The 56,934-nt window shown below is 69.7% G+C and carries 52 protein-coding genes and 1 pseudogene (1 of these 53 cut by a window edge); 21 read left to right on the top strand and 32 right to left on the bottom strand.

Annotation, left to right across the window (positions count from 1 at the left end):
* Positions 1 to 131: 131 nt before the first annotated feature.
* The 3 genes from AVR91_RS15885 to AVR91_RS15875 all read right to left on the bottom strand — a co-directional run bounded on the left by AVR91_RS15885 (position 132) and on the right by AVR91_RS15875 (position 2,679).
* A complete protein-coding gene (locus AVR91_RS15885; protein WP_143254014.1) occupies positions 132 to 878 on the bottom strand; it encodes an adenosylcobinamide-GDP ribazoletransferase in 747 nt (248 codons plus the stop codon).
* A complete protein-coding gene (gene cobT, locus AVR91_RS15880) occupies positions 875 to 1,888 on the bottom strand; it encodes a nicotinate-nucleotide--dimethylbenzimidazole phosphoribosyltransferase (RefSeq protein ID WP_063271331.1) in 1,014 nt (337 codons plus the stop codon). Before cobT ends, AVR91_RS15885 begins: the two co-directional genes overlap by 4 nt.
* Before the next feature lie 185 nt (positions 1,889 to 2,073).
* On the bottom strand, positions 2,074 to 2,679 hold the full coding sequence (locus AVR91_RS15875; RefSeq protein ID WP_016332080.1) for a bifunctional adenosylcobinamide kinase/adenosylcobinamide-phosphate guanylyltransferase: 606 nt from the start codon (positions 2,677 to 2,679) through the stop codon (positions 2,074 to 2,076).
* Positions 2,680 to 2,715: 36 nt separating this feature from the next.
* Between AVR91_RS15875 and AVR91_RS15870 the strand changes: the two genes are divergently transcribed.
* Positions 2,716 to 3,648 (top strand): cobalamin biosynthesis protein, encoded by a 933-nt coding sequence (locus AVR91_RS15870; protein WP_063271332.1) that lies wholly within the window; start codon positions 2,716 to 2,718, stop codon positions 3,646 to 3,648.
* Positions 3,645 to 5,102 carry a cobyric acid synthase gene (locus AVR91_RS15865; RefSeq protein ID WP_063271333.1) on the top strand — a complete coding sequence of 486 codons (1,458 nt, stop codon included), beginning with the start codon at positions 3,645 to 3,647 and terminating at the stop codon, positions 5,100 to 5,102. Before AVR91_RS15870 ends, AVR91_RS15865 begins: the two co-directional genes overlap by 4 nt.
* On the opposite strand, the gene AVR91_RS15860 is transcribed toward AVR91_RS15865, so the two are convergent.
* Both AVR91_RS15860 and AVR91_RS15855 read right to left on the bottom strand, forming a co-directional pair.
* Positions 5,099 to 5,848, bottom strand: a complete 750-nt coding sequence (locus AVR91_RS15860) for a CbtA family protein (protein ID WP_063271334.1) — start codon at positions 5,846 to 5,848, stop codon at positions 5,099 to 5,101. The genes AVR91_RS15865 and AVR91_RS15860 overlap by 4 nt on opposite strands.
* Before the next feature lie 15 nt (positions 5,849 to 5,863).
* On the bottom strand, positions 5,864 to 6,070 hold the full coding sequence (locus AVR91_RS15855; RefSeq protein WP_034312940.1) for a CbtB domain-containing protein: 207 nt from the start codon (positions 6,068 to 6,070) through the stop codon (positions 5,864 to 5,866).
* A 313-nt stretch (positions 6,071 to 6,383) separates the two neighbouring features.
* Between AVR91_RS15855 and AVR91_RS15850 the strand changes: the two genes are divergently transcribed.
* The 5 genes from AVR91_RS15850 to AVR91_RS15830 are packed head-to-tail and all read left to right on the top strand — an operon-like array spanning position 6,384 to position 10,906.
* A complete protein-coding gene (locus tag AVR91_RS15850; RefSeq protein WP_063271335.1) occupies positions 6,384 to 7,292 on the top strand; it encodes an ABC transporter ATP-binding protein in 909 nt (302 codons plus the stop codon).
* Positions 7,293 to 7,302: 10 nt separating this feature from the next.
* Positions 7,303 to 8,043, top strand: coding sequence for an ABC transporter permease (locus AVR91_RS15845; RefSeq protein WP_063271336.1), 741 nt, complete (start codon positions 7,303 to 7,305; stop codon positions 8,041 to 8,043).
* A 3-nt stretch (positions 8,044 to 8,046) separates the two neighbouring features.
* Positions 8,047 to 9,330 (top strand): sensor histidine kinase, encoded by a 1,284-nt coding sequence (locus tag AVR91_RS15840; RefSeq protein ID WP_063271337.1) that lies wholly within the window; start codon positions 8,047 to 8,049, stop codon positions 9,328 to 9,330.
* Positions 9,327 to 9,956, top strand: coding sequence for a response regulator (locus AVR91_RS15835; protein ID WP_016332087.1), 630 nt, complete (start codon positions 9,327 to 9,329; stop codon positions 9,954 to 9,956). The genes AVR91_RS15840 and AVR91_RS15835 overlap by 4 nt, the downstream gene beginning before the upstream one ends.
* 56 nt (positions 9,957 to 10,012) lie before the next feature.
* Complete coding sequence (locus AVR91_RS15830) at positions 10,013 to 10,906, top strand: ROK family protein (RefSeq protein ID WP_083715726.1); 894 nt, start codon at positions 10,013 to 10,015, stop codon at positions 10,904 to 10,906.
* A gap of 163 nt (positions 10,907 to 11,069) precedes the next feature.
* Here the strand turns inward: AVR91_RS15830 and AVR91_RS15825 are convergent, their stop codons facing one another.
* The 4 genes from AVR91_RS15825 to gltB all read right to left on the bottom strand — a co-directional run bounded on the left by AVR91_RS15825 (position 11,070) and on the right by gltB (position 20,036).
* The gene (locus tag AVR91_RS15825; RefSeq protein ID WP_043847959.1) at positions 11,070 to 11,855 is read right to left on the bottom strand and encodes a DeoR/GlpR family DNA-binding transcription regulator; all 786 of its coding nucleotides are present in this window, start codon (positions 11,853 to 11,855) and stop codon (positions 11,070 to 11,072) included.
* A gap of 263 nt (positions 11,856 to 12,118) precedes the next feature.
* Entirely contained in the window at positions 12,119 to 13,531 is a 1,413-nt protein-coding gene (locus AVR91_RS15820; protein ID WP_063271339.1) for a Dyp-type peroxidase, read from the bottom strand.
* 522 nt (positions 13,532 to 14,053) lie between these two features.
* On the bottom strand, positions 14,054 to 15,505 hold the full coding sequence (locus AVR91_RS15815; protein ID WP_063271355.1) for a glutamate synthase subunit beta: 1,452 nt from the start codon (positions 15,503 to 15,505) through the stop codon (positions 14,054 to 14,056).
* Positions 15,498 to 20,036, bottom strand: a complete 4,539-nt coding sequence (gene gltB, locus AVR91_RS15810; protein WP_063271356.1) for a glutamate synthase large subunit — start codon at positions 20,034 to 20,036, stop codon at positions 15,498 to 15,500. Before gltB ends, AVR91_RS15815 begins: the two co-directional genes overlap by 8 nt.
* 551 nt (positions 20,037 to 20,587) lie before the next feature.
* Between gltB and AVR91_RS15805 the strand changes: the two genes are divergently transcribed.
* A complete protein-coding gene (locus tag AVR91_RS15805) occupies positions 20,588 to 21,223 on the top strand; it encodes a YigZ family protein (protein ID WP_063271357.1) in 636 nt (211 codons plus the stop codon).
* On the opposite strand, the gene AVR91_RS15800 is transcribed toward AVR91_RS15805, so the two are convergent.
* From AVR91_RS15800 to AVR91_RS15790, 3 genes are all read right to left on the bottom strand, one after another.
* Positions 21,220 to 21,798: a GNAT family N-acetyltransferase gene (locus AVR91_RS15800; RefSeq protein ID WP_063271358.1), complete on the bottom strand. Its 579-nt coding sequence runs from the start codon at positions 21,796 to 21,798 to the stop codon at positions 21,220 to 21,222. The genes AVR91_RS15805 and AVR91_RS15800 overlap by 4 nt on opposite strands.
* A gap of 41 nt (positions 21,799 to 21,839) precedes the next feature.
* Positions 21,840 to 22,109, bottom strand: a complete 270-nt coding sequence (locus AVR91_RS15795; protein ID WP_063271359.1) for a hypothetical protein — start codon at positions 22,107 to 22,109, stop codon at positions 21,840 to 21,842.
* Positions 22,110 to 22,241: 132 nt separating this feature from the next.
* Positions 22,242 to 22,721: an Lrp/AsnC family transcriptional regulator gene (locus AVR91_RS15790; RefSeq protein ID WP_016332097.1), complete on the bottom strand. Its 480-nt coding sequence runs from the start codon at positions 22,719 to 22,721 to the stop codon at positions 22,242 to 22,244.
* A 112-nt stretch (positions 22,722 to 22,833) separates the two neighbouring features.
* Between AVR91_RS15790 and AVR91_RS15785 the strand changes: the two genes are divergently transcribed.
* Positions 22,834 to 23,892 (top strand): Glu/Leu/Phe/Val dehydrogenase dimerization domain-containing protein, encoded by a 1,059-nt coding sequence (locus AVR91_RS15785; RefSeq protein WP_063271360.1) that lies wholly within the window; start codon positions 22,834 to 22,836, stop codon positions 23,890 to 23,892.
* Here AVR91_RS15785 and AVR91_RS15780 read toward each other — a convergent pair.
* From AVR91_RS15780 to AVR91_RS15750, 7 genes are all read right to left on the bottom strand, one after another.
* On the bottom strand, positions 23,834 to 25,084 hold the full coding sequence (locus AVR91_RS15780; protein ID WP_063271361.1) for an ABC transporter substrate-binding protein: 1,251 nt from the start codon (positions 25,082 to 25,084) through the stop codon (positions 23,834 to 23,836). The two genes, AVR91_RS15785 and AVR91_RS15780, sit on opposite strands and share 59 nt — an antisense overlap.
* Positions 25,081 to 26,238 carry a branched-chain amino acid ABC transporter permease gene (locus AVR91_RS15775; protein WP_016332099.1) on the bottom strand — a complete coding sequence of 386 codons (1,158 nt, stop codon included), beginning with the start codon at positions 26,236 to 26,238 and terminating at the stop codon, positions 25,081 to 25,083. Before AVR91_RS15775 ends, AVR91_RS15780 begins: the two co-directional genes overlap by 4 nt.
* Positions 26,231 to 27,109, bottom strand: a complete 879-nt coding sequence (locus AVR91_RS15770; RefSeq protein WP_063271362.1) for a branched-chain amino acid ABC transporter permease — start codon at positions 27,107 to 27,109, stop codon at positions 26,231 to 26,233. The genes AVR91_RS15775 and AVR91_RS15770 overlap by 8 nt, the downstream gene beginning before the upstream one ends.
* The gene (locus AVR91_RS15765; RefSeq protein ID WP_172843518.1) at positions 27,106 to 27,882 is read right to left on the bottom strand and encodes an ABC transporter ATP-binding protein; all 777 of its coding nucleotides are present in this window, start codon (positions 27,880 to 27,882) and stop codon (positions 27,106 to 27,108) included. Before AVR91_RS15765 ends, AVR91_RS15770 begins: the two co-directional genes overlap by 4 nt.
* Positions 27,879 to 28,688: an ABC transporter ATP-binding protein gene (locus AVR91_RS15760; protein ID WP_043848629.1), complete on the bottom strand. Its 810-nt coding sequence runs from the start codon at positions 28,686 to 28,688 to the stop codon at positions 27,879 to 27,881. Before AVR91_RS15760 ends, AVR91_RS15765 begins: the two co-directional genes overlap by 4 nt.
* Positions 28,689 to 29,308: 620 nt before the next feature.
* On the bottom strand, positions 29,309 to 29,935 hold the full coding sequence (locus tag AVR91_RS15755) for a response regulator (RefSeq protein WP_038517767.1): 627 nt from the start codon (positions 29,933 to 29,935) through the stop codon (positions 29,309 to 29,311).
* A complete protein-coding gene (locus AVR91_RS15750; RefSeq protein ID WP_016332104.1) occupies positions 29,920 to 31,095 on the bottom strand; it encodes a GAF domain-containing sensor histidine kinase in 1,176 nt (391 codons plus the stop codon). Before AVR91_RS15750 ends, AVR91_RS15755 begins: the two co-directional genes overlap by 16 nt.
* Before the next feature lie 95 nt (positions 31,096 to 31,190).
* On the opposite strand from AVR91_RS15750, the gene AVR91_RS15745 reads away from it, so the two are divergent.
* Entirely contained in the window at positions 31,191 to 33,956 is a 2,766-nt protein-coding gene (locus AVR91_RS15745) for an FAD-binding and (Fe-S)-binding domain-containing protein (RefSeq protein WP_063271364.1), read from the top strand.
* A 93-nt stretch (positions 33,957 to 34,049) separates the two neighbouring features.
* Here AVR91_RS15745 and AVR91_RS15740 read toward each other — a convergent pair whose 3' ends face one another.
* Positions 34,050 to 34,595, bottom strand: coding sequence for a hypothetical protein (locus AVR91_RS15740; RefSeq protein ID WP_063272723.1), 546 nt, complete (start codon positions 34,593 to 34,595; stop codon positions 34,050 to 34,052).
* 52 nt (positions 34,596 to 34,647) lie between these two features.
* On the opposite strand from AVR91_RS15740, the gene AVR91_RS15735 reads away from it, so the two are divergent.
* Positions 34,648 to 35,199, top strand: a complete 552-nt coding sequence (locus tag AVR91_RS15735; RefSeq protein WP_197684790.1) for a TetR/AcrR family transcriptional regulator — start codon at positions 34,648 to 34,650, stop codon at positions 35,197 to 35,199.
* A gap of 45 nt (positions 35,200 to 35,244) precedes the next feature.
* Positions 35,245 to 36,447, top strand: coding sequence for a cytochrome P450 (locus AVR91_RS15730; protein ID WP_063823119.1), 1,203 nt, complete (start codon positions 35,245 to 35,247; stop codon positions 36,445 to 36,447).
* On the opposite strand, the gene AVR91_RS15725 is transcribed toward AVR91_RS15730, so the two are convergent.
* Positions 36,428 to 37,330 (bottom strand): phosphotransferase family protein, encoded by a 903-nt coding sequence (locus AVR91_RS15725; RefSeq protein WP_063272726.1) that lies wholly within the window; start codon positions 37,328 to 37,330, stop codon positions 36,428 to 36,430. The two genes, AVR91_RS15730 and AVR91_RS15725, sit on opposite strands and share 20 nt — an antisense overlap.
* A 40-nt stretch (positions 37,331 to 37,370) precedes the next feature.
* Positions 37,371 to 37,937 (bottom strand): TetR/AcrR family transcriptional regulator, encoded by a 567-nt coding sequence (locus AVR91_RS15720; protein WP_016332110.1) that lies wholly within the window; start codon positions 37,935 to 37,937, stop codon positions 37,371 to 37,373.
* A gap of 112 nt (positions 37,938 to 38,049) precedes the next feature.
* Here AVR91_RS15720 and AVR91_RS15715 point away from each other — a divergent pair, with 112 nt between their 5' ends.
* Genes AVR91_RS15715 through AVR91_RS15705 form a run of 3 tightly spaced genes read left to right on the top strand, consistent with a single transcriptional unit; the run spans position 38,050 to position 40,733 of the window.
* Positions 38,050 to 39,240, top strand: coding sequence for a cytochrome P450 (locus tag AVR91_RS15715; RefSeq protein ID WP_016332111.1), 1,191 nt, complete (start codon positions 38,050 to 38,052; stop codon positions 39,238 to 39,240).
* Between the two features lie 2 nt (positions 39,241 to 39,242).
* A complete protein-coding gene (locus AVR91_RS15710; RefSeq protein ID WP_016332112.1) occupies positions 39,243 to 39,458 on the top strand; it encodes a ferredoxin in 216 nt (71 codons plus the stop codon).
* Between the two features lie 54 nt (positions 39,459 to 39,512).
* Entirely contained in the window at positions 39,513 to 40,733 is a 1,221-nt protein-coding gene (locus tag AVR91_RS15705; protein ID WP_063272727.1) for a GNAT family N-acetyltransferase, read from the top strand.
* Here the strand turns inward: AVR91_RS15705 and mtnA are convergent.
* Positions 40,730 to 41,695 (bottom strand): S-methyl-5-thioribose-1-phosphate isomerase, encoded by a 966-nt coding sequence (gene mtnA / locus AVR91_RS15700; protein ID WP_063272728.1) that lies wholly within the window; start codon positions 41,693 to 41,695, stop codon positions 40,730 to 40,732. The genes AVR91_RS15705 and mtnA overlap by 4 nt on opposite strands.
* Before the next feature lie 57 nt (positions 41,696 to 41,752).
* Between mtnA and AVR91_RS15695 the strand changes: the two genes are divergently transcribed.
* Positions 41,753 to 42,151 carry a RidA family protein gene (locus AVR91_RS15695; RefSeq protein WP_063272729.1) on the top strand — a complete coding sequence of 133 codons (399 nt, stop codon included), beginning with the start codon at positions 41,753 to 41,755 and terminating at the stop codon, positions 42,149 to 42,151.
* 71 nt (positions 42,152 to 42,222) lie between these two features.
* Here AVR91_RS15695 and AVR91_RS15690 read toward each other — a convergent pair whose 3' ends face one another.
* Genes AVR91_RS15690 through AVR91_RS15680 form a run of 3 tightly spaced genes read right to left on the bottom strand, consistent with a single transcriptional unit; the run spans position 42,223 to position 44,637 of the window.
* A complete protein-coding gene (locus tag AVR91_RS15690) occupies positions 42,223 to 43,017 on the bottom strand; it encodes a PIG-L family deacetylase (protein WP_037346726.1) in 795 nt (264 codons plus the stop codon).
* A gap of 49 nt (positions 43,018 to 43,066) precedes the next feature.
* A complete protein-coding gene (locus AVR91_RS15685; protein ID WP_063272730.1) occupies positions 43,067 to 43,756 on the bottom strand; it encodes a dienelactone hydrolase family protein in 690 nt (229 codons plus the stop codon).
* Positions 43,753 to 44,637 carry an arginase family protein gene (locus tag AVR91_RS15680; RefSeq protein ID WP_063272731.1) on the bottom strand — a complete coding sequence of 295 codons (885 nt, stop codon included), beginning with the start codon at positions 44,635 to 44,637 and terminating at the stop codon, positions 43,753 to 43,755. The genes AVR91_RS15685 and AVR91_RS15680 overlap by 4 nt, the downstream gene beginning before the upstream one ends.
* A gap of 76 nt (positions 44,638 to 44,713) precedes the next feature.
* On the opposite strand from AVR91_RS15680, the gene AVR91_RS15675 reads away from it, so the two are divergent.
* Positions 44,714 to 46,066, top strand: coding sequence for a TrpB-like pyridoxal phosphate-dependent enzyme (locus tag AVR91_RS15675; protein ID WP_037346739.1), 1,353 nt, complete (start codon positions 44,714 to 44,716; stop codon positions 46,064 to 46,066).
* 80 nt (positions 46,067 to 46,146) lie between these two features.
* On the opposite strand, the gene AVR91_RS15670 is transcribed toward AVR91_RS15675, so the two are convergent.
* The 4 genes and pseudogenes from AVR91_RS15670 to araD all read right to left on the bottom strand — a co-directional run bounded on the left by AVR91_RS15670 (position 46,147) and on the right by araD (position 52,523).
* Positions 46,147 to 47,361, bottom strand: a complete 1,215-nt coding sequence (locus AVR91_RS15670; RefSeq protein WP_228709217.1) for a GGDEF domain-containing protein — start codon at positions 47,359 to 47,361, stop codon at positions 46,147 to 46,149.
* A 141-nt stretch (positions 47,362 to 47,502) separates the two neighbouring features.
* A complete protein-coding gene (locus AVR91_RS15665) occupies positions 47,503 to 48,714 on the bottom strand; it encodes an MFS transporter (RefSeq protein ID WP_063273822.1) in 1,212 nt (403 codons plus the stop codon).
* Positions 48,715 to 48,851: 137 nt separating this feature from the next.
* Positions 48,852 to 50,654, bottom strand: coding sequence for a VanW family protein (locus AVR91_RS15660; protein ID WP_063271661.1), 1,803 nt, complete (start codon positions 50,652 to 50,654; stop codon positions 48,852 to 48,854).
* 150 nt (positions 50,655 to 50,804) lie between these two features.
* Positions 50,805 to 52,523 (bottom strand): annotated as a pseudogene (gene araD / locus AVR91_RS15655) (L-arabinonate dehydratase).
* Between the two features lie 35 nt (positions 52,524 to 52,558).
* Here araD and AVR91_RS15650 point away from each other — a divergent pair.
* Genes AVR91_RS15650 through AVR91_RS15640 form a run of 3 tightly spaced genes read left to right on the top strand, consistent with a single transcriptional unit; the run spans position 52,559 to position 54,732 of the window.
* Positions 52,559 to 53,218 (top strand): GntR family transcriptional regulator, encoded by a 660-nt coding sequence (locus AVR91_RS15650; protein WP_016332125.1) that lies wholly within the window; start codon positions 52,559 to 52,561, stop codon positions 53,216 to 53,218.
* Entirely contained in the window at positions 53,218 to 53,721 is a 504-nt protein-coding gene (locus AVR91_RS15645; RefSeq protein WP_063271660.1) for a metallophosphoesterase family protein, read from the top strand. Before AVR91_RS15650 ends, AVR91_RS15645 begins: the two co-directional genes overlap by 1 nt.
* A gap of 18 nt (positions 53,722 to 53,739) precedes the next feature.
* Positions 53,740 to 54,732: a PHP domain-containing protein gene (locus AVR91_RS15640; protein WP_063271659.1), complete on the top strand. Its 993-nt coding sequence runs from the start codon at positions 53,740 to 53,742 to the stop codon at positions 54,730 to 54,732.
* Between the two features lie 87 nt (positions 54,733 to 54,819).
* Here the strand turns inward: AVR91_RS15640 and AVR91_RS15635 are convergent, their stop codons facing one another.
* Together AVR91_RS15635 and AVR91_RS15630 are read right to left on the bottom strand one after the other, a co-directional pair.
* Positions 54,820 to 55,671 carry a chitosanase gene (locus tag AVR91_RS15635; protein ID WP_063271658.1) on the bottom strand — a complete coding sequence of 284 codons (852 nt, stop codon included), beginning with the start codon at positions 55,669 to 55,671 and terminating at the stop codon, positions 54,820 to 54,822.
* 120 nt (positions 55,672 to 55,791) lie between these two features.
* On the bottom strand, positions 55,792 to 56,433 hold the full coding sequence (locus AVR91_RS15630) for a GOLPH3/VPS74 family protein (RefSeq protein WP_063271657.1): 642 nt from the start codon (positions 56,431 to 56,433) through the stop codon (positions 55,792 to 55,794).
* 178 nt (positions 56,434 to 56,611) lie between these two features.
* On the opposite strand from AVR91_RS15630, the gene AVR91_RS15625 reads away from it, so the two are divergent.
* Positions 56,612 to 56,934 carry the 5' end (the start) of an APC family permease gene (locus tag AVR91_RS15625; protein ID WP_063271656.1) on the top strand. It continues 1,144 nt past the right edge of the window, so 323 of the gene's 1,467 nt are visible here — the first part of the coding sequence; its start codon is at positions 56,612 to 56,614; its stop codon lies beyond the right edge, outside the window.

Raw genomic sequence — 56,934 nt, 5'->3', positions numbered from 1 at the left:
CCTGCCTGCGCCTGACCTGCACGAGGACGACGGTTGCGTGGGCGTCGGAGTTGACGATGTAGGAATTGGGACGTTCAACGTCCCGAATCCTCCACCGTCGCGAGGGGCGACCACCACTTGACCTGGTCGCTTCAGAACGACGAAGCCAGCAAGGCCCCCGCGACGGCGACCTCGACGCAACCGCCGAGCACGTCCCCGGTCACCCCGCCCAGCCGCTGAACGCACCGCGCCAGCAGCGCCGACGCGGCCAGATAGCCCAGCGCCACCGCGATCAGCCCTTGCCACCACGGCAGCACCAGCGCCGCCGCGCCCGCCAGTACGGCGAAGACCACGGCCGCCGCCCACACCGGCACCGAACCGGCGACGGTCGCGCCCAGCCCTTCCGGCCGCGCCGTCGGGACGCCGCGCGCACAGCACAGCGAAAGCACGCCGCGTCCGGCGACGACCGCGACGGCGGCCGCCGCGATCCCGTGCCCGGCCGAGATCGCCCCGGCCAGCGCACCGGCCTGGACGAGCAGCACCAGCACCAGGGTCGCGATCCCGGTCGGCCCGGAATCCCCGCGCCGCATGACTTCCAGCGCCCGCGCGCGGTCGTACGACGCGCCGAGCCCGTCGGCCGTGTCGGCGAGTCCGTCGAGATGGAGCCCGCGGCTGCCGAGCGCCACCGCGCCCAGCGCGAGCGCCGCCGACGCGAACGCGGGCAGGCCGATCAGCTCACCCAGGAACACGATCACCGCGGCGATGGCCGCGAGCGGCACGACGGCCAGCGGGCCGAGCACCATCGCCCCGCCCGCCACCCGCCGGTCGATCACTCCCGGCGCCGGCACCCGGACCGTGGTCAGGGTGCCGACGGCCATCTTCAGCGCGTCGGCGATCAAGCCAGATCCGCCAGCAGACCCATGTCCGCGAGGATCGCCCGCGCCGCCCTCAGCACCGGGACCGCCTGAACGGCACCGCTGCCCTCGCCGAGCCGCAGCCCGAGGTCGAGGATCGGCTCCAAGTCGAGCGCCTTCAACGCGTACGCCTGCGACGGCTCGGTCGAACGGTGCCCGGCCAGCCACCATCGCTCCGCCCCCGGCGCGATCTCGCGGGCGACGAGCGCCGCGGCGCCGGAGAACACCCCGTCGAGCAGCACGGGCACCCCGCGGACCGCCGCCTGCACGAGAAAGCCCGCCGTCGCGGCGAGACAAGCGCTGCCGAGCGAAGTCAGCAACGTGAAGGGGTCTTTCACCGCGCCGGCCCTGATCAACGCGGCCTCGACGACCGCGAGCTTCCGCGCGCGCCCGTCCTCGTCTATCCCGGTACCCGTACCGACGACGTCTTCCGGGAGAAGGCCGAGCAGCGAGGCGACCACGGCCGCGCAGATCGTCGTGTTGCCGATCCCCATGTCACCGGGGACGAGCAGATCCGCGCCGCCGTCGATCTCCTCGTCCGCGATCGCCAGCCCGTGCTCGAACGCCGCCCGCGCCTCGCCCTCGGCGAGCGCGTCCTCGACGTCGATCGCGCCGGAACCCCGCCGGACCTTGTGCGCGGTGACCTCGGCGGGTACGTCCGCGCCGTCCCAGTCCACGGCGATGTCCAGCACCCGCACCTTCGCCCCGGCCAGCCCGGCCAGCACGCTGACGCCGCTCTTCCCGGCGAGGAACACCCGGACCATCGCCGCGGTCACCTCGCGCGGATACGCCGACATCCCGGAAACCCCGTGGTCCCCGGCGAAGACGACCACCCGGACGTCGTCGAGCGGCCGCGGCGGGACGGCACCGTGTGCCGCGCTGAGCCACGCGGCCAGGTCTTCGAGCCGTCCGAGTGAACCGAGCGGCTTGACCAGACCGTCCAGTCTGGCGCGCGCGGCGGCTTCGGCGGCCGCGTCCGGGATGGCGATACGCATGGAACTCCTACATTCATCTGTGTGAACCCGCGGCCGCGATCGACGTCGGCAGGCACGGCCTGGTCTTCCACCTGACGGTGACGACCAAGGTGCCCTGCCACCGCGATCGCGGGGGCCTCCGGCCGAGGCGGGTTCACGCGTACGGTCACTGTCCTGGATGCGGCTCAGCTCCGCACATAGGACTCCTAGGGCAGGTCGAGCATCCGTCCGGCCACGACCAGCACGGTCCGGTCGGACACCGCGGACACCCGGTTGTTCAACGCGCCCAGCACATCACGGAAAACGCGTCCGGACACCGTCGCGGGCACCACACCGCTGCCGACCTCGTTGCTGACCGCGATCACCGGCACGTCCGCCTGCTCCCACGCCGCCAGGAAATCCTCCAGCCGGTCGTCGAGCCGCCGCTCCCAGCCCTTGCGCTGGTCCCAGGCGCCGACCTCGTCGAGCACCCGGCTGATCCACGTGCCGAGGCAGTCGATCAGCAGCGGATGCGTCGCCGTCCGCAGCACCGTGGCCAGGTCGGTGGTCTCGACCGTCTTCCAATGGCTCGGCCGCCGCGCGCGGTGCGCGGCCACCCGGGCGGCCCATTCGGGATCTTCAGCGCTCGGCGGCAGCCCGGGCGCGACGTAGGTGAGGTGCGGGTGACGGGACGCGAGCCGCTCGGCGTGGTGTGACTTCCCAGAGCGGACGCCGCCCAGTATCAGCACCTTGCCGTCGTCGCGCGAATAGCGGCGAAGTGCCCGCGCGAGAGTCTCCAGGACCCTCGCGAGGCGATGCGTCAGCTTGGTCATACCCCGCATTCTCGTGCACGCGCTACCGTTCGCCACGTGCCACTCCGACAAGCCGCCACCGCAGCCGGACTCGTGACCGGTTACGTCGCCGACGCCGTGTTCGGAGATCCACGGAAGTGGCATCCGGTCGCGGGCTTCGGCCGCGCCTCGCAAGCCCTCGAACAGCGGATTTACGCCGATTCGAAGGTGCGGGGCGCCGCGTACACCGCTGCCTGCGCCGGCACCGTCACCGGATTGGGGGTCGCGGCCCAGTTCCTGACGCGGAAGCGGCCGTTCGCACGGTTCGCGCTCACCGCGGCCTCCACGTGGGTGGTTCTGGGTGGCAAGGGGCTCGTGGCCGAGGGCACCCGTATGGCCCACCTGCTCGACGACGGCGACCTGCCCGGCGCCCGGAGCCGCCTTTCGCATCTGTGCGCCCGCGACGCCACCGGCCTCGACACCGAGCAGCTAGCGCGCGCGACCACCGAGTCCATCGCCGAGAACACCTCCGACGCGGTCGTCGCGCCGCTGCTGTGGGGCGCGGTCGCCGGGATCCCCGGCCTGCTGGGTTACCGCGCGCTCAACACGCTCGACGCGATGGTCGGCTACCGATCGCCGAAGTACGCCAACTTCGGCTGGGCGTCGGCGCGGACGGACGACCTGGCGAACCTGGTGCCTTCCCGGGTCGGCGCGGCGCTCACCGTGGCGTCGGCGCCGCTGGCCGGCGGCTTCGCCAAACCCGCGTTCCGGATCTGGCGCCGCGACGGGAAGCACCATCCGAGCCCCAACGCGGGCCAGGTCGAGGCCGCCTTCGCCGGCGCGCTCGGGATCAAGCTGGGCGGGACGAACAGCTACGGCGGCCGCACCGAACGCCGCGGCGTCCTCGGCGACGGCCGCGAACCGGAGCCGGTGGACGTGCGCCGCGCGGTCCGGCTGTCGAGGGCGGTCGGGCTCGCCGCGCTCGCCGTCGCGGTGGTGGTGTCGCGGTGAGCGGCCTGCTCGTCGCGGGGACGACGTCGGACGCGGGCAAGAGCCTGGTCACCGCCGCGTTGTGCCGCTGGCTCGCACGCCGGGGCGTGCGGGTCGCGCCGTTCAAGTCCCAGAACATGTCGAACAACTCGATGGTGTGCGCGGACGGCGCCGAGATCGGCCGCGCGCAATGGCTCCAGGCGCGGGCGGCCCGCATCGAACCCGAAGCCGCGATGAATCCGGTGCTGCTGAAACCCGGGAGCGATCGCCGCAGCCACGTCGTCGCGCTCGGGAAACCGTTCGGCACGCTGGAAGCGGGAGAGTACGCGACGGGCCGGGCCGGGCTCGCCGAGATCGCGTTCGACACGTTCTCTTCGCTGCGAAAGCGTTTCGACGTCGTGCTGTGCGAAGGCGCGGGAAGCCCGGCCGAGATCAACCTGCGCGAAGGCGACTACGTCAACATGGGGCTGGCGCGGCGCTTCGGCCTGCCCGTGGTCGTCGTCGGCGACATCGACCGCGGCGGGGTCATGGCCGCGATGTTCGGCACCCTCGCCCTGCTGTCCGCCGAAGACCAGGCGCTGGTTTCGGGCTGGCTGGTCAACAAGTTCCGCGGCGACGTGGGCCTGCTCCGGCCGGGGCTGGAGACGCTGGAGAAGCTCACCGGCCGCGAGGTCTTCGGCGTGCTGCCCTGGCTCGACCAGGTGTGGATCGACTCGGAGGACGCGCTGGCCGCCGCGGGCTGGGGCGCCTCCGGCGGGTCGCTGCGGGTCGCCGTCGTGCGGTTCCCGCGGGCCTCCAACGCGACCGACGTCGACGCGCTCGCCGCCGAGCCCGGGGTCTCGGTCGCGCTGACCACCGATCCGGACACGGTCCGGTCCGCCGACGTGGTGATCCTGCCGGGCTCCCGCGCGACCGTGGACGATCTGGCGTGGCTGCGGGCACGTGGCCTGGCGGACGCCGTGCGCACGCGGGCCGAGGCGGGACGTCCGGTGCTGGGGATCTGCGGCGGCTACCAGATGCTGGCCGCCGAAATCGAGGACGACGTCGAATCGGGCGCCGGGATCGTCCCCGGTCTCGGTCTGCTGCCGACGCGCGTCTCCTTCAGCGCCGACAAAGTGCTGGCCCGGCCGACGGGTTCGTGGCGCGGGCAATCCGTGGAGGCGTACGAGATCCACCACGGCACCGTGACCGCCACCGGCCCCGCCGAGTCCTTTTTGGACGGATACCGGCGGGGCGCGGTGTGGGGCACGATGTGGCACGGTGCCTTCGAGAACGACGGATTCCGGCGCGCGTGGCTGGGCGAGGTGGCGGACTGGTCACCCGCCGCCGGGGCACCGGGGTTCGGCGCGCTGCGGGAAAGCATGCTCGACAGGCTCGCCGACGCCGTCGAAGAGCACGTCGACACCGCCCGGCTCCTGCGCCTGATCGAGGACGGTGCCGACGGCTCCCTGCCTTTCGTGCCGCCCGGCGTCTAGGCCCGCACGGCTTCCTTGTGCTTCAAAGCCTTCTCGGCCAAAGCGCCGAAGGCCAGGCCGAGCGCGGTCCAGAGCACCACCTGCGTGCCGACCGACGCGAGCCGGAAGGTCCACAGCGTGGAACCCGGGAACCCTTCGGGGACCTCGTCGATCGACGGCAGCAGCGCCGCCGCCACCGAGATCAGCACGACGTACCCGCCCGCGGCGAGCAGACCGCCGCGCCAGGCGCCGAGTTTGTCGGCCAGCTTCCGCCCGAACGCCGCGGCGAGGATGCCGATCAGCAGCGAAAGCGCGACGAAGCCGAAGTACAGCGAAGTCCGGCTCCCGATCGTGCCCGCCTGGCCGACCGCGGGCGGATTCCCCGGGTACTTCAGGAACGGCACGAGGAACACGACCACGAAGGCACCACCCGCGAGCAGCGCCGCGGTCACCCTCGGCCGCAGCGTGCCGAGGCGGCCGTAGGTGAAGGCGAACGCGAGCGAGAACAGCCCGCCGACCGCGACGCCGTACAGGCCGACGCCGGTCAACAGGCCGACGGTGCTCTGCACACCACGCGTGACGAGCTCTTCCTCCGCCGCCTCGGCGTGTTCGTGGGCTCCGGGAGCACTGTGCGAATGAGCGGCGGTGCCTTCGAGACCGATGGCGGTCTCGACCGAAGGCTCACCGAAGAAGTACGCGAAAAGGGTCGCCAGGACACCGGCGACCAGGCCCGCGAGCATGCCGCGGACCAGCAAGGTCCTCATCATGGGGCGCTTGCCCGCCTAGTGGCAGGGGAAGGCCAGCAGGTGCCGGCCGTCGTGGACGAACTCGTGGACGTACGAGTTCGCGAACACCGACACCGCGCCCTGCTCGGCGCTGACGAAGTACAGCGTGATCAGCGAAAGGAGGATGACGAGCACCGCCCAGGGCAAGATCTCGCGGACGGGGATCCGGACGGGGACGGGAACTGCGGCTACCGCTTCGGACATGGCGGTGGGACCTCCTCGGGCTAGCGCGGCCTCTTCAGGGGTGTCACGACGGCTCCGGGTCTGGCTTCCCCGATGTCTCGGGGTCACAGTGGCGCGACCGCGCGGATTCTCACCGCGTTCCGGGTGCCGTCGTCTGGCCGACCGAGCGTAGGTCGCCACGAAGCGTCCGGTCAATGTGACGGAACCCGATCGGCGCAGGCTCGTGACGTCACGGGCATCCACCGATCGGTTGATGGGGGCTCCACCAACGACAGCCTCAGCCGTGGCCACGCGGTTGATTCGGCGGACCCGCGCCGCGCGGCATGGTCGTCTTATGGCAATCATCGAGGTGGAAGACCTCGTCAAACGCTACGGCGACCACACCGCGGTGGACGGGGTCGGATTCGCCGTCGAGCAGGGCGAGATCTTCGGCATCCTGGGCCCCAACGGGGCAGGCAAGACCACGACGGTCGAATGCGTCGAGGGGCTGCGTGTCCCGGACGGCGGCACCATCCGGGTCTGCGGGATCGACCCGCGCAGCGAAACCGGCGAGCTGCGGCAGCTGCTCGGCGCGCAGCTGCAGGAAAGCGAGCTGCCGGACAAGTTGAAGGTCGGCGAGGCGATGGAGCTGTACGGCTCCTTCTACCGCGAACCGGCCGACTGGCGGGAACTTCTCGGCATCCTCGACCTGACCGACAAGACCGGCACCCAGTTCCGCAGGTTGTCCGGTGGGCAGAAACAGCGGCTGTCGATCGCGCTCGCGCTGATCGGCAACCCGAGGGTGGCGGTGCTCGACGAGCTCACGACCGGCCTGGACCCGCAGGCGCGCCGTGACGCGTGGGGCCTGATCGAGCGCGTCCGCGACCGCGGCGTGACGATCCTGCTGGTCACGCATTTCATGGAGGAAGCGGAACGACTGTGCGACCGGATCGCGGTGATCGATTCCGGCCGTGTCGTCGCGCTCGACACCCCGGCCGGGCTGGTCGCCCGCGTCGACGACCGGCAACGCATCCGGTTCCGGCCGTCCGCCCCGCTGGACCACTCCGTGCTGGCCGCGCTGCCCGAGGTCGCCTCGGTCGACCGCGCGGGCGACCAGCTCGTCGTGACCGGCACGGGCGACCTGCTGCTCGCCGTCACCACCGTGCTCGCCCGCAACCAGGTCACCGCGGCAGGCCTGCGGGTCGAGCAGGCGTCGCTGGACGACGCGTTCGTCGCGCTCACCGGCCGCCCCATCGACTCCTGAGGAGAACACCATGTCCGCCCTCGCCCGGCTCACCGTCGCCGAGACCAAACTCTTCTTCCGCGAGCCGATGCTCGTGTTCTTCGTGCTCGCGTTCCCGCCGCTCCTGCTCGTCGTCCTCGGCGCGTTCCCCGCGCTGCGAGAACCCAGCGCGGATCTCGGCGGCGCCAGGGTGATCACCCTGTACCTGCCGATCGTCGTCACGATGGGCCTCGCCCTGTTCGCGCTCAACAGCGTGACCCAGCTGCTCGCCACCTACCGGGAGAAGGGCGTGCTGCGGCGGATGCGGACCACCCCGGTCGAACCGCACGTCCTGCTCGGCGCGCAGCTGCTGATGTCCACGATCATGTCCGTGGCGACGATGCTGGTCGTGCTGGCCATCGGCAGGGTGCTGTACGACGTGGGCCTGCCCCGGCAGCTGCCCGCGTACCTCATCGCCTACCTGCTGACGGCGCTCGCGATGTTCGCGATCGGCCTGCTGGTCGCCTCCGTCGCGCCGACCGGCAAGAGCGCGGGCGCGATCGGGACCCTGCTGTTCTTCCCGATCCTGTTCTTCGCCGGTCTCTGGGTGCCGCGCGCCGAGATGAACGACGTCCTGCGGAAGATCAGCGACTTCACCCCACTGGGCGCGGGCGTGCAATCATTGCAGGACGCCGCCGCCGGTCACTGGCCGCAACCACTGCAGGTGGCGGTCTTACTGGGGTGGACGATCGTGGCAGGCGGGCTGGCCGCCCGGTACTTCCGCTGGGAGTGAGTCGTGGGGATCGAAGCGGAGCTGCGTGCGGAGTCCGACCACTGGGAACGGGTCGAGACGACGGTCTTCAAGGTCCTTCCGTACGTCCTGCTGGCGATCGGCGTCCTCATCTCGGTGCTGCTGCCGATCTGGCGGGTGCCGGTGCACCTCCCGGCCGTGCTCGCGCTTTCGGCCGGGATCCTGGCCTGGTCCTTCTGGTTCCACACGCTTCACCCGGAATGGCATCGGAACGGGCCGCTGATGGGCCTGTACTACACGGGGCTGATGGCGCTGACGGCCTGCCTGGTCGCGGTCGCGCCGTGGTTCGGCCTGTTCGCCTTCATCGGCTACCCCCAGGCGTTCCACTACCTGAAAGGCCGCTGGCGGTACGTCGGGGTCGCCACCACGTCCGTGATCTCGGCGGTGGCGTACCTGGGTGGGCTGGCCGGGATCCAGGAAGAGGGCATGTGGGTGGCGTGGGCGGCGCTCAGCGTGATCATCACCGTGCTGTCCGGGGCCTTCTCCCGGATCGCCGAGCAGTCGGACCAGCGCAACCTCAAACAGAAGCAGGCGCTCACCGAACTGCACGAGGCGAACACCAGGCTGGAGGCGGCGCTGGAGGAGAACGCCGGCCTGCACGCCCAGCTGCTGGTCCAGGCCAGGGAAGCCGGGGTGCTCGACGAGCGGCAGCGGATCGCCAGGGACATCCACGACACCCTGGCCCAGGGGCTGGCAGGCATCCTCACCCAGCTCCAGGCCGCCGAGCAGACCCTGGACGAGCCCTCGGCGCCGCACCGGCACGTGACGAACGCGATGAACCTCGCGAGGGAAAGCCTGACCGAGGCACGCCGGACGGTGCACGCGGTGCAGCCGGAGCCGCTCGCCGAGGGCAGGCTCCAGGACGCGATCGGCGAGGTGACCAGACGCTGGTCGGAGGTGAACCACATCGAGGCGGTGCTGACCACCACCGGCGATCCCCGGCCCATGCACGCCGATGTCGAGGTGACGCTGCTCCGGGCCGCGCAAGAAGCACTGGCCAACGTGGCCAAGCACGCGAAGGCCGGCCGAGTCGGCCTGACCCTGTCGTACATGGAGGATCTGGTGACGCTCGACGTGCGTGACGACGGCGTGGGCTTCGAGCCGACAGCCAAGCGCGCCAACGGTTCCGCCGACGGCGGGTTCGGGCTGGCCGGGATGCGGCAGCGTGTGCAGCGCCTCGCCGGCCGCCTCGACATCGAGTCGGAGCCGGGCGGGGGCACCGCGCTCTCGGCGTCCGTTCCGGCGATCCCGGCCGGGGCCGAGCGGTGATCTCGCTGCTGATCGTCGACGACCATCCCGTGGTGCGGGACGGGCTGCGGGGCATGTTCAGCGCCGACCCGCGCTTCGAGGTCCTCGGTGAGGCCGGGGACGGTGAGGAGGCCATCGCCGCCGGGGTGAAGCTCCGGCCCGACGTGATCCTCATGGATCTGCGGATGCCGCGGATCGACGGCGTCACCGCCATCGAGGAGCTGGCGAAACGCGGGGTGACCTCGCGGATCCTCGTGCTCACCACCTACGACACGGACAGCGATGTGCTGCCCGCCATCCAAGCCGGTGCCACCGGATACCTGCTGAAGGACGCGCCGAGGGACGAACTGTTCCGTGCGGTGGAGGCGGCCGCGGAGGGGAAGGCGATGCTTTCCCCCTCCGTCGCGACCCGGTTGATGGGGCAGATGCGGCAGCCGGCCTCGGGGCCGCTCTCACAGCGTGAATTGGAGGTCCTGGAATTGATCGCCCAGGGCACGACGAACCGCGAGGCCGCGAAGAGGCTGTTCATCAGCGAAGCGACGGTGAAGACACACCTGCTGCACGTGTACGCGAAACTCGGCGTCAACGACCGGGCGGCCGCCGTGGCCACGGCGTTCTCCCAGGGGTACCTGACCCCGCGCGGCTGACGGAGCCCTGCCGTCCATGGCGGGGCGCATGCCAAAATCCAGCCATGACACCTGCGGTGGCGGCACTCGATGTCGGCGGAACGTCCATCAAGGCGGCCTTGTACGACGCGGACCTGAAGGACCTCGCCAGCCTGCGCGAGCCGACGGCGCGCGGGGCGGACGGCGAGGCACTCGCCGATCAGGTCGCGCGGATCGTGGAAACGCTGGGCAAGCAGGCGGGGACCGGTACGCCGGACGCCGTCGGCGTGGTCATCCCCGGCATCGTCGACGAGGTCGAGCGGGTGGCCCGGTTCTCGGCGAACCTCGACTTCCGGAACGTGCCGTTCGGCGAGCTGCTCGACAGCAGGCTCGGCCTGCCGTTCGCGTTCGGGCACGACGTCCGCGCGGGCGGGCTCGCGGAATTCCGTGTCGGCGCGGGCAAGGGCTGCACCGACGCCGCCTTCATCCCGGTCGGCACCGGGATCGCGGCCGCGCTCCAGCTCGACGGGCGGCTGTACGCCGCGGGCGGGCAAGGCGGCGAGATCGGGCATATCGACGTCGGCCACCGGCTGCCGTGCGGTTGCGGCGCGACCGGATGCCTCGAAGCGATCTCCTCCGCTTCGGCCATCGCCCGCCGCTACAGCGAGCACACCGGGCGGCCCGCCGAAGGCGCCGAGCAGGTGGTCGACGCCGCCCGCCACGGTGACGAGGCCGCGATCTCCGTGGTCAACGACGCGCTCGAGGGGCTCGGCCACGGCATCAAGACCCTGGTCACCCTGCTCGCACCGGAAGTCGTCGTCCTCGGCGGCGGTCTGTTCACCGCGGGCGACTACGTCCTCGAGCCGGTGCGGGCCTGGCTGGCGGCGAACCTGCAGTTCCAGCGGATGCCCGAACTGCGGATCGCGCGCCTCGGCGACGAGGCGGGCAGGCTCGGCGCGGCGCTGCTGGCGCTGGACCGGCTCAGTGTCTGATGGTGAACCCGCGTCCGCGATCGACGTCGGCAGGACGCTGCCTGGTCAGCCACCTGCGGATGGCGGTCAGGGCGTCCTGCCACCGCGATAGCGGGGCCTTCGGCCGAGGCGGGTTCACGCGTACGGTTCTGATCGCGGATCCTCTCCCGCTTCGCCGATCGGCTCAAGCCTTGACCACCCGCACGCCTTCCTCTTCGAAGGCGTGCACCCGCGCGGGATCGGCGCGGCCGTCGGTGACGAGCACGTCGACGTCGGCGGTCGCGCAGATCTTCGCGAAGGCGTGACCGCCGAGCTTCCCGCTGTCGGCGAGGACGACGACCTGCCGGGCGCGGGCCGCCATCAGCCGGTTCGTGTTCGCGTCGCCCTCGTGGTGCGCCTGCGCACCGTGCACCGGGTCGAAGGCGTCGACGCCGAGGAACACCAGATCCAGCGAGATCTGGTCGAGGAACAGCTGCGAAAGCGGACCGGACAGGTCGAACGACTGCTGCCGCGCGACCCCGCCGGTCACCACGATCTTGATATTGGGCCGCACGGCGAGTTCGTGGGCGATGTTGAGCGCGTTCGTCACCACGGTCAGCGACGGCCCGCCGGTCGGCTCACTCATGTCCGGGCGGGTCGCGAGTGCGCGGCCGACCTCGGTGCTCGTGATGCCGCCGTTGAGCCCGACCACCATGCCCGGATCGACCATCCTGGCCGCGGCGGCGGAGATCCGTTGCTGTTCCGGCGCGTTGCGCGCGGCCTTGTGCCGCAACGGAAGGTCGTAGGCGACATTGCTCGCGACGGCGCCGCCGCGGGTGCGGACCACGAGATTGCGGCCCGCCAGATGATCGAGGTCCCGGCGGATCGTCGCGGGGGAGACACCGAGTTCGCCCGCCGAAACCTCGACGTCGACTTTTTCCCGCTCTCCCACCATGTCCAATAAAGCCGTCAGCCGTTCATGCCGATTCATCACCAGCTCCCTCCCCGAAGCGCGATGTCGCTTACCGCACCGGACAAAGTACTACGCGTCGCGATACGGCCGGAGAGAAGCGGCGGATTACGGGCGCCGGGAAGAAAGGGCGGAGTGAACGGGCGCCGGCCACCCCCAGTGTGACCGGCGCCCGCCCGGCGGCCGGTACGCCCAGGACCGGCCCGTTTCGCAGGCTATCGCCGCCGACTCCGGACTGATATCCGCTTTACGCCCGTTCCGGTGACGTTCAGCGGATAACGCGATCAGCCCTTGCCGCCGAGTCCGCGCAGGAAGGCGAGTGACGGCATGAAGAAGTAGTCGCCACCCTTCAGCGTCACCGCCTGCGGGATCGGATCCGCGGTCGCCGTCCGCGTGCCCGCCCATTCCGCGGTATAGACGGATTCGGGGCGCGGGCCCTGGCCGATGACCGGATCGAGGCCCGGCGGCTTGACCCCGGCGGCCGGGATCGGGAAGCCCGGGTTGTTCGACCAGTTCTGCTGCGTGAACTCGAACTGGTCGCCCAGCGCCGAATTGAACGCCATGAACAGCAGGCCGACCCCGCCGCTGGGCCGGGCGGACGGCGGCAGATCGGCGTTCGGATCGTCGGCCCGTTCGCCGTAGGGCACACCCCGCCGGGCCATCAGGTGCAGGCGTTCCTGGGGCGGTGGTTCCGCGCCGCCGCTGCCGCGCGGGTTCGTCTTCCGGATGTGCGCCTGGAAGGGGCATTTGGCGCCGGTGATGTCGCTTCCGTAGTCGAAATTGTTCGGTACCGGGCTTTCCGCGCCCTCTTCCCGTTGCGCGGTCAGCGGCGTGCCGTCCTCGAACCGGCCGACGATCATCGCGCCCGCCCGTTCCCGGTCTTCGCCGACGAGGCCCAATTGATCCGCCAGCGCCTCTTCCGACAGCTTGAATCGCCGCACGTTCTGTTCCAATTTGCGGAAAACGAAGTAACTGCCGAAATGGACTTCGGGATCGGGAGCCGCGTGGTCCGGAACGAGCACCTGGTTCAGCGGGGCGCTCGGATCCCAGACGCTGATCCCGTCCGTTCCCGTCTTTTCCCCGTGGATGTCCTCGACCAGGAAGAGCGGCTGGCTCCGGCCGTCGACGTAGCCGAAATGCTCGATCCCGTCGCCATTGGCGTTCACCCTGCCGAATCCGGTTTCCTCGGCGACGACGGAAACGGTCGATGGAATCAGCGCGAGAACCGCGTTCCGGCGTGCGGTCATCGGAGCGTCGGCGCCGTCGCCGATGATGACGACGGCGTGGATCTCGTCGTGGTATCCGCTGTCGAACGTGGAGCGGGGCGGGTCGTTCAGCTTCTCGCGGGTCTCCTGCGCGCGCATGCCCAGGAGGAAGGAATCATCTTGCGGTGCCTCGATTTTCAGGAACCGGTAGCCCGCCGCGGTCAGTCCGGTGCCGACGTAGGGCGTCCCTTTCACGCCTTCGGTCTTGAAGCGCTCGACCTCGGCCAGATGGGTCTTCGCGGACTTCATCAGCGGGACGAGCGAGGCGAGGAACTTCATCGCGCTCCCTGGCTCCGAAAAACGGAGGAAAAGCGCGGAAAAGTGGTCGCGGGCGTGCGCTTTCAGGATGTTCGGCTGTAGTTCTTCGAGCATTTTCGCGGCATCGCCGGTGGCGGTCTTCCATTCCAGCGGCACGGTCAGATCGACGGACATGTCAAGGAACCCCCTCCTTGGGAACCGTCCGGCGGCCCCGGCAGGTCTTGCCGGTCCCCGCCGCCGTACGGGACTTACCCCTTGATACAACCGATACCGAAACCTTGCTGTCATCACCCGCAAGTACACTCTTCCGGCGGTTCTTTCACTCGAAAGAACCAATGCCTCGCTCACTCCCCGCGTTTAGTCCTCTGCTTGCGGTGGTTGCACGCGCAACTACCGCATCCAGAGGACTAAACGCGGCGGGGGCGTGAGGAGGCGGCGCCGCACTCGCGTGATCAAGGCCGGAACTCGCGTGATCGAAGCCGGAACTCGCGTGATCGGAGGCGGAACTCGCGTGATGGGAGGCGGAACATCGAGTGCGGCCTTCAATCACGCGAGTTACGTGCCTGATCACGCGAGATACGCGCCTGATCACGCGAGTCACGACTTTGGTCACGCCGCAGCACCAGACGCCGAGCGCGTGAAGGCCCCCTTCCCTCGGCTCAGCCGAGGGAAGGGGGCCTTCACGCGCGAAACGACCTAGGTGAGCGGCCGGTCGGTCGGAGCGATCGGGGCGGGCAGTACGTCCCGTCCCGTGAGGAACGCGTCCACCCCGGCCGCGGCGGAGCGGCCTTCGGCGATCGCCCACACGATGAGCGACTGGCCGCGGCCCATGTCACCCGCCACGAACACGTTGTCGACGCTGGTCTTGAACGCCTTGTCGCGGGCGACGTTGCCCCGCGGGTCCAGCTCGACGTCGAGCGACTCCAGCAGGCCTTCCCGCTCCGGGCCGACGAAGCCCATCGCGAGCAGCACCAGCTGCGCGGGCAGTTCGCGTTCCGTGCCTTCCACGGGGACGAACTTGCCGCCCTCGTTGCGCACCTCGACCAGCTTCAGCGCCCGCACCCGGCCGTCGGCGTCCGCGACGAACTCCTGGGTGTTGACCGAGTACAGCCGTTCGCCACCCTCCTCGTGTGCGGACGAGACGCGGTAGATCATCGGGTACGTCGGCCACGGATGCGCGTCGGACCGCGAAAGCGGCGGCTTCGGCATGATCTCCAGCTGCGTCACCGACTTCGCGCCCTGGCGGTGCGACGTCCCGACGCAGTCCGCGCCGGTGTCACCGCCGCCGATGACCACGACGTCGAGGCCCTCGGCGCTGATCGGCGAGACGTCCAGCTCACCGGCGGCGACGCGGTTGGCGTGCGGCAGGAACTCCATCGCCTGGTGGATACCGGCGTGCTCGCGGCCGGGGATCGGCAGATCCCGCCACGCGGTCGCGCCGCCGGCGAGGACGACGGCGTCGTACGACGACTTCAGTTCCTCGACGGTGAGGTCGACACCGACGTTCACCGAGGTCCGGAATTCCGTGCCCTCGGCGCGCATCTGGTCCAGACGGCGGTCGAGACGGTGCTTCTCCATCTTGAATTCGGGGATGCCGTAGCGCAGCAGCCCGCCGATCTTGTCGGCCCGCTCGAAGACCACGACACTGTGGCCCGCGCGCGTGAGCTGCTGCGCCGCGGCGAGTCCCGACGGGCCGGATCCGACCACCGCCACCTTCTTGCCGGTGAGCGCCACCGGCTTCTGCGGTGTGACCCAGCCTTCCTCGAAGGCTCGGTCGATGATCGAGATCTCGACCCGCTTGATGGTGACGGGATCGTCGTTGATCCCGAGCACACACGCCGTCTCGCACGGCGCCGGGCAGAGGGTCCCGGTGAACTCCGGGAAATTGTTGGTCGCGTGCAGCCGCTCGGCCGCGTCGCGCCAATCGTCGCGCCAGGTCAGCGTGTTCCACTCGGGGATGAGGTTCCCGAGCGGGCAGCCCTGGTGACAGAACGGGATACCGCAGTCCATGCAGCGCCCGGCCTGCTTCTGCAGCTTCGACGTCGCGAAGTCCTCGTACACCTCGCGCCAGTCCATCAGGCGCAGGTCGACGGGACGGCTCTTGGGCGTCTCGCGAGTGGTGGTCAGAAAGCCCTTGGGGTCAGCCATGTGCGGCCTCCATGATCGCCTCGTTCACGTCACGCCCATCGCGCTCGGCCTTCGCCTGCGCCGCGAGCACGCGCTTGTAGTCCTTCGGCATGACCTTGCCGAACCGGTCGACGGCGGCGTCCCAGTCGGCGAGCAGCGCACGCGCGACGGCGGACTCCGTTTCGTTGTAATGCTTTTCGAGCGCCTCGCGCAGGAAGTCCACATCGGACGAATCCAGCGGGTCGATGTCGACCATCTCCGGGTTGATCCGGTGCGCGGGCAGGTCCAGCACGTAGGCGACGCCGCCCGACATCCCGGCCGCGAAGTTGCGGCCCACGCCGCCGAGCACGACGACCCGGCCACCGGTCATGTACTCGCAGCCGTGGTCGCCGACGCCTTCGACGACGGCCAGCGCGCCCGAGTTGCGCACGCAGAACCGCTCGCCGACCTTGCCGCGGATGAAGATCTCGCCGCTGGTCGCGCCGTAACCGATCACGTTGCCCGCGATGATGTGCTCTTCCGCGTTGTACCGCGCCACCTTCGGCGGCCGCACGATCAGCCGCCCGCCGGACAGGCCCTTGCCGACGTAGTCGTTGCCGTCGCCGTAGAGCCGCAGCGTGATGCCCTTGGGCACGAACGCGCCGAACGACTGACCGGCGGTGCCGGTGAAGGTCACGTCGATCGTGTTGTCCGGCAGGCCTTCGCCACCCCACCGCTTGGTGAGCTCGTGGCCGAGCATGGTGCCGACGGTCCGGTTCACGTTGCGCACCGGCAGTTCCAGCCGCACCTTGTCGCCGGACGACAGCGCGCCCTCGGCGAGCTGGATCAGCGTGTTGTCGAGTGCCTTCTCCAGCCCGTGGTCCTGCACGGTCTGCTGGTGACGCAGGCCGGCGGGGGCCATGTCGGGCACGTGGAAGATCGGCGTCAGGTCGAGACCGGCGGCCTTCCAGTGATCGATCGCCTTGCGCTTGTCCAGCATTTCCGCGTGGCCGACGGCCTCGGCGATGGACCGGAAACCCAGCTCCGCAAGGTATTCCCGGACCTCCTGGGCGATGAACTCGAAGAAGTTCACCACGTACTCCGCCTTGCCGCTGAACTTCTCGCGCAGCTTCGGGTTCTGCGTCGCGACGCCGACCGGGCAGGTGTCGAGGTGACACACCCGCATCATGATGCAGCCGGACACCACCAGCGGCGCCGTCGCGAAACCGAACTCCTCGGCCCCGAGCAGCGCGGCGATGACGACGTCGCGGCCGGTCTTGAGCTGGCCGTCGGTCTGCACGACGATCCGGTCACGCAACCGGTTGGCCAGCAACGTCTGCTGCGTCTCGGCGAGCCCGAGTTCCCACGGGCCGCCCGCGTGCTTGATCGACGACAGCGGCGAAGCGCCCGTGCCGCCGTCGTGCCCGGAGATGAGCACGACGTCCGCGTGTGCCTTGGAAACACCGGCCGCGACCGTGCCGACACCGACCTCGGACACGAGCTTCACGTGGATACGCGCGGCCGGGTTGGCGTTCTTGAGGTCGTGGATCAGCTGCGCCAGATCCTCGATCGAGTAGATGTCGTGGTGCGGCGGCGGGGAGATCAGCCCGACACCCGCCGTGGAGTGCCGCGTCTTCGCGATCCACGGGTACACCTTCGCGCCGGGCAGCTGGCCGCCCTCGCCGGGCTTCGCGCCCTGCGCCATCTTGATCTGGATGTCGTCGGCGTTGACCAGGTACTCGCTCGTGACACCGAACCGGCCGCTCGCGACCTGCTTGACCGCGCTGCGGCGCTCGGGGTCGTAGAGCCGTTCCGGATCCTCGCCGCCCTCACCGGTGTTCGACTTGCCGCCGAGCCGGTTCATCGCGATGGCCAGGGTTTCGTGCATCTCCGCCGAGATCGACCCGTAGGAGATCGCGCCGGTCGCGAACCGCTTGACGATCTCGGAGACCGGCTCGACCTCCTCGATCGGGACCGCGGGCCGCTCGCCGATCTTGAAGTCGAACAGGCCGCGCAGCGTGTACAGCTTCTGCGCCTGGTCGTCGACGGCCTTCGTGTACTCCTTGAAGACCTCGTACTTCCCGGCACGCGTGGAGTGCTGCAGCTTGAACACCGTCTGCGGGTTGAACAGGTGCGGCTCGCCCTCGCGGCGCCACTGGTAGTCCGCGCCGGTCTCCAGCTCGCGGTGATTCGCGCGGAACCCGTCACGCGGGAACGCCCGGCGGTGCCGTTCGGCGACCTCCAGCGCGATCGTGTCGAAGCCGATCCCGCCGAGCCGGGACGTGGTGCCGGTGAAGCAGTTCTGGATGACCTCGTCGCCGAGCCCGACCGCTTCGAAGATCTGCGCGCCGGTGTAGGAGGCCACTGTGGACACACCCATCTTCGACATCGTCTTGCGGACGCCCTTGCCCAGCGCCTTGATCAGGTTCGCGGTCGCCTGCTTGGCGGTGGCACCGGCGATCAGGCCCTGATCGGCCATCTCCTCGACGGTCGCCATCGCCAGATACGGGTTCACCGCCGCGACGCCGTAGCCGATCAGCAACGCGATGTGGTGCACCTCGCGCGCGTCACCCGCCTCGACGATGAGGCCGACCTGCGTGCGGGTCTTCTCGCGCACCAGGTGGTGGTGCACCGCGCCGGTGAGCAGGAGCGACGGGATGGCCGCGTGGTCTTCGTCGATCCCGCGGTCGGACAGCACGATCAGCCGCGCGCCCTCGGCGATGGCCGCGGACACCTCGGCGCGGATCTCGTCGAGCCGCCGCACGAGCGCCTCGCCGCCCCCGTGGACGTCGTAGGTGCCCTGCACGGTGACCGCCTGGAACTCCGGCAGGTCGCCGTCGTCGTTGACGTGCACCAGCTTCGCGAACTCGTCGTTGTCCAGCACCGGGAACGGCAGCACGATGCGGCGGCACGACTTCGCGTCGGCCTGCAGCAGGTTCGGCTCCGCGCCCAGCTGGGTGCCCAGCGAGGTGACCAGTTCCTCGCGGATCGCGTCCAGCGGCGGGTTGGTCACCTGGGCGAAGAGCTGGATGAAGTAGTCGAAGAGCAGCCGCGGACGGCTGGACAGCGACGCGATGGGGGAGTCGTTGCCCATCGAACCGATCGGCTCCGCGCCGGTGCGGGCCATCGGTTCGAGCAGGACGTCGAGCTCCTCCTCGGTGTAGCCGAACGCCTGCTGACGGCGCACGAGCGCGGCGTGCGGCGGGATCTCGCGCTCACGCTCGGGAAGCCCGTCGAGCGGGAGCAGCCCGTCTTCGACCCATTCGTCGTACGGGTGCTCGGTGGCGAGCTCGTTCTTGATCTCCTCGTCCTCGACGATCCGGCCGGCGGCCGTGTCCACGAGGAACATGCGGCCCGGCTCCAACCGTCCTTTGCGGACGATCGTGGACTGCTCCAGCTCCAGCACGCCGACCTCGCTGGCGAGGACGACGAGGCCGTCTTCGGTGACCCAGTACCGGGCGGGGCGCAGGCCGTTGCGGTCGAGGACCGCGCCGATCTGGGTGCCGTCGGTGAAGGAGACCAGCGCGGGGCCGTCCCACGGCTCCATCAGCGTCGAGTGGAACTCGTAGAACGCGCGGCGCGCGGGGTCCATCTCCTGATGGTTCTCCCAGGCCTCCGGGATCATCATCAGCACCGCGTGGGGCAGCGAGCGGCCGCCGAGGTGGAGCAGTTCCAGCACCTCGTCGAAGGACGCCGAGTCGCTCGCGCCACGGGTGATGATCGGGTAGATCCGCTTGAGGTCACCGGGGATCAGGTCGGATTCGAGCAGCGCCTCACGCGCGTCCATCCAGTTCCGGTTGCCGCGCAGCGTGTTGATCTCGCCGTTGTGGGCGACGTACCGGTACGGGTGCGCCAGCGGCCACGACGGGAAGGTGTTGGTGGAGAAACGGGAGTGCACCAGGCCGATGGCGCTGGTGACGCGCTCGTCGGTGAGGTCGGCGAAGAACTTCTCGACCTGCGGCTCCGTGAGCATTCCTTTGTAGACGATCGTACGTGAGGAGAGGCTGGGGAAGTAGACGTCGTCCTCGACGAGTTCGTGCTCGGCGCGTTTGCGCACCACGAAGGCCGCGCGCTCCAGCTCCAGGCCCTCCAGCGCGTCGTTGCCCGCCAGGAAGAGCTGGCTGAAATACGGCATGGTCTCGGCCGCGCCGGTGCCGACGTGTTCGGTGTGGACCGGCAGATCACGCCAGCCGAGCACGCGCATGCCCTCTTCGGCGGCGACGCGCTCGATGGTCGTCATCGCGCGGCCGCGGGCGTTTTCGTCCTGCGGAAGGAAAGCCGTGCCGACGGCGTAGGCGCCGGGCGCGGGAAGGTCGAAGCCGACGACCTCGCGATAGAACTCGTCGGGGACCTGGATGAGGATCCCGGCGCCGTCGCCGGTCTCCGGGTCGGCGCCGCGGGCCCCGCGATGTTCCAGGTTCCGCAGCGCGATCAGCGCTTTGGCGACGATGCCGTGATCGCGTTTACCGGAGAGATCGGCGACGAACGCGACACCGCAGGCGTCGTGTTCGAACTCCGGGTCGTACAGGCCTTCGGGGGCCTTGCTGCCCTTGTAGCTGGCATGGTGGGTCACGGCTGGCCGCCTCCCAAGGCGTCGGCGCGACCGGTAACACTCCGTTCGGGTGGTTCGGACGTGAACCAGTTAACGGAGTGGTCCGGGACCGCGATGGTCAGTCGAGAGGGAACGATCCCGCCCGCGGAAACGGGGGCAGGCCTCGTAGAGCCGCACTGCACTGGGCGGCCGATGCGCATATCGGTACTGCTGTGCACGTGGGTGCCGCCTGGCCGCTGTGGTGGGTGGCTGGCGGGTACACGTGTTACTCCCGGGTTCGCCGGTCTTATGACGATAGTGTGAAATCGCTGTTATCGACATACGTCGCTTGGTCGGGGTGGGAAATGCCACGCGGGCGTTGACTTCAAACATCATCTGCCCACTGGCTGGAATGACGTGTCCACTGAGTGGAGCATCAGCCCGCTGACCTGCGGTTATCACTGCCCGGCTCGTCCGAAAGTGTGACCTGGGTCGCGCGGGAGAGTGGGTTTCGCCGGTGTTGCGATGACCCCGGGTGACCGCCGAATCGCCCGAACGGCAGAGTGGGCTGCCCGGTTTGAGAGGCTTGGCCGATGGCGGATCGTTATCTCACCGTGGCGGGTACCGGGGTCCACGAGATCGAAATCCGGCGGTCGCGCTTCCTCTGCGCGCTCGCCCCGGTCACCTCGGAAGAGGCCGCCCGCGAGGTGATCGCCGCCAGGAAGAAGGCCGATCCGGCGGCCCGACACCACTGTCACGCGTTCGTGTTGGGCGCCGACGGCCGCACCCAGCGCTCCAGTGATGACGGGGAGCCCGCGGGCACGGCGGGCACCCCGATGCTCGAGGTGCTCCGCCGCCGCGAGCTGACCGACACCGTCGCCGTGGTGACCCGCTACTTCGGCGGGGTCCTGCTCGGCGCCGGCGGGTTGATCCGCGCGTACGGGCAGGCCGTTTCGGAGGCGGTCGACGTCATCGGGGTGCGGGAGTACCGGCGGCTGCGGCTGGTGGAGGTCGTCGTCGACTACGACCGGGCCGGCCGTCTGGAGAACGACATCCGCTCGTCGCCGTACCTGCTGCACGCGACGCGCTTCGAGGACGTCGCGCATTTCGACGTCGGGCTCGCGCCGGACCAGGGGGACGCGTTCCACGCCTGGCTCGCCGACCTCACCGGCGGGGAGGCCCTGGCCGAGGAGATCGGCGAAACCTGGCTGCCCACCGGCCGCATTTAGTCCTCTGGATGCGGTTTGGGCGCCGACCGCCACTCGTCCAGGGTGATGGCGTACTCGACCTCGCCCTCCTCCGCGCCGGGGATCGGGTGGTCGAAGTGCTCGTGATAGGTCCGGACGTGGCGCATCCCGATCTTCTCCATCACCCGGCGGGACCCCAGGTTCACCGCCATGGTCGCCGCCCAGATCCGCCGGGCCCCCAATTCGGTGAACCCCTTCTCCAGGAGCGCGAGCGAACCTTCGGTCGCATACCCCTTGCCCCAGGAAGACCGGTTCAGCCGGTAACCCAGCTCGGGATCGTCCGTGTGGTGCCCCCGCAGCGGGCGGAAATGGAACCACCCCAGGAAATCCCCGCTCGCCTTCTCGATCGCCGCCCAGAACCCGTAACCGGGGAAACGCTCGTAGTAACCGAGAAATGCGGGAAGGTCTTGGTTTTCGATCTCCGCCCGGTCGGCGGGTTCGCCCCCATTGAGGTACCGCATGACTTCGGGATCGTTGTAGAGCGCGAACAGCTCGTCGACGTCGGCGCCGGTGAACTGCCGCAGCACGAGCCGCTCGGTCTCCAGGAAGACACGCATCACGAGATCGTGGCGCTCCCAGCGCGCCCCCGCAAACGCTTTTAGGCGGCGGCCAGCGGAGGGAACGCGCCTTCCAGTGCCATCGCCCCGGCCTCGGTGAGCAGCGCGGGAACGCGCTCGCCCCATCGGCCGCCCCGCGCGGGCATCACCAGGCCGAGGTGGGCGAGGCGATGCGCGGTGTGCTGGTCGCAGCAGGCGAGACCGTCGACGAACAGATCCGGCTCGCAACTGCAGCTGATCTCGGCGTGGCCCTCGGCCACGGCTCTCAGGGTGGCCCGCTCACGATGGTTCAGGCCCGTCCGAACGTCCATGGCGCGCCTCCTTTCCGTTTCCGCTGTGAACAGTCAAACCCATACCCCCGACAGTTTCCGTCTCCTACGATGCGAAGTCTCGGATTTCGGGCGTACTTAGGGGTGGTGTGTCGGGTATTCCGGGGTGACGACCTAGGGGGTGTCACCCGGTATTCGGCGCGGAAGGGGTTCCAGCTCGGTCTTGCGCAGATGCCGGAAAATGATCGAACTCCGGAATCCGATGATCTCTTTGCGCTTCGCCAATCGATCCACCAGGAATGCGTGGAGCTGATCGACGTCCTGGGCGGCGACGTGGATCAGGAAATCGTCGCTGCCCGCCGTGACGAAAACGGAGAGGACCTCCGGCAATTCCGCGACCGAACGCTGGAAGGAATCGATCACCTCCCGGCTCAGCGGCCGCACCTGCGCCGAGACCATCGCCTGGACGCCGCGGTTGAGGCTGCGCAGGTCGATGTCGGCGTGATACCCGCGGATGACGCCGCGCTCCCGCAGCAGCCGCGTCCGTTCCAGGCAGGTCGACGGCGCGACGCCGACCTTGCGGGCGATGTCGCGGTTCGACTGCCGCGCATCCGCCTGGAGTTCCCGGATGATCGCCGAATCAAGTTCGTCCACGTCCACTCCTTCGCCGGGCCTGCCGAATATCGTTCGGCAAAGCCCCTGTAGTCCTGCGCATCAGCCTAGCTTCGGCGCATTCAGTCGGCTAAATGCGGAGAAGGGGAGCCAGATGTCCGTACAGGAGCTGGTCGTCCGGCGGGGGCGCCGGTCCGGGGTGACGACGATGGTGGCCGTGCATTCGAGCACGCTCGGCCCGGCCGTCGGCGGCTGCCGGTTCAAGATCTATCCGCGCGTCCACGACGCGATCGACGACGTGCTGCGGCTGTCCGCGGCGATGACCCGCAAATGCGCGGTCGCGGGTCTGGACTTCGGCGGCGGCAAGAGCGTCGTCGCGCTCGATGGCGTGCCGTCCGCCGAGCGGCGGCGCGAAATCCTGCTGGACCACGCCGACCTCATCGCCTCACTCGACGGTGCGTATCTCGCCGGGCCCGACGTCGGAACCGGTCCGGAGGACATGCTCGTGCTGCGCGAGCGGACCCCGCACGTCTTCTGCCTGCCCGAGGAGCACGGCGGCACCGGTTCTTCGAGCGGGCCGACCGCCGTCGGGGTGCTCGCCGCCCTGCGAGCGGGCGCGCGGGCGGTCTTCGGCGACGACGACATGAACGGTCGCAAGGTGGTCATCAGCGGTTACGGCTCGGTCGGCGCCCATCTGGCCGCCGCGCTGGCCACGCGGGGCGCCGAGGTCGTCGTGTCCGATGTGGACGGCCGTCGCCTCGCCGCGGCCCGCGAGCAAGGGCTCAAACAGGTGGCGCCGGAGAAGGTGCTCGGCATCGAGGCCGACGTCCTGATCCCCGCGGCCGTGGGTGGGGTCTTCGGTCCGGGAACCGAGGTCGCCGCGCCGCTCGTCGTCGGCCCGGCCAACAACCAGCTCACCGACGACACCGTTGCCGAAGGCCTCGCCGCCCGGGGAGTCCTGTGGATCCCGGATTTCGTCGCGAGCGCCGGGGGAGTCGTCTACACCCTCGGCCGCGAGAAGGAGAACCTCACGCACGCGGAGGCGCTCACCCGGGTCGAAGCCCTGGAGAAGACCACGCAAGAGATCCTCGACGCCGCTTCGGCCAACGGCACCACGCCGTTGGCCGAAGCGGACGCGCTCGCCGAAACGAGACTCACTTCTGGTGCGGGGCCACGTACTCCTTCGCCTCGGGAGCCTCGAACAGCGGTTTGACGTAGCGGACGCCGCCCTCGGCCGACGCGTCCGGTGTCGCCGCGTACACCTGACGCGTCGCCGGGGTGCCCGCCTTCGAGAAGTCCAGTGCCGCCACGAGGTCGCCCGTGCTCGCCGACGTCGTCTGCTTCAGTGCCGCGGCGATGCCCTCACGGGTGAGGTCCTTGTTCTCGCAGGCCTTCTTGAGCACCGCGCCCCACACCTCGCCGACCGCGTAGCCGTAGGGGATCCCGCCGTTCGGGGTCTCCTTGTACGCCGCCTTGTACTTCGTGGCGACTTCCTTGGCCTTGGGGATGTCGGCGGAGAACGGGACGCTGCTGGCGACGATCGTCAGCTTGTCCAGCGCGTTCGCCGCGGGGCTCTTCAGCAGCACGGGGTCGAACACCGGGTTGTTGCCCAGCACGGGCACGTCGAGCCCGAGCGCCTTGTTCGCCGCGAGCGCGGAACCGGTCTGCGCCGGGGAAGTGGTCAGGACGATGGCCTTGACGCCGTCGCCCTTGAGCCCGGTGACGATATTGGTGAGGTCGTTGTCGGTGGAGGTGATCTTGACCTCCTTCACCGTCAGGTTGTGCTTCTTCGCGTAGTACTGCGAGCCGCGCAGGCCGTTCTTGCCGTACTCGCCGTCGATGTAGACGTGCCCGATCGTGTCGCCGTCCTTCACCAGGCCCTTTTCCTGGAAGTACGAGAGCCCGTCGATGATCTCCAGGTCGTACGTCGTCCCGACGATCATCACGTACTGGTTGTCGAGCAGTTCCGAAGACCACGACGCGGGCGCCGCGACGGTCTTGTCCGAGGCGATGTTCTGCTTCAGCGCGGCCACCACCGGCGAGCCGAGCAACTGCACGAAGCCGAGTACCTTCGGCTCGATCTGCGGATACAGCGTCTTCGCCGTGTCCGCCTTGTAGCCGTGGTCGACGGTCTCGAGTTCGACCTGACGGCCGCACACCCCGCCCGCGGCGTTGAAGTCCTTGGCCCACAACTCGTTCCCCTGCGTGATGCCGAGCCCGAGGTTCTTGAACACCCCGGTCTTGTCGGTCATCACGCCGAGGGTGATCTCCGAGGCCGTCACCCCTTTGCCGGCCTTGACGCCCGAACCGTCCGCCCCCGAGGACCCCGAGTCGCCCGCTTTCGTGCTGCACGCCGAAAGGGCGAGGACCGCCGCCAGCGCGACGGCCGGATATGTACGCTTCATTTGTCTTGCTCCTCCGGGAGATGAGGTTTCCTGGCGGGTGTGATCCGTCGGCCGATCGCGGCGAGTCCGCCCGGTTCGAAGAGCACCACGAGGATGATCGCGGCGCCGTAGACGAACGAACTGACCAGGATCGGGGTCAAGGCGCCGTCCCCGGTTCCGGAGAACCAGCCGAGATCGGCGGAGTACAGCGAAAGCACCTGCGGCAGCCCGTTGACGATCAGCGCGCCCACCAGCGCGCCGGGCACCGAGCCGAGTCCCCCGATGATCACCATGGCCAGGAAGGCGATGGAGATGTTGATCCCGTACGTGCCGAATTCGCTCTCGTCGGGTTTGAGGATGTCGAACCACAGCACGGTCATCGCGCCCGCGAGCCCCGCGTACGCCGACGAGACCGCGAACGCGCCGGCCTTGGCGCGCGTGACGCTGACGCCCATCACGGACGCGGCGGCCTCGTTGTCCCGCACCGCCCGCCACGACCGGCCGACCCGGCTGCGCACCGCCGCCTTGGCGACCACGAACGCGAGCACGGTCAGCAGCAGGAACAGGTACCAGAGCCGTTCCGCCTGCCGGATCGGCACACCCATCAGCTCGATCTCGGGGCCGTCGTTGGTGAACGGGAAGCCGAACAACGAGAACGGTTCCGGGGTGCGCCCGGTCGATGTCCCGCCGGTCAGCGTCTCGGCCGACTGTCCGAAGTAGAGCCCGAGGAACACCAGTGAAAGCGAGGCGACACCGAGGTAGATCCCGCGCAGCCGTCCGGAGACCGGTGCGAACGCCAGCCCCAGCAAGGCGGCGATGACCACCGCGCCGACCAGCGACAGCCCGGGGTCGAGCCCGAGGCCGAACACGCGCTCGTCGTCGGCCGGTCCGGAAAGGACGGTGTATCCGGTCGCTCCCGCCAGCAGGAAGAACGCGTGCGCCAGCGACAACTGCCCGGCCTGCCCGACCAGCAGCGTCAGCCCGATCGCGCCGACCCCGCCGATCATCATGTACTGCCCGGCCTTCAGCCAGGCGGCGTCGAGGTACAGCGGGATCGCGAGCAGGACGACCAGCAGCGCGACCCAGGCCAGCGCCTTGAGCAGGCGTCCCCGATCGCGTTTCGGGGGCGGCGCAGTCGGTGCGGCGGCGGGGGTTTTCACGGCGGTGTCAGACACGTGTGCTCTCCCTCGTCCCGAACAACCCCGACGGCCGCACCACCAGGACCACGAGCATCACCAGGAAGACCGCGCTCTTGGAGAAGTCGAACGACACGTACTGCGCCGAAAGCGCCTCGACCAGCCCGACGACCAGGCCGCCCACCACCGCGCCCGCCGTCGAGTCCAGCCCGCCGAGGACGGCCGCGGGGAACGCGGCGAGCGCGATGGAGTGCGTGCCGCGGGACAGCCCCGCACCGGAGAAGTCCTGCGTGGCGATGAAGAGCACCGCGACCCCGGCGAGCACGCCCGCGACCACCCAGGCGGTCGCCGTCACCCGGGAGCTGCGGATCCCCATCAGCGCGGCGGCTTCGCGGTTCTCGGCCTGTGCCCGTATCGCGACGCCCCAGTTCGAGTACTTGAACGCCAGCGTGAACGCGGTGATCAGCACGGCGGCGACGAGCAGCGCCACCAGATGCGTGCGGAACAGCGTGATCCCGCCGAGCTGGAACGGTTTCGCGTCCCAGGCGTCGCCGAGGAACGGCAACGTGACGCCGAGCCGCCGCACGATCTCCTCGGTGACGATCACGTCGACGCCGATGGTCAGCAACGCCAGGCTGTTCGCGTCGGCGTGCCGCGAACGGGACAACAGGAACCGTTCCAGCAGGAGGGCGAGCAGACCCGCCGAGACGATGCCGACCAGCGAGGCACCCACCCAGCCGAGTGCTTCGCGGGTCACGACGACCAGGTAGCCGCCGAAGAGCACGAGCGAGCCGTGCGCGAAGTTGACCACCTCGGTGGCCTTGAAGATGATCACGAAACCCAGCGCCAGCAACGCGAACACCGCGCCCTTGCCGAGCCCGTTCACCACGAGTTGCAGGAATGTGTTCACGCCGTGGCCTCCGTGCCGAGATATGCCTTGATCACGTCCGGATCCGACTGGACCTCGGCCGGGGTGCCGTCGGCGATGCGCTTGCCGAAGTCCAGGACGGTGACCCGGTCCGCGATACCCATCACCAGCCCCATGTCGTGTTCCACCAGCAGGATCGAGATGCCGAGCTCGTCACGGACGTCGCGGATCGTGCCGGCCAGTTCGGCGGTCTCGGTCGCGTTCATGCCCGCCGCGGGTTCGTCGAGCAGCAGCAGGACCGGTTCGACGGCGAGCGCGCGGGCGAGGTCGACGCGTTTCACCGCGCCGTAGGGCAGCGCGCCGACCGGGAGGTCCACCAGCGCGCCGATGCCGAGGAAGTCGCAGATCTCCCGCACCCGTTCGGAATGGCGGCGTTCGGCCCGGACCGTCCACGGCAGACGGAGGCCGCAGGCGAGGAAGCCACCCTTGGTGAGCGCGTGACGGCCGAGCATGACGTTGTCGAGCACGGTCGAGCCGGGGGAGAGGGCGGCGTTCTGGAACGACCGGCCGACGCCGAGGCGGGCCAGCCGATGCGGCGGGAGTCCGGAAAGGACGGTGTCGCCGAGCCGGACGCTGCCCGTGTTCGCCCGGTAGAGGCCGCTGATCACGTTGAAACAGCTGGACTTCCCGGCGCCGTTCGGGCCGATGAGCGCGTGCAGCGAACCGGAGCCGACGGTGAACGAGACGTCGTCCAGGGCCCGGATCCCGCCGAAGCGCAGGGTCACGTTCTCGACGCGCAACTCGGGTGGTGTCATCCTGCCCACCTCGACAGGCTCCGGCCCGCGAGATGCTTGCGGGCGTCGGCGGCTTCGGCCTCGGCGGTGGCCTGCGATTCGGCGTGACCGCCCAGGTAGAGCCGCTGGACCTCCTCGCTCGCCGCGAGTTCGGCCGTCGTGCCCGCCAGCGCCACCCGGCCGACTTCGAGGACGATCGCGTGGTCGGCGACGCGCAACGCCATCACGGCGTTCTGCTCGACCAGCACCACGGCGGTGCCCTGTTCGTGGATCTCGCGGATGATGTCGCCGATCCGCTCGACGATCTTCGGCGCGAGACCGAGCGAAGGTTCGTCGAGCAGCAGGAGCCGCGGGCCGGACATCAGCGCGCGGCCGATCGCGAGCATCTGCTGCTCGCCGCCGGAAAGCAGGCCGGCGCGCTGTTTGGCGCGTTCGGACAGGACCGGGAAGAGTTCGTCGACGCGTTTGCGGGCGGCGGCGCGCTGCTCGGGGGAGCGGGCGCCGATCCCGCCGGCGCGCAGGTTCTCCTCGACCGTCATCCGCGCGAAGACCTGGCGGCCTTCGGGGACGCCGACGACGCCGAGACCGACGATGCGGGCGGGGTCCAGTTTGGTCAGTGGTTTGCCGTCGTAGCGCACCTCACCGGCGGAAACCGAGCCGCGGTGCATCCGCAGCGTGCCGGAGACGGTGCGCAGCAGGGTCGACTTCCCGGCCCCGTTGCTGCCGAGGACGGCCAGCACGCCATCGGGTGAAACGTCGAGGTCGACCCCGTGCAGTGCGGCCACCGATCGGCCGTACCGCACCTGGAGATCACGAACACTGAGCAAGCCGCCTCCTCCGTTCGTGTGACGCGAGTCACGATCGGTGGCGGTCATCCTGCGTGGGCACCCTCCGCCGCGTTACCCCCACCTGGAGACCCACCCGGACACAAAACGGACACGGGGGCTGTACGGACCGGGCACCCAGGCGCGGCGTGAGCAGAGGCGTCACTCGCGTGATCAGGGACGTGACTCGTGTGATTGGAGGCCGCACTCGGGGTGTTCCGGCGTCGATCACGCGAGTGCGGCCGATCGGGGGTCGGGTCCGTGAAGGCCTCCTTGCCTACCCTGAAGGTAGTGAAGGAGGCCTTCACTACCTTCAGATATCGCCACCTGCAGCTCACCTGCACCAGCAACCACAGCAACCACAACCGCGGCGCGTGAAGGCCCCCTTCCCTCGGCTCAGCCGAGGAAACTCGACCTTCACACCTTCCCCAGTACGTGAAGGCCCCCTTCACTGCGTCTAGCGCAATGAAGGGGGCCTTCACGTACTTCATGGACCCAAACCGGTGGTCGTGAGTGGCGTTTCGGGTTAGAACCCGAAACGCCACTCACGACCCCATATCCGAGGCCGGGACGAGGGCGCCTTTCGCCACATCAGACGCGGCGAAAGGAGCTTTCAGCCCGCGTCAGAGGAGGCCGGCTTCGGAGGCCTTGCCGATGGCTTCGACGCGGTTCCGCGCGCCGAGTTTGTGCAGCGCGGACTGCAGATAGGTCTTGACGGTGTTCCGCGCCAGCCCGGTCGATTCCGCGATCTCCGGATTCGTCTGGCCCTGCGCGGCCAACCGCAGCACCTCGTACTCGCGCCGCGTCAGCCCACTGCGCGCCAGCGCGTCGGACCGCTGGCCGTCGTCGGGGAAGATCCGCGGATCGACGACGCGCTCACCCTTGAGCACCTGCCGCAACGCCGCCACCAGATCCGTCCCGGCGACGTCCTTGAGCAGGCAGCCGTGTGCCCCCGAATCCAGCGCGGCCCGCACGCCCTGATGGTCGCCGTGCGCGGTGAACACCACGATCCGCCCGGCCGGATGCACGCGCCGGAGTTCGGCGATGACCTCGGGCGCGAGCATGTCCGGCAGCCGCAGGTCCAGCAGGATCAGCACCGGTTTCAGCTCACCCGCCCGCCGGATCGCGGACCGGCCGGTCTCGGCCGAGCCGACCACGGTCATCGCCGGGTCGTAGCGCAGCAGCAGGCTCACCCCGTCGCGGACCACCGGATGGTCGTCCACGACGAGGACCGTCACCGGCGACGGCACGGTTCCGGCACCCAGGCTCGCAGCGTGCACCCATCGTCGTCGTCCCGCACCAGGCTGACCCGGCCGCCGAGCCGCGCGGCGCGTTCGGCCAGTGCGCGCAGCCCCATCCCGGTCCCCGGCTCGGGCTCGTCCTCTTCGGAGCGGTGACCGGTCCCGTCGTCGGCGACGACCACCTGTACGCCGTCGTCACTGGGCAGCAGGCTGACCACGACGGACAGCGCTTCGGCGTGTTTCTCCACGTTGAGCAGGCCCTCCCGGACGGCCGCGACCAGCAGGCCGGTGCGTTCGGCGTCCAGCCGCGGCACCGGGGCGAGCTGCACGAACCGCGCCGGGACACCGCAGCGCGCTTGGAACGAACGGCAGTGCTCGGCCAGCTCCACCGGCAATGCGCGTTCCGGGCTCGACTCCGACAGCGCGAGCAGCGACTCGCGCAGCGCCCTCGACGCGGCCGACACGTCGCCCTCCAGCCGCCGCAGCCGCGATTCGAGCGCCGGGTTGTCGCTGATGTCCTCGTGCAGGTTCCGTACCTGGACGCCGATGGAGAACAGCAGCGCGCCGACCGAATCGTGCAGCGCGCTCTGCATGCGGAGCCGCTCGGCGGACAGCGCGGTCTCGCGGTCGGCCTCGGCGACCGACGCCAGTTTCAGCGCCCGTCCGGCCTCGGTGGCGATGTCCTCGAGGGACTGGACGGCGTCGTCGCCGAAGTCGCGGCGCTCGCGCATGGCGGCGTACGCGATGGCGACGGTCTCGGTCCCGCTGACGATCGGGACGGCGATCATCGCGGCGAGCCCCTCGCCGCGGACCTGCGCGTCGAACTGGTGGGTGATGCTCGGCGAGCTGACGTAGTCGTTGACCCGCACGGGCCTGCCCAGCGCGAGCACCCGTCCGCCGATGCCCTGGCCGATCGGCACGGCGAGATCCTGCAGGGCGTCGGTGCGGGTGCCCGACATCCAGCGGATCACCGCCTGTTCGGGCCCGGCCAGCTCGGCGACGAAGCCGGAATGCGTGCCGATCGACTCGCGGATCAGCCGCGCGGTGCCGTTGAGGGCCGCGACCCGGTCGAGGGTCGCGAGCAGCTCTTCGCGCTCGCGAAGAAGCCCGCCGAGCACCGCGCTGTGCTCGGCGGCGAGCTCTTCAGCGGCGTGCCGTCTCGCCGTCACGCGCTCACGATCGCACACCGGACGTGGTTTCCGACACACCCGTCCGGAGAGGTTCGCCGATGCGTTCTCGCCCGCGGTTGTCTTGAATGGACCCCGTGGAGATCCTGGCCGACGCCGCGACGCTGGCGCTGTACACGACCGATGCCTCCAACTACCGGCACGTGCCGAAGGGTGTGGTGCTGCCGCGGAGCACCGGCGAGGTGATCGAGGCCGTCGCCGCCTGCCGCCGGGCCGGGCTGCCGGTGATCGCCCGCGGCGGCGGCACCAGCGTCGCGGGCAACTCGTGCGGGCCGGGCGTCGTGATCGACACTTCGCGTCACCTAGGCGGTGTCCTCGGCCTCGACCCGGCGGCGCGGACGGCGAGGGTCGCCCCGGGCACCGTCCTCGACGACCTCCAGCGGCTCGCCGCGCCGCACGGGCTCCGGTTCGGCCCCGATCCGTCGACGCATTCGCGGTGCACGGTCGGCGGGATGATCGGCAACAATGCCTGCGGCTCGCATTCGGTGGCCTGGGGCCGCACGGTCGACGTCGTCCGGGAGCTGGACGTGCTGCTCTACGACGGCACCCGGCTGACCGTCGGGCCGACCTCACCGTCCGAAGTGGACGCCCGGGCGGCCAGGCCCGGCACCGAAGGCCGGGTCTTCTCCGAGCTGCGCGCGCTGGTCCGGGACAACCTGGCGTTGCTGCGCACCGAACTGTCCTCCTTCAGCAGGCGGGTCTCCGGCTATGGACTGGAACACCTGTTGCCGGAGAACGGTTTCGACGTCGCCAAGGCGCTGGTCGGCAGCGAGGGCACCTGCGTCACCGTGCTGGAGGCGACGGTCTCGCTCGCCGAGGTCCCGCGGCGCAAGGTGCTCGCGGTGCTCGGCTTCGAGTCCGACATCGCCGCGGCCGACGCGGTACCGGCGATCCTGCCGTGGTCGCCGCTGACCGTCGAAGGCGTCGACGCCGATCTCGTCGCGCTGCTGGAGCCCGGTCGCGCCGACGGCCTGCCGCCCGGTGGCGCCTGGTTGTTCGTCGAAATGGCCGATCCGGATCAGGCACGCGGGCTGATCGACGCGCTTCGCGGCGCGCTGACCGGATCCGCACTGCTCGACGACGCGGCCGCGCAGAAGCGGCTGTGGCGGATCCGGGAGGAGGGCGCCGGTCTCGCGACCCGGCTGGCCGGGGGTGAGGAAGCCTGGCCCGGCTGGGAAGACGCGGCCGTGCCGCCCGAGCGGCTGGGCGCCTACCTGCGGGAGTTCAAGCAGCTCATGCGCGAGCACGGGCGCAAAAGCGTCGTCTACGGCCACTACGGCGAGGGCTGTCTGCACCTGCGGCTGGACTTCGATCTGCTTTCACCGCAAGGGATCGCCGGATTCCGGTCGTTCCTGGAGGAGGCGGCGGACCTGGTCGCCGCGCACGGCGGCTCGCTGTCGGGGGAGCACGGCGACGGCCAGGCGCGTTCGGAGCTGCTGTCCCGGATGTACAGTCCCGAGATCCTCGCGCTTTTCGCGCGGTTCAAGGGGATCTTCGATCCGGCGGGCATGATGAACCCCGGCATCCTGGTGAATCCCAGGCCGGTCGACGCCGATCTCCGCGTCCGCCGCGCGCCGCTGGAGCTCGAAGACGTCACCGCGCTCGCGTACCCGGAGGACAGGGGGATTTTCGGGCAGGCGATGCGGCGTTGCGTCGGTGTCGGGAAATGCCGCAACACCACCGGGGCGGGCGTGATGTGCCCGAGCTATCGCGCCACGCGCGAGGAGAAGCATTCGACGCGGGGCCGCGCGCATCTGCTCGCCGAGATGGTGAACGGCGAACTGATCACCGACGGCTGGCGCTCGGAGGAGGTCGCCGAGGCGCTGGATCTCTGCCTGTCGTGCAAGGGGTGCCTGTCCGATTGCCCGGTCGACGTCGACATGGCGACGTACAAGGCGGAATTCCTGCACCAGCACCACAAAGGACGGATCCGCCCGGCTTCGCACTATTCGATGGGCTGGCTGCCGATGTGGCTGCGCGCGGCGTCGCTCGCGCCCCGGCTGGCGAACACGATGTCGCGCCGGTTCGCCGGGCTGCTGAAGAAGTTCGGCGGGATCGCGCCGGAACGGGATCTGCCGACATTCGCCGCGTCGCCGTTCACCCGGCGGCGTGCGGATCTCAAGCGCTGGGCGACCGGCTCCCGGCCCGTGGTGCTGTGGCCCGACTCGTTCAACAACTACCTCACGCCGGACGTCCTCGACGCCGCGGCCGAGGTGCTCACCGCCGCGGGTTACGACGTCGTCCTGCCCGATCGCGGTGTCTGCTGCGGCCTCACCTGGGTGTCGACCGGACAGCTCGATGTGGCGAAGAAGGTGTTGCGCCGCACGCTTTCGGTACTCGAACCGTACCTGCGGTCGGGGTACCTGGTGGCCGGGCTGGAGCCGAGTTGCACGGCGCTGTTCCGCGGTGATCTCCCGGCGCTGCTGCCCGGCGACCCGGTCGCGGAACTGCTCGCCGAACGGACCAGGACCTTCGCGGAGCTCGTCGAGGATTCACCGCTGGAATTCCGTTCGCTGGACGTCGAGACGCTCAGCCAGGTGCATTGCCACCAGCACGCCGTGCTCGGCTTCGACGCCGACGAGGCCGCCATGCGCGCCGCGGGTGTCCACAATTCCACAATGGACTCCGGCTGCTGTGGACTGGCGGGCAACTTCGGCTTCGAGCGCGGGCACTACGACGTTTCGGTCGCCTGCGCCGAAGACCGCATGCTGCCCGCGATCCGTGCCGCGGCCGAGGGCACCGAAGTGGTCGCGGACGGCTTCAGCTGCCGGACGCAGATCGAGCAGCTCGACGGGCGGCGTGCCGTGCACCTGGCGGAGCTGTTAAGGCGCGCGCTGCCCTAGCCGCGCGTCCCGCTCGGCGTGTTGCGAAAGCCACTTTCGCAACCTTCAACGTTGCGAAAGTGGCTTTCGCAACGCCGCGGATGCCGGCCGGACTTACGAGACGTGACCGAGCCGCGCGTCCCGCTCGGAGTACTTCTTCAACGTCAGCAACTGTTTCCGCATCATGATCAGGTCGCCCCACCCGAGCAGGAACTCCTTGAGGCGCCCACGCAGCCCTTTCGAAGTCACGACGATGCGGCACAGCATGCGGCACGACCGCTCGTCGATCGGCTCGACCGAGTACGTGGCCGCCACCGGGCCGAACACCTTCTCGGATTCGGCGAAAGTCCGCCCGGTGAGGCTGTGTCCCCGCCGCACCTCGGTCAGCTTGAACACGATCAGCGTGTCCCCGGGGGCGAGTTCGTCGGCGCCGGGGGTGAGGCTGCCGGGGCTGCGGCGTCCCCGGTTGTCGAGCAGGTCGTAGCTGTAGGGCGCGACCGAGATCTGGCAGAGCCAGCGGTACGCGAGCGCGGCGGGCGCCCGCACGGTGACCGCGCGGTCGAAACGCGCGATCGGGCCGTCGAGCAGGGTGTCCGCCGGCTGCGCGCGGCGGCGTTCTTCCGTGGTCGCGCCCCAGTTCGCGGGTGATCCGAAGGGCATGTCCGCCTCCCGTACGGTGCCGTATGTTTTTCCATACGGTAGCGTATGCCGCGTGAAACGGAAGCTCGCGCGGGAGGATTGGGCGGACGCGGCGCTCGAAGCGCTGTGCGAAGGCGGCGTCGGCGCTATCGCCGTCGAGCCCATCGCGGCGAAACTCGGGACCACGAAAGGCAGTTTCTACTGGCATTTCGCGAACCGGGACGCGCTGGTCGAGGCCGCCGTGCGCCGGTGGGCCGAACAGCACACCGAGGCGCTGATCACGTTGCTGGACGGGATATCGGATCCGGCCGAGAGGCTGCGTGAACTCTTCGAAGTCGTCTTCGGGGCGAAGGACGAGCGGGAGGAACTGGCCTTGCTCGCGCACGCCGGCGACCCCGTGATCGGCCCGCTGCTCGCCGACGTCACCGCGCGGCGCGTCGAGTTCATCGTCCGGTGCTTCCGTGAGATGGACTGTCCGGAAACCGAGGCCCGCCATCGCGCTTTGCTGGCGTACACCGCGTTCGTCGGGTTGATCCAGGCGCAGCGGGCGAGTGGCGGCACCCTGCTGGCCGATACGGAACGCCCGGCCTATCTGGACTTCCTGCGCGGGATTATCACCTGGTGAGAAGGGCCTTCCGGCCGCGCGCCGCGCCGCTCATCATCATGCTCCATGACAGCCACCTATCCCGCGGCGAAGGACGACCCCGCGACCCCGATGGGCGCGATCTACGCCGAATATCCGCCGATGTCCCGGGTCGTCTTCCCCAGCGGCTGCGAAGGCTGGCTGGTGACCCGGTACGAAGACGTCCGCCTGATCTTCTCGGACACGCGGTTCTCCCGGAACCTGCTCGCCCCGGGCGCGCCGTGTCTCATCGAACCGGGTGACTTCTCCACCGGCGAGCACAGCATCCTGAACATGGACCCGCCGGATCACACGCGGCTGCGGAAGCTGACGGCGCAGGCCTTCACCGTCCGCCGGATCGCCGGGCTCCGGCCGCGGATCCAGGAGATCGCCGACACGCTGCTGCGGGCGATGGCCGAACACGGGCCGCCGCTGGATCTCGTGGAGATGTTCGCCTTCCCGCTGCTCACCGCGGTCATGTGCGAAATCCTCGGCGTCCCTTACGAAGGCAGGGAACGGTTCCGTCAATGGTCGCGTGTGATCGTCACGCCGATGGCGTACGGCCCGGCGGAAGTGGCGCAGGCCCGGCGTGACGGGGCGGACGACATGGCGGCGCTCGTGGCCGTCAAACGGGAGACGCCGGGGGAGGATCTGCTGAGCGTCCTCGTGCACGCCCGCGACGAGGACGGCGACCGGCTCACCGAGGCCGAGCTGATCGATCTCGCCACCCAGCTCCTGCTCGCCGGGCACGAGACCACGGTCAGCCTGATCGCGACCGGGATCGTGCTACTGACAGGACATCCGGATCAGCTCGCCGCGCTGCGCTCGGATCCGAGCCTGACGGAAGGCGCGGTCGAGGAGATCATGCGGTTCGACGGACCGGCCGACGCGTCGCTGCTCCGGGTCGCGCTGGACGACGTCGAGCTGAGCGCCGGCCGGGTCCGGCGCGGTGAGGCCGTGCTGGCGCACACCGGAGCGGCGAACCGCGACGAAGCCGCCTTTCCCGGCGCCTCACGGTTCGACATCCGGCGCCGGAACGCGCCGCAACTCGGCTTCGGGCACGGCCTCCATTTCTGCCTCGGCGCGGCGCTGGCCCGGCTCGAAGGCGAGATCGCGTTCCGGACCCTGCTCGACGGGCTCCCGGGGCTGGACCTCGCTGTTCCCGCCTCGGCCATCACCTGGCGTCCGCCGCTTTCGATCCGCGGCCCGGAGGCGGTGCCCGTGACCTGGGCTACCACCAAGCGCGGCTGAGGCTCTCCAGCGTCGGTTCCTCCGGTGCGGGGAGAACCCTGAGATACCAGGTGAAGTTGCTGTACACGTGCAAAAGCGCGTACGCCAGGCAACGACGGGAGAAGTCCTCGTCCGGCTCGGCGCCGTATCCGGCGAGCAACCGCCGCAGGAAGTCCTTGTCCCCGCCGGAAACGAACAGGCCGACCGCGACGAAGTCGTACTCGGCGGCGCCGCGCATGGCCGGTTCGAAATCGAAGAGCCCTGTCAGCCGCGGACGGCCGCCGTCGTGGGTGACCATGAGATGGTCGCGCATGAATTCGGTGTGCAGCGGGACGACCGGCGGGCTGCCCAGTTCGACGGAGTCGAGGAACGCCGGGATCTGCGCGATCCAGCTTTCGTCGAGCCCGGTCCGCCGGTGGTGTTCGACGACCTTCGCGCGCTGTCCGGCGACGAACGCGGCCCAGTCCGGCGGGCCGAGGACGTCGAGGCGGGGGTCGCGCAGCGAATGCAGGGCGGCCAGTGCCTCGCCGAGTTCGGGCGCGAGCCGGTGTTTGTCCTCTGTGGACAGTTTCGGCCAGGCGTCCTTCAGCGTTTCGCCGCGCAGGCGTTCCATGAGCACGTAGCCCCAGCCGTCCCGCTCGCCGGCGTCGTGCACGGCGGGCGTCGGGATCGGCAACTTCCCGTGCAGGGCTTCGAGCATCGTCCGCTCGGTGGGCAGTTCGCCGAGATGCACCGGCGGGAAGAGCTTGAGGACGAGATCGTCGCCGACGGCGTAGACCGGCAGAGAGCCCTCGGTGAACGGGACGGCTTCGCCGAAACCGAGCGACGTCACCGCCGGAAGCAGGTCTTGCCTGGTCAGCGCGTCGAACTCGGCTTCGGTGCCGGCGGGCGGGAACGTGATCACGGCCCGACCGTAGAACAGCGTGCCGCGGACGGCGACGCAATTACCCGCTGCGCTCCAGCAGGGTCCGCGCCGCGCCGAGCACCAGACGGCAGACGTCGTCGGGATCCGCGCTGGCCAGCGGCTCCTTGCCGGTGATGTCGCGGACCAGGCCGATCCCGAGCAGCCAGGCGAGGACGAGGTCGGCCCGCAGTTCCGCGTCGTCGGCGTCGCTCAGGGTGGCGAGCACCTTCGCGTACTCCTCGCCGAGCTGCCGCCGGACCGCGGCCGCGGCGCTGTCGTGGCCCGTCGAGCGCAGGTACGCGTCGAGGGTGCGGTCGCGGCCGGTGTCGGATTCCAGCATGCTGCGCAGCGCCGTCCCGAGCAGTTCGTCCGGTGGGGTGGTGGCGATCTGCTCGCGTCCACCGCGCGCCAGGACCTCCTCGAACAGCGCGTCCTTCGACCCGAAGTAGCGGAACAGCAAGGCCTGGTTGACGCCGGCGAGTTTCGCGATGTCGCGCACGGTCGTCCGGTCGAAGCCGCGTTCGGCGAAGAGGGCCGCCGCCGCGTCGAGCAGGGCCGCCCTGGTGGCGGCCGCGTCGCGCCTGCGGACCTGCGGTTCTTCCGTCATCGGCAAAGGCTAGCCGGGCGTCGCACGGTAGGCGCATTGACGCTCAGCGTGATCATGGATAGCGTTGTAAGCAGTTGCTTACAAACCGCCGAGCCGGGGGGTTTCCGGACAAATGACCACCACAGACACCGAATTCGTCGCCTATCCCTTCAACGAGGACGCCGGCCTCGAACTCAACGAGGCGTACGCGGCGGCCCGCGCCACCAAGGGCATGCTCCGCGTCCGGCTCCCGCACGGTGAGCCCGCCTGGCTCGCCACCCGGTACGCCGACGCCCGGTTCGTACTGGGCGACCGGCGGTTCTCCCGGGCGATGGCGGCGGAGAAGGACGAGCCGCGGATGGCGCCCGGCAGGCGGCCCGGCGGGATCCTGAGCATGGACCCGCCGGATCACACCCGCCTGCGCACGCTGGTCGCGAAGGCGTTCACCATGCGCCGCGTCGAGCTTCTGCGCCCGCGCGTCGCCGAGCTGGCGGCCGGCCTCATCGAAGACATGAAGGCCAAGGGACAGCCCGCGGACCTGGTCGAGGACTACGCGCTGCCGATCCCGGTCGCGGTGATCTGCGAACTGCTCGGCGTCCCCGTCGAGGACCGGCCGAAGTTCCGCGTGTGGAGCGATGCCGCGCTGTCGACCAGCCCGCTGACCACCGAAGAGATGATGGCCAACCAGGACGAGCTGCGGGCGTACATGCACGTGCTCGTCGAGCAGCACCGCGCCGAACCGCAGGACGATCTGATGACCGCGCTGATCGAGGCGCGCGACGTCCGCGACCGGCTGAGCGAGCTGGAACTGGTCGACATGTGCATCGGCATCCTGATCGCCGGGCACGAGACCACCGCCAGCCAGATCCCCAACTTCGTCTACGCCCTGCTCGAACAGCCGGAGCAGCTCGCCCGCCTGCGCGCCGACTTGGACCTGATCCCGGCCGCGGTGGAGGAACTGCTGCGGTTCGTCCCGTTGGGTGCCGGAGCCGGGTTCGCCCGCTACGCCACCGAAGACATCCAAGTGGGTGACGTGCTGGTGAAGGAGGGCGAGCCGGTGATGGTCGCGATCGGCGCCGCCAACCGGGACGGGCTCCAGTTCACCTCGGCGGAAACCCTCGAATTCGGCAGGGAGGCCAATCCCCACCTCGGTTTCGGGCACGGCGTGCACCACTGCCTCGGCGCCCCGCTGGCCAGGCTCGAACTGCAGGAGGCCTTGAAGGCGCTCCTGCGGGATCTCCCCGGGCTGCACCTCGACGGCGATATCGTGTGGAAGACCCAGATGCTGGTGCGGGGCCCCCGCTCCATGCCGATCGGATGGTGAGCATGAGCTGGAAAGTCGAGGTCGATGGCAATACGTGCATCGGCTCGGGGATGTGCGCGGCGCTGATGCCGGAGGTCTTCGAACTCGAAGGCGCCGTGGCGACGGTGGTCAAGGGGGAGGTGGATCCGGACGAGACGGTGCTCGACGCGGCGGATTCCTGCCCCGCCATGGCCATCGAGGTGACGGAAAAGGGAGAGGTGATCGGGCCGAGGCCCTGAACGCCGCCCTTTAATGCGTGGCGGTCGTCGGTGAAGGGGCGTAGTACGAACAGGGTGAGCGACGACGGCTTGACCCTCCGCACCCTGACCACCGACGACCTGCCCGCACTCTCGGACATGCTGGCGCGGGCTTTCCTCGCCGATCCTTCGGAAAGCTTCCAACACCGCGAAGGGCTGGTGTTCGAACCCGAGCGTTCGCACGGCGTCTTCGAAGGTGACGAGCTGATCGGGATGGGGGAGATCCTCACTCGGAAGATCACCGTTCCCGGCGCGGGACCGACGCCGTTCGCGGGGATCACGTCGGTCGGCGTCGCTCCGGGGCATCGGCGGCGGGGCGCGCTCACCCGGGTCATGCGGGCGCAGTTGCACGGCCTGCACGACGACGGCGCCGAACCGATCGCCGCGTTGTGGGCGTCCGAAGCCGTCATCTACCCCCGCTTCGGATACGGGCTCGCGGCACAGTTCTACCGCGCGAAGATCCGCGCGAAGTCCGCGTTCCGGCCCGGTGTCGAACTCGAAGCCGAGCGCGTGCGCGAAGTCGGCCGCGAGCAGGCGATCCCGCTGATCAAGGCGATCTACGAAAAGGAAGCGCCCCAACGGGTCGGCGCACTGGACCGGCCAGGGGCGACGTGGGAGTTCAACCTCGACGACCCGGAGCGGCGGAGGAACGGCGCGACCGCGTTCAGGTTCGCCGTCCTGCCCGACGGCTATGTGATCTACCGGGTGAAGAACGACTGGAACGAAGAGGGCCCGCGGGGAATCCTGAGCGTGCAGGAGCTGGTCGCGACCACGCCGGAGGCGTACGCGACGCTGTACCGCTTCCTGCTCGACTACGACCTCGTCGTCACGGTGGAGGTGCTGGCCGCCCTCGACGAACCGCTCGTCCATCTGCTCGCCAACCCGCGCGCCATGACCCGGTCCGGTGGCGACTCCCTGTGGCTGCGGCTCGTCGACGTCGATCGGGCCCTGGTCACCCGGCACTACAACGCCCCGGTGGACCTGGTGTTCGGCGTCCGCGACGCCTTCTGCCCGTGGAACACCGGGAACTGGCGGCTCGTCGCGGGCGCCGACGGCGACGCGGAGGTGACGCGGGTGGAGGACGCACCGGATCTCGAACTGGACGTCACCGACCTCGGCGCCATCTTCCTCGGCGGGACCAGGCCGAGCACCCTGGCCGCGGCGGGCCGCATCAAGGAGCGGACCGCCGGCGCGGTCTCGCGCGCGACGGCCGCGTTCGCCGCCGACCGCGAGCCGTCCTGCCTGGAATCCTTCTAGGGCTTCAGGATTCCGTGCTCGGTCACCACCGCGGTGATCAGCTCGTGCGGCGTCACGTCGAAGGCCGGGTTGAACACTTCCGCGCCTTCGGGCGCGACCTTCGTGCCCCCGAAGGCCAGGACCTCGCCGGGATCGCGTTCCTCGATCACGATCCCGGCGCCGTCCGGCATCGAACTGTCCACAGTGGACGAAGGGGCGACGACCACGAACGGGATCCCGTGGTGCTTCGCCGCGATCGCCAGGCCGTAGGTGCCGATCTTGTTGGCGACGTCGCCGTTGGCGGCGATCCGGTCGGCGCCGACGAGGACGCAGTCGACCAGGCCGCGGCTCATCGCCGCGGCGGCCGCTCCGTCGGGCTGGATCCGGTACGGGACACCGGCTTCGGCCAGTTCCCACGCGGTCAGGCGGGCACCCTGCAGCAGCGGCCGGGTCTCGTCGACCAGCACGGACTCGACCAGGCCGCGGGCCTGGAGATGCCAGACGACGCCGAGCGCGCTGCCCCAGGCGACCGTCGCGAGGTGGCCGGCGTTGCAGTGGCTCAGCAGCTTCAACGGTCGCCGCCCGCAGTGCTCGATCACCACGTCGGCCGCCAGCCGGGAGGCCTCGTGGTTGATCCGCTCGTCCTCGTCGAGGATCGCCAGCGCTTCGGCGAGAACGGCTTCCGGCCCCTCCGGGAGTTTCGCGAGGGCGCGGGAAACGCCCCAGCTCAGGTTGACCGCTGTCGGCCGGGCCTGGGCGACGCGACCCGCATCGGCCTCGACGTCGCCTTGCGCCCGGGTGGCGAGCACGACGCCGAGCGCCCCCGCCGCGCCGAGCGCCGGAGCCCCGCGTACCGCCAGCCGCTGGATGGCGGCGACGAGTTCGCCGACCGTGCGCAGTTCGAGCACGCGGTACTCGGCGGGAAGGACGGTCTGGTCGATGATCGTGACCGCGTCACCGGTCCAGTCGATCGTCCTGCGCATGGCTCCCCCGTGAAATCCGGTTGTCCCGTCGCGACCGCCTCGGTGAGGATGCGGCCCGTGACCATTGAACGCCACCATCCGCCCGGTCTGCACCCCACACCCACCTACCACCACGTGACCATCGTCGAAGGCCGCAGAGACGTCCACCTCGCCGGCCAGTGCCCGCTCACCGAAGACGGCAAGGTCGTCGAAGGCGACGTGCTCGCCCAGGTCGACCAGGTCGTCGCGAACACCGCCGCCGCGCTCGCCTTCGCCAAGGCGACCCCGGCGGACGTCGTGCGCACGGTGATCTACGTGGTCACGCCGGACGCGGACGTGCTCTCGGCCGTGTGGGACCGGTTCGTCGAGTCGGCGATCGGGGAGGCCTTCACCACCGCGAGCACCCTGCTCGGCGTCGCGCAGCTCGGCTACCCCGGGCAGCTCGTCGAACTCGACGTCACCGCCGCCACGGCCTGATCTGGTGGGTCGTGAGTGGCGTTTCGGGTTCTAGCCCGAATCCCCACTCACGACGCCGTCGCCGCCATCGGTCAGAGACCGGCCATGATGTCGGTCTCCGTGATGCCCGGACCCTGCCCGGCACGGATGAACCACTCGACGCCGAACGCCTGCGCGAAAGCCTCGTCGGGCATCGCCAGGAAGAACGAGTCCTCGCTGATCTGGCTGGCGTGCGCGCGCATGGCGGCCCGCTTGGCCGGTAGGTACGCGGTGACGTCGACCCTCGCCGTCAGGATCGCTTCCGGCTTGCCGAACTCGGAACCGTCTTCGAAATCGGGAAGGTCCTCGGCCTTCATCTGCCCGGTCCGCACCGCTTCCTCCATACCGCGGCGCATCTCGTCACTGTTGCTCGTCGCCTCGTAGACCCGCGGCGTGCCCGCCAGCTCGGCCGCGCGCATCCCGACGCGGTGCACCTGGATGTGGTCCGGATGCCCGTAGCCGCCGTTGTCGTCGTAGACGGTCAGGACGTCGGCCTGCTCCTCGCGCAGGATCGCGGCCAGCCGCTGCGCGGCCTCCTCGACGTCGGCCTGCCAGAACGTGCCGGGCACGTCGTTGCGCGGCTCGCCCATCATGCCGGAATCGGTGTACCCCAGGAACTCCACGCGCTTGGCCCCCAGGACCTCGGCGGAGGCGTGCGTCTCCTGGACGCGGCGCTGCCACAACTCCTCTCCGTCGTCGAGGAAACCGTCCGGCACCTCGCCGACCTCCCCCCTGGTCGCGACGACGAGCACGACACGGTGACCTTCCTCGAAGGCCTTGCGCATGACGCCACCCGCGACGATGCACTCGTCGTCGGGGTGGGCGTGAAAACTCACCAATGTGGCCATGGTGGGGAAACTACCGGGAGGCACCGACATATTCCGGCGCTCGGCCGCCTCAGGCCGGGAAGGTCCGCCCCAGGAACTCCAGTGTCAGCGCCCAGGCCGCCGCGGCGGGCTCCGGCTGATGGAACATCGGCGCCACGTGGTTGTGGAACGCGTGCCCCGCGCCCTCGTGGATGTGGATCTCCGCCCCGTCGTGGGCGGCGACCGCGTCGGCGAGGCGGCGCACGCCTTCGACGGGGATGTACGGATCCGCGCCCCCGAACTGGAACTGGATCGGGCAGGTGATCTCGTCCAGCAGCGGAAGCTGCTCGGGTACGCGCGAGCCGTAGTACGAGACCGCGACGTCCGGGTCGCCTTCGGCGGCGGCCGCGTAGGCCATCGAGCCGCCGAGGCAGAAGCCGAAGACGCCCGCGCGGCCGTCGGTTTCGGGCAGCGCGCGCAGCGTCGCCAGAGTGGCGAGCACGTCGGTGACGGCGCTCGCCGGGTCCAACTGGCCGGCGACGGCCATCGACGCCGAGACCCCGGCTTCGTCGTGCGTGGCCGACCAGCCGGGCGAGATCCGCCAGAACAGTTCGGGCACCGCGACGACGTAGCCGAGGGCGGCCAGGTCCGCGGCGACCGACTTGAGGTAGTCGTCGAGGCCGAAGATCTCCTGGATCAGCACCAGGCCGGGGCCGGAGCCGGATTCGGGCAGCCAGAGCGGGGCGTCGAACGAGCCGTCGGCGACGATCACCTTGGTCATCGGGGTCCTTCCAGTGCGCGCACGAGGCAATCCGTCACGAGGGCGGCCTGCGTGCCGTCGGGGTCGAGGTCGGGATCGAAGATGGTCAGCTCCAGCCCGGCGGCGCCGGGGATCACGAGCAGGCCGCGGAGCAGCTCGACGAGCCTGTCCGGGCTGAGCCCACCCGGATCGGGACTGTCCACAGCGGACACATATTCCGGGTCGAGCGTGTCGATGTCGATGTGGATCCAGAAACCGTCCAGTGGCGCGAAAATCTCCCGGGCGGCGGCGAGCGCGCCGTCGGTGCCGGACGCCATGATCTCCTGGCTGGTCACGACCCGGAGCCCGGCGTCCCGTGCCTCGGCGGATTCCTCCGCGCGAACGCCGAGCACGAGAACGTCTTCGTCGCGGACGTAGGGCTTCAGACCGTCCACATCGGCCAGTTCCGGTTGGCCCCTGCCGGTGACGACGGCGAGGGCTTCACCACCCACGTTGGCGACGTATTCGGAATTGCCGAGATGCCGGAAGTCGTCGTGTCCGTCGAAGTAGACGATGCCGTAGCGGCCTTCGCGACGCAGCGTCAGCATCGCGGCGAGCGCGATCGAGCAGTCGCCGCCGAGCACCACCGGGAAGCCGCCGTCCGCGCGGATCTTCGCGAGCCGTCCGGCGAGGGCCGCGGTGTAGGCCGCGATCCCGGCCGCGTTCCGCACACCGCTCCCGGGTGACCAGTCGGGCAGATACCGCGGCGGGGTGACGACGCCGCCGTCAGCCGCCCCCAACCGGGTGAGCAGGCCGTGGTCACGCAGCGCGCCCGGCGCCTTGTAGCAGCCCGGGACCACACCTTCGGCGGGCGGCCGCAGCCCGAGGTTGGACGGCGCGTCGAGCAGTACGAGATTCCCCATGGTCACACCGTAGTAGCGATGTCTGGTGCCGCGCCGTCCGTCCCTTTAGGTTGATGGGACGGACGGAGGAGGCCCCATGGCGGAGCGGACCAAGTACATCCTCGACGAAGCGGACATGCCGACCCGGTGGTACAACGTCGTCCCGGATCTGCCGGAGCCGCCGCCACCGCCCTTGCATCCCGGCACCCGCGAGCCGGTCGGCCCGGACGATCTCGCGCCGCTGTTCCCGCAGGCGCTCATCGCCCAGGAGGTCAGCACCGAGCGGTACATCGACATCCCGGAAGAGGTCCTGGACGTCTACCGGCTCTGGCGTCCGTCGCCGCTGTTCCGGGCGCGGCGGCTGGAGAAGGCGCTCGGCACCCCCGCGCGTATCTACTACAAGTACGAGGGTGTCAGCCCGGTCGGCTCGCACAAGCCCAACACCGCCGTGCCGCAGGCGTTCTACAACGCGGCGGAGGGTGTCACCAGGCTGACCACCGAGACCGGCGCCGGGCAGTGGGGGAGCGCGCTCGCGTTCGCCTCCGCCACCTTCGGGCTCGAATGCGAGGTGTGGCAGGTCCGCGCCTCCTACGACCAGAAGCCGTATCGCAAGCTGATGATGGAGACCTTCGGCGCGAAGGTGCACCCGAGCCCGTCCGAGCTGACCGAATCCGGCCGCGCGATCCTGGCCGCCGATCCGGACTCGACCGGGAGCCTCGGTATCGCGATCAGCGAGGCGGTCGAGCAGGCGGCGCAGGCGGAGAACACCCGCTACGCGCTGGGCAGCGTGCTCAACCATGTGCTGCTGCACCAGACGATCATCGGTGAAGAGGCGCTCAAGCAGTTCGAGCTGGCCGGGGACACCCCGGACGTCCTCGTCGGCTGCACCGGCGGCGGGTCCAACTTCGGCGGGCTCGCCTTCCCGTTCCTGCGCGAGAAACTCGCCGGGCGGATGGATCCGGTGATCCGCGCGGTCGAACCGGCCGCCTGCCCGACGCTCACCCGCGGGAAGTACGCGTACGACTTCGGGGACACCGCCGGGCTGACACCGCTGCTGAAGATGCACACGCTCGGTCACGACTTCATCCCCGACCCCATCCACGCCGGTGGCCTGCGCTATCACGGGATGTCACCGCTGATCTCGCATATCTACGAACTCGGGCTGATCGACGCGATCGCCATCGGGCAGGAGGACTGCTTCGCCGCCGGTGTGCGGTTCGCCCGTACGGAGGGCATCATCCCCGCGCCCGAGCCGACGCACGCGCTCGCCGCGTGTATCCAGGAAGCTTTGCGGTGCAAGGAAACCGGGGAGGAGAAGGTGATCCTGACCGCGTTGTGCGGGCACGCGCACCTCGACCTTCCGGCGTACGGCGCGTACCTGGCGGGGAACATCTCGGATCACGCGCTGCCGGATGAGGCCCTCGAGAAGTCCCTCGCCGGCCTCCCGTAGCCCCAAGTCGGTTGCTATGAACGGGCCGTTCCTTGCAAAATTTGCAAGGAACGGCCCGTTCATAGCACGCGGTGGGCGGGTCAGCCGGTCACCTGATAGCCCGAAGTCCGGTTCCGCCCGGTGTTCTTCGCCTCGTAGAGCGCCCGGTCCGCGACGGCGAGCACCGTGTCCAGATCGGCGACCCCCGGCCGGTCGGCGAGCCCGATCGACACCGTGACGTGCTCGGGAAGGTCACCGGCGCGCGACGCCACGCTCGACCGGATCCGCTCCGCGATCGCGTGGGCGTGCACGGCGGGCGTGCCGGGCAGCAGGACGACGAACTCCTCGCCACCGAAGCGCCCGACCAGATCCGTGCCGCGCACCTCGGTCCGCAGCGTTTCCGCGATCGCCGCCAGATACCGGTCGCCGACCAGATGCCCGTGCCGGTCGTTGATCAGTTTGAATCGGTCGACGTCGACCATCAGCAGGCTCGTGTGCCGCCCCGCGCGCCGCGCGCGGTCGAGTTCGTCGGTCGCGGCCTCACACCACGCCTTCGCGTTGAGCAGCCCGGTCTTGGCGTCGCTGCGCGCCTGCCGTTTCAGCTGCCGCAGCAGGACCCCGCGATGCAGCACCAGCGTGATCCCGACGACCAGCAGCAGCACCACCGGCCAGTCCCGCAGCGCCCACGCGACGATGACGCCGAGCGCGATCGTCGCCGCTTCGAGCGCGTACTCGAACGGCTTCGCCAGCGCGTCCCGCAGCCGCTCGTGCGGGGTGCCGTAGTACACCGCGATCGTCATCAGCACGGTGTTGACCAGCAGGAACACCCCGCCCGCCGCGACCACCGAACCGAACGAGGAGGCGTCGCGGGGGAGCACGTCGAACGGCTCCGCGTACCGGGCGAGGAATGCGGCCGCGGCGAATCCCGAGAGCACCGTCGCGGAGGCGGAGAACATCCGCCGGAACAACGGGTTCGGCTGCCCGCGGAACCAGCGGTAGAAGAACGACACGGCGATGACCAGCGCCGCGAGCGCCGGGTGCACCAGCAGTACGGCGGCGAAGGTCCACACGCTGTCGAGTGAGATGTGCGGCGTGCCGGCGAACCGCTCCCGGACCCGCTCCACCGGACGCGACAATTCCGTGTACAGCACGGAGCTGAGGATCAGGATCGCGAAGGGCAGCCCGTCGCCCTCGGTGAACGGGACGCGGAGAAATGACCAGGCGGATCCGGCGATCGCCGCGACGTCCACCAGGAGGACGAAGCCGATCAAACCACGGTTGGGTAGCCGCCACAGCGCCCAATTCGTTAGCGCCACGGAGACGAACGTAATCGGTTGGATACTAGGTGTCACTACGCTGTATGGGTAGGCGTGGGTGCACCACGCGTGACCGGGAGCGGGAAAGCGGAGGGGGTGAGCCCTATGCGCGGGCAGAACTGGTGAGTACCGGGTTCCGGTCTAAAGGGGGTGCGGTGGGGCCACGTGGCGCCAAGCCCGGGTGGCCGGAACAGCCACTACGAGACCGGCGAGTGCGATGACCGAGACCGTCGTCGCCGGTGAACCGAGCACGCCGACGAGCAGGCCGCCGGCGATCAGCCCGATTCCCTGCACGGCGATGAGCCCCGACCCGGCGAGGCCGAAGGCCTGGCCTCGTTCGGTGTCGGGTACCAGCCGCATGAACGTGGTGCTCGCGGTGACCTGGTAGGCCGCGCACATCCCGGACAGCACGAGGAGTCCGGCGGCGTAGGGTAGCGAAGGCCGGAACCAGAACGCCGCGAGCGGCACGATCGCACCGAGCGCCAGCGCGCCGACCAGGCGCAACCGGAGCTCGGGCCGCACGAGGCGGCCCAGCACGAACACCCCGAGCACGATCCCCGCGGGATGCGCCGCGAGCAGCAGCCCCGCGGTCACCGCCCCGCCGCCGATCTCCGCGGCGTAGGGCACGGCGAGCCCTTCCGGCACGATCACGAAACCCGCCAGCCACGCCAGGCCGACCAGCGCGCGCAACCGGCGATCACGCCAGATCGTCCTGGCGCCCGCCGAAAGCCGCCGCAGGGTCGACGTCGCCGGTCCGCTCGCTCCCGAAGCCGGCCGCGCGCGGACCCCCAGCCGCACGACGATGGCCGAGACCGCGAACGTCACCGCGTCCAGCGCCAGCCCGCGTCCCGGCCCGATCGCGGCGATCACCACGCCGCCCAAGGCGAAACCGGCCAGCTGACCGATCTGGTTGGTGATCTTCAGCAGGGACTGGCCGAGCACGTAGGAATCCCCGCTGAGCACCGACGGGAGGACCGCGGCCTGCGCGGCGGTGAACGGAGCGTTGGCCAGCTGCACCACCACCAGCACGGCGGCGAGCACGGGCAACGGGATACCGGGGACGGCGAGCACCGCGACCAGGAGCGCGCGGACGACGTCGGAGCAGACCATCACCGCGCGGCGCGGGTACCGGTCGGCCAACCCGCCGAGCAACGGCCCGCCGATCAGATCGGGGAGGTACGTGAGCGCGTACGTCAGCGCGGGCCACGTCGCCGAACCGGTCCGCTGGAACACCAGCACCGACAGGGCGACCCTGGCCACCTGGTCGCCGAGGATGGATTGGAGTTCCGCGAACCAGATCGCGCGCAGTTCACCGACCGCGAGGATCTGCCGGAAGGTCGCCTTGGAGTCCACGAGGTGACCACCCCCCCGCCCCGGTCGAGTGAGTCACTCAGCGTACCGCTCCGGGCGCGGGTGGTGAACCCTCGAAGCGCGTGAAGGCCTCCTTCCCTCGGCTCAGCCGAGGGAAGGAGGCCTTCACGCGCTAGGAGCTACTCAGTGCCGCAGGTGATCTTCGGCTGCGGGTTGTAGTGCACGTTCCGGGTGTGGCGCCGGATCTCGCGGCCGGTCGAGGCGTCCTTGATGACCCGGGTGTCCGACGTGGTGAAGCCGGGCGCGCCGTTGCTGGGCTTGCAGTTCTCGGCGGGGCCGGGTTTCGTCGGCGGCTCGGACGGGTTGGTGCGGCCGCCCGGGATCGATTCGACGGTGTACTTCTTGGTGCCCCACAGCCGGATCGTGATGTCCGACGGCGTCCAGATGGTCTGGATCGCGACACCGGTGTCCGTGTCGTTGGTGAACTTCAGGTCGATCACGCTGCCGCCGTTGTGGTTCTGGAACACGGTCGCCTCGCGCGCGGCCGGGTAGCGGCTGATGTAGTAGCTGTGTTCCTTGTGCTCGGTGTCCTTCATGCCGGCGAAGTACGAAGCGTTGTACAGCGTGGTCGCGAACTGCGAGATCCCGCCGCCGACCTCGCGGCCGGGCGCGCCGTCCTTGATGACACCCGCCTCGACGTAGCCCTGCGCGGCGCCGCGCGGCCCGGTGAACCCGTTGAGGCTGAACGTCTCGTTCGGCTTCACGATGGCGCCGTTGACCTTCTGCGCCACGACCCGGATGTTCGTCCCCGAGTCCGGCGCGAACCCGCCGGTCTTGAACTCGCTGACGACCTCCTTGATGCCGAGCTGGTTCGCCTGCTCGGTGGTCACCTTGGCCGGGGTCTTCTTGTAGGTGACCGGCAGCTCACGCGGCGCGGCGCGCTTGAGCACGTCGAGCACCGGCTTGAGGCTCGGCTCCCAGTCGACGACGTTGGCGTCCTCGGAGGGCTGGACGGTCGGCTTGCCGCCTTCGAAGACGATCTGCGCGTCCTTGCCCTCCTTTTCGGTGGACTTCAGCTGCGGGCCCGCGGCCTCGATGATCTTGTTGTTGTCCACCTTCGGGTTCAGCACGCCGCCGTCGACGGGCTCGAAGGTCAGCGCGGCCGCGATCTGCTCGGGTTTGACGACCGCGTCCTTGCCCTCGCCCTTGACGACCATCGGCGCCGCCACGGCGGGCTTCGCGATCTGCTCGAGGGCGGCGTGGACGGCCTCCGCCGAGACCTTCACCGGGGTCTGGGTGACCGGGAGCGTCAGCGGTTCGCCACTGGCCCAGCGCTCCAGGATGGTCTTCTTGGCGGCTTCGAGGTCGAGCTTCTGCCCGGTCTTCGGCTCGACCGCGATCGGCTTGGCCTCCTCGAAGCGCACGGTGCCCTCGACGGGGTCGCGGTCGACCTTGTCGCGCAGGTTCTCCAGCGCGCCGGTGAGCTTGGCGTCGTCGGTCTGCGTGACGACACCGACCTCGGTGGTCGAGAAGAACGACGCGATCCGCGTGAACGGGTTCAGTGGCTGGTCGCCCGCCTGGTCCAGGGTGGCGGGCCAGTCGAGGCGCAGGCCGGCGTTGTTCGGCGCCAGCGACTCCTCGGCGTCGCCCGCGACGACCTTCACCGGCCGGGTCAGCCGCGGCTCGATACCGCCACGGAGCTCCTTCTCGGCCGCCGTGCGGTCCATCCCGCCGACGTCGACCCCGGCGACGGTGACGCCGCGGGGGACGCTGCCCTGGGAGACCAGCACGTCGAGGGCGTACGCGACGACCAGCAGGCCGAACACGCCGCCGCCGATGAAGGCGGCCTTGCGGTAGCTGCGACGGCGCTTCGGTGGCGTGGGCTCCTGCGGCGTGGCAGACTCCGCGAACCCGGGCGTGACGACCGGGAGAATGTCCGTCTGCTCAGCGTGGGACTCGGGCCAGCGCGGTTCCTGCGGCAACTCTCCACCCTCCACGGTCCGGCGAGCGCCGGGCTTCGTGATCGAACGTCCGGGCCTTCCACACGTTCCGGACGTACGTTCAAGATACGGGGCGCGTTTTGTGAGCCTGCAACTCGCCCGGTTGGGTGATCGGGTCACTCCGTCGGGTGGTCACTGGGCGTCAGGTTCCGGGTTTTCGCCCACTCTGGCGAGAAAGTCGAAGTCACAGCCCTCGTCGGCTTGCGTGATGTGTTCGGCGTACAACGCGCCGTAACCCCGTTCGTACCGCGGGGCGGGCGTGGTCCACTCCGCCCGGCGACGTTGCAATTCCGCATCATCGACGTCGAGGCTCAGTCGTCGCGAAGGTACGTCCAAAGTGATCGGATCGCCGTCGCGGACCAGCGCGAGCGGCCCGCCCACATGGGATTCCGGCGCGACGTGCAGCACGCACGCGCCGTAACTGGTGCCGCTCATCCGCGCGTCGGAAACGCGGACCATGTCACGGACGCCCTTGGCCAGCAGGTGATCCGGCAGCGGCAGCATCCCGTACTCGGGCATTCCCGGGCCGCCGAGCGGGCCGGATCCGCGCAGCACCAGCACCGAGTCCTCGGTGATGCCGAGCGAGGGGTCGTTGATGCGCTTCTTCAAGTCCCGGTAGTCGTCGAAGACCACCGCGGGTCCAGTGTGGACGAGCAACCGGGGCTCGGCGGCGATGTGCTTGATCACCGCCCCGGACGGCGCGAGATTCCCGCGCAGCACCGCGACTCCTCCTTCGGTGGCGACAGGGTTGTCGCGCGTGCGGATGACGTCGTCGTCGTGCACCCGCGCCGAAGCCAGGTTCTCGCCGAGTGTCCGGCCGGTCACCGTCACCCGATCGGTATGCAGCAGGTCGGTCAGCCGGGAAAGCAGGCCGGGAAGCCCGCCGGCGTAGTAGAAGTCTTCCATCAGCCAGTCGCCGCCGGGCCGGATGTTCGCCAGCACCGGGACCCGGCGCGCGATCGCGTCGAAATCGTCGACGGACAACGGGATCCGCCCGCGTCCGGCCATCGCGATCAGATGGATGACGGCGTTGGTGGAGCCGCCGAGCGCCAGCACGGTGGTGATCGCGTCGGCGTACGCGCGCTCGTCGAGGATCTTCGTGATGGTGAGGTCCTCCCACACCATCTCGACGGCACGCGCGCCGCTCGCCGCGGCCATCCGGTGGTGCGCCGAATCGACGGCGGGGATCGACGCGGCGCCGGGCAAGGTCAGCCCGAGTACTTCGGCGACCGACATCATCGTGGACGCGGTCCCCATCGTCATACAGGTTCCGGGGGAACGGGCCAGCCCACGCTCCAATTCGGACAGTTCCTCGTCGCCGATCAACCCGGCCCGCTTGTCGTCCCAGTACTTCCACATGTCGGTGCCGCTGCCGAGCACCTCGTTCCGCCAGTGCCCGCGCAGCATCGGCCCGGCGGGTACGAAGATCGCGGGCAGTCCCGCGCTCGTCGCGCCCATCAGCAACGCCGGCGTCGTCTTGTCGCAGCCGCCCATGAGCACCGCGCCGTCGATCGGATAGGACCGCAGGATCTCTTCGGTCTCCAGGGAAAGCAGGTTGCGGTAGAGCATCGGCGTCGGCTTCTGGAACGTCTCGGACAGCGTCGCGACCGGGAACTCCAGCGGGAATCCGCCCGCCTGCCACACCCCGCGTTTGACCTATTCGGCCCGCTCGCGCAGATGCATGTGGCAGGGGTTGATGTCGCTCCAGGTGTTGAGGATCGCGATGACGGGTTTCCCGAGGTGTTCCTCCGGGTTGTAGCCGAGTTGCCTGCTGCGGGCACGATGGCTGAAGCCGCGCAGCTCGCCGCCGCCGAACCAGCGATGGCTCCGGAGTTCCTCGGGGTTCCTCATGTCCGCGAGTATGACATCTCATATATGATCGGCCCATGTCTTCGACCTTCAGCCTGCCCGCTTCACGGACCGAAGTGGTGCTCGACGAGATCCGCCGCGGCATCCTCACCCGGGAGTTGAAGCCCGGCCAGCCGCTGGTCGAAGCCGAGCTCGCGGCCAGGCTCGGCGTCTCGAAGACGCCGGTCCGCGAGGCGCTCAAGGTGCTGTCGAACACGGGTCTCGTGACGTTCAGCCCGTACAAGGGCGCTTCGGTGTGCGTGGTGGACGCGGAGCTGGCGAAGTCCGTGTACGACGTCCGCATGGTGCTGGAGCCCGAGGCCGTGCGCCGGTCGGTCGAACGCCGCTCCCCGGACCTGCTCGAAGACGCCGCGGAAGCGCTGAAAGAGGCGTCGGCGGCGCTCTCGGACAAGGATCACGCCGCGCTCAGCCTGCTCAACCGCCGGTTCCACCGGGCGCTGTACAGCGGCTGCGGCAATCCGCTGATGGTCTCGATGCTGGACGACCTCAGGGACCGCGCCGCGCTGATCAGCGTGGTCGGCTGGGAGACGAATCCCAGCTGGCGCAAGGAATGGAACGAGCACAAGGCGGTGCTGGCGGCGGCGAAGAAGGGCGACGCCGAAGGCGCGGCCCGGTTGCTGCGCGCCCATATCGGCGATTTCCTGGAGCGGACCCTCGAGACCATCGGAGACGCTTGATGCGGCTGCTGCTCATCGCCGACACCCATCTGCCGCTGCGCGCGAAGGCGCTGCCGGATCAGGTCTGGCGCGAGGTCGACGCGGCGGACGTCGTCGTCCACGCCGGCGATTGGGTCGAGGTCACCCTGCTGGACGAACTCGAAGCCCGGAGTGAGCGGCTCGTCGGAGTCTACGGCAACAACGACGGCGCGGATCTGCGGGCGCGGCTTCCCGAGATCGCGCGGGCGGACCTCGACGGCGTCCGGTTGGCGGTCATCCACGAAACCGGCGGCAAACAGGGCCGTGAACGGCGCTGTGACGACCAGTTCCCGGACACCGACGTCCTCGTGTTCGGGCACAGCCACATCCCCTGGGACACCGTCACACCGAAGGGGCTGCGGCTGCTGAACCCCGGCTCGCCGACCGACCGGCGGCGGCAGCCGTTCTGCACCTATCAGACCGCCGAGATCCGCGACGGCGAATTGCGCGACGTCACGCTGCATGAGCTGCCTCTTCGCCGCTGACGGGGTAGACAGGTAGGCATGGAACCGGCGCAGGCGTTGAGGGAGATCGCGTTCCGGCTGGAGCGCGCGGGCGAGCCGACCTACCGGGTGCGGGCATTCCGGCAGGCGGCCTCGGTGATCGCCAAGATCGAGCCGGACGACCTGCGCAAACGCGCCGCGGCGGGCACCTTGACCGCGTTGCCGAACATCGGCAAGGCGACCGCGGCCGTCGTCGAAGACGTCCTCGCCGGGCGCCGTCCCGCGTACTTCGAGAAGATCGGCGAGCCGAAACTGCCCGACGGCGGCGCGATGCGGGCGGCGCTGCGCGGCGACTGCCACACCCATTCGGACTGGTCCGACGGCGGCAGCCCGATCGAGGAGATGGCCGAGGCCGCCCGCGCGCTCGGCCACGAATGGATGGTGCTGACCGACCACTCGCCGCGGCTGACCGTCGCGAACGGGCTCTCGCCCGAGCGGCTGCGCCGTCAGATGGACGTCGTCGCGGAACTGAACGAGACGATGGCGCCGTTCCGGATCCTGCACGGCATCGAGGTCGACATCCACCTGGACGGCACGCTCGACCAGGAGGAAGAACTGCTGGAGCGGCTGGACTTCGTCGTCGCGAGTGTCCACTCGAAACTGCGGATGCCCGCGAAGGAGATGACGCCGCGGATGATCGCCGCGGTGCAGCATCCGCGGGTCCGCGTGCTGGGGCATTGCACCGGACGGCTGGTGATGGGCGGCCGCGGGAAACGGCCCGAGTCGGAGTTCGACGCCGAAGCGGTGTTCACCGCGTGCCGGGACAACGGCGTCGCCGTCGAGATCAACTCGCGCCCCGAACGCCGGGATCCGCCGACGCGGTTGCTGAACCTGGCCGTGGACCTGGGCTGCGATTTCGCGATCGACAGCGACGCGCACGCGCCCGGCCAGCTGGACTGGCTGGTCTTCGGCTGCGCGCGGGCCAACGAACTGGGGATCGAGCCGGAGCGGGTGATCAACACGCGGACCGCCGAGGACCTGCTCGCGGGTTAGTTCACCCCCCCTCGTGTGTGTCATGAAAGGGTCGTTCAGGACGAAAGATGTCCTGAACGACCCTTTCATGACATGCGTCGCCGTGCGCTAGCCGATCTCGTACGGGTCCCCGTAGACCGCCCACTTCAGCGGGGTGTGCAGGTCGAGGTTGCCGTCGTTGAGCCACATCAGCTGCGCGGTGTCGATCCGCGAGGTGTCCGCGTGCGCCTCTTCCTGCTTCATGACCACGCGCCGCGCGTCGAGGAACGCCTTGAGGTACGCCGTCTCGTCACCACCCTGCGCGGGCGGCTTCGCCTGCTGAAGAGCGGCCGAGCGGATACCGCCGAAGCTGTCCTGGCTGGTGCCCGGGCCGTGCATCACGATGGCGTCGTAATAGATGAATTGTCCCAGTGCGCCCAGACCGTCCGATTTCGCCTGATTCACCGCCGGGTCGAAATAGACTCGGTCCCGTTCGCTGTTCTGCGCGGCTTGGAAGTCCTCGCGGCCGGCGGCCTCGCGCCATGCGTTTTCGAAACCGCTGCCGAGTCCTTCGTGCGAATCGGTGCCGTCGACCTTGCGCAGTGCCGGGAGGTATTCCGCCAGCGGGTTGTCCGGGACCGAGTTCGTGTAGCGCTCGACGAGTTCCAGCATGTCCCCGGTGCCGGAACAGAACCCGATGATGCCGGCGGTGTACCCGCGCCCGTCGCCGATGTCCTCGATGTAGGAGTACTGCGCTTTCCAGTCCAGGGAAGAGTTTTCCGCGCTGGAGACGATCTGCATCGCGATCTCCTTCTTCTCAGGCGAGGCGAGATCGCCACCGGAAGCGAAGATCGACGCCGACGCCGGGACGGGCGCCGCGGATGCGAGCGAAGAGATCGCGACGGGGCCGGAAACGGCGAGGGCGAGAACGGAGACCGCGCCGAGAGCACGACGCATCGCGGGCCGCAGGGTGTCACTCATGAAAGGTGTCCCTTTCCATAGAGAATTGTCATTTTCTCATCAGGTGTTGCTGCGGCGTGGGCACACGATAACCACGGGTGACAGTTTCCGGCAAGAGGGAGAGCCGGTCGAAGATTTTCGTTACCGCCGGTCGCCGGTGTAGACGACGGCGGCGCACACCGCGTCGACCCCCGAGATCAGTTCGGCGAGCGCCTTCGGCAGTTCCCGGTGAGTGGACTCCACCCAGGCGCGCAGGCCCGCCCGGTCGAGTTCCGGTTCGCAGAAGTCGTCGAGCCCGATGGTCCAGGCCAGTAGCGCCAGGCAGACCGAATGCGGATCCGGCTGTTCGGTGCCGAGGACGGCCGCCCGCACCTTGCTGCGCGCGGCCGTCGACATCAGCAGATCCCGCGGCGGGTACCGATGCTTCTTCCGCATGAGCACCCGGTCGGTCTCGCGGTCGATCACCCCGGCGGCGAGCAGATTGTCCGCGACCGTTTCCCCGAGGTCGTGCCGCAGATGCGTGACCCATTCCCGGACGGTGTGCCGCTCGCGTTCACGCAGGATTTCCGAGAACACCCCGTCGAGCGGCGGATGGGCGAGACCGCGCCGTGACAGCGGGCGGATTCGCTTGCGTTCCACGGTGATCCGCTCGGCGAGGAGGAGATCGCAGAGTGCGGAGCCGGCCATTCCGATCCCGAGTCCCGTGCGGCGCAACGCGGGTTTTCCGGTGAACTCGTCGTGGGCGAGAAAGAACAGGGAATCGACCAAGGTCAGCCGACGCATGAATGGCACGCCCTCCGGCGTTGAAGTGCGGGACGGCCAAAGTAGCGGTAGCGCGCGTACCACTGCGACCCGAGGTCCGTTTTTAGCCTGAACGGACGTACCTCGCCGGGGTGCCCGGCCCTAGGGTGGGATGGCTCTCGCAAGATCAAGAACGACCGACGTCCGGGGGGACGGGTCCATGGGTAGGCAAAGACCGCGGCGCGGTCTCGGTCATCGGCGGCTCGGGGCCGCCCAGATCGTGTTCTTCGTGGTGGCCGCGGCGGGTCCGCTCTTCGCCATCGCGGGCGGGGTCCCGACGAACTACGCGGTCACCGGCAATGTCGGCGTGCCGCTGTCGTTCCTTCTGCTCGCCCCGATCCTGGGACTGTTCGCCGTCGGGTACGCGGCGATGAGCCGCTACATCACCAACGCCGGCGCGTTCTATCCCTACGTCGCCAACGGCGTCGGCAAATCCACCGGCGCCGGGATCGCCTTCGTCACGCTGATCTCCTACAACGCCAT

It is taken from the genome of Amycolatopsis keratiniphila subsp. keratiniphila, from assembly GCF_001620365.2.
GTDB lineage: Bacteria > Actinomycetota > Actinomycetes > Mycobacteriales > Pseudonocardiaceae > Amycolatopsis > Amycolatopsis keratiniphila.
The sequence above is the reverse complement of the archived record's forward strand: the minus strand, read 5'-3'. Positions and strand labels throughout refer to the sequence as shown.

Coding starts and splice junctions, on each gene's coding strand:
- AVR91_RS15850 (WP_063271335.1), top strand. CDS start 6,384: ATGGCAATCATCGAGGTGGAAGACCTCGTCAAACGCTACGGCGACCAC.
- AVR91_RS15875 (WP_016332080.1), bottom strand. CDS start 2,679: ATGACCAAGCTGACGCATCGCCTCGCGAGGGTCCTGGAGACTCTCGCG.
- AVR91_RS15765 (WP_172843518.1), bottom strand. CDS start 27,882: ATGACACCACCCGAGTTGCGCGTCGAGAACGTGACCCTGCGCTTCGGC.
- AVR91_RS15795 (WP_063271359.1), bottom strand. CDS start 22,109: ATGGACGTTCGGACGGGCCTGAACCATCGTGAGCGGGCCACCCTGAGA.
- cobT (WP_063271331.1), bottom strand. CDS start 1,888: ATGCGTATCGCCATCCCGGACGCGGCCGCCGAAGCCGCCGCGCGCGCC.
- AVR91_RS15680 (WP_063272731.1), bottom strand. CDS start 44,637: ATGGGGAATCTCGTACTGCTCGACGCGCCGTCCAACCTCGGGCTGCGG.
- AVR91_RS15675 (WP_037346739.1), top strand. CDS start 44,714: ATGGCGGAGCGGACCAAGTACATCCTCGACGAAGCGGACATGCCGACC.
- AVR91_RS15720 (WP_016332110.1), bottom strand. CDS start 37,937: ATGACGGAAGAACCGCAGGTCCGCAGGCGCGACGCGGCCGCCACCAGG.
- AVR91_RS15820 (WP_063271339.1), bottom strand. CDS start 13,531: ATGTCCGTCGATCTGACCGTGCCGCTGGAATGGAAGACCGCCACCGGC.
- AVR91_RS15805 (WP_063271357.1), top strand. CDS start 20,588: ATGGCGGATCGTTATCTCACCGTGGCGGGTACCGGGGTCCACGAGATC.
- AVR91_RS15815 (WP_063271355.1), bottom strand. CDS start 15,505: ATGGCTGACCCCAAGGGCTTTCTGACCACCACTCGCGAGACGCCCAAG.
- AVR91_RS15740 (WP_063272723.1), bottom strand. CDS start 34,595: ATGCCCTTCGGATCACCCGCGAACTGGGGCGCGACCACGGAAGAACGC.
- mtnA (WP_063272728.1), bottom strand. CDS start 41,695: ATGCGCAGGACGATCGACTGGACCGGTGACGCGGTCACGATCATCGAC.
- AVR91_RS15855 (WP_034312940.1), bottom strand. CDS start 6,070: ATGTCCGAAGCGGTAGCCGCAGTTCCCGTCCCCGTCCGGATCCCCGTC.
- AVR91_RS15730 (WP_063823119.1), top strand. CDS start 35,245: ATGACAGCCACCTATCCCGCGGCGAAGGACGACCCCGCGACCCCGATG.
- AVR91_RS15650 (WP_016332125.1), top strand. CDS start 52,559: ATGTCTTCGACCTTCAGCCTGCCCGCTTCACGGACCGAAGTGGTGCTC.
- AVR91_RS15785 (WP_063271360.1), top strand. CDS start 22,834: ATGTCCGTACAGGAGCTGGTCGTCCGGCGGGGGCGCCGGTCCGGGGTG.
- AVR91_RS15710 (WP_016332112.1), top strand. CDS start 39,243: ATGAGCTGGAAAGTCGAGGTCGATGGCAATACGTGCATCGGCTCGGGG.
- AVR91_RS15645 (WP_063271660.1), top strand. CDS start 53,218: ATGCGGCTGCTGCTCATCGCCGACACCCATCTGCCGCTGCGCGCGAAG.
- AVR91_RS15780 (WP_063271361.1), bottom strand. CDS start 25,084: ATGAAGCGTACATATCCGGCCGTCGCGCTGGCGGCGGTCCTCGCCCTT.
- AVR91_RS15845 (WP_063271336.1), top strand. CDS start 7,303: ATGTCCGCCCTCGCCCGGCTCACCGTCGCCGAGACCAAACTCTTCTTC.
- AVR91_RS15860 (WP_063271334.1), bottom strand. CDS start 5,848: ATGATGAGGACCTTGCTGGTCCGCGGCATGCTCGCGGGCCTGGTCGCC.
- AVR91_RS15685 (WP_063272730.1), bottom strand. CDS start 43,756: ATGACCAAGGTGATCGTCGCCGACGGCTCGTTCGACGCCCCGCTCTGG.
- AVR91_RS15690 (WP_037346726.1), bottom strand. CDS start 43,017: ATGGCCACATTGGTGAGTTTTCACGCCCACCCCGACGACGAGTGCATC.
- AVR91_RS15640 (WP_063271659.1), top strand. CDS start 53,740: ATGGAACCGGCGCAGGCGTTGAGGGAGATCGCGTTCCGGCTGGAGCGC.
- AVR91_RS15800 (WP_063271358.1), bottom strand. CDS start 21,798: ATGCGTGTCTTCCTGGAGACCGAGCGGCTCGTGCTGCGGCAGTTCACC.
- AVR91_RS15825 (WP_043847959.1), bottom strand. CDS start 11,855: ATGAATCGGCATGAACGGCTGACGGCTTTATTGGACATGGTGGGAGAG.
- AVR91_RS15635 (WP_063271658.1), bottom strand. CDS start 55,671: ATGAGTGACACCCTGCGGCCCGCGATGCGTCGTGCTCTCGGCGCGGTC.
- AVR91_RS15630 (WP_063271657.1), bottom strand. CDS start 56,433: ATGCGTCGGCTGACCTTGGTCGATTCCCTGTTCTTTCTCGCCCACGAC.
- AVR91_RS15715 (WP_016332111.1), top strand. CDS start 38,050: ATGACCACCACAGACACCGAATTCGTCGCCTATCCCTTCAACGAGGAC.